This is a genomic window from Janthinobacterium sp. 13 (assembly GCF_002749695.1).
In the GTDB taxonomy this organism is placed as follows: Bacteria; Pseudomonadota; Gammaproteobacteria; order Burkholderiales; family Burkholderiaceae_D; genus Janthinobacterium; species Janthinobacterium kumbetense.
The window spans coordinates 1,947,501-2,004,846 of the sequence record NZ_PEEQ01000001.1; the positions used below are offsets into that span (position 1 = coordinate 1,947,501).

Annotated in this window: 51 protein-coding genes and 1 tRNA gene (1 of these 52 running past the window's edge); 17 read left to right on the plus strand and 35 right to left on the minus strand. The window is 63.0% G+C overall.

The features are described 5' to 3' along the window. The first annotated feature begins 17 nt into the window (after positions 1 to 17). The 3 genes from CLU94_RS08495 to CLU94_RS08505 all read left to right on the plus strand — a co-directional run bounded on the left by CLU94_RS08495 (position 18) and on the right by CLU94_RS08505 (position 2,457). Positions 18 to 305 (plus strand): protealysin inhibitor emfourin, encoded by a 288-nt coding sequence (locus tag CLU94_RS08495; protein WP_077400196.1) that lies wholly within the window; start codon positions 18 to 20, stop codon positions 303 to 305. 332 nt (positions 306 to 637) lie between these two features. After that, positions 638 to 961, plus strand: a complete 324-nt coding sequence (fdxA, locus tag CLU94_RS08500; RefSeq protein ID WP_010395176.1) for a ferredoxin FdxA — start codon at positions 638 to 640, stop codon at positions 959 to 961. 275 nt (positions 962 to 1,236) lie between these two features. Beyond that, positions 1,237 to 2,457: a polyhydroxyalkanoate depolymerase gene (locus CLU94_RS08505; protein ID WP_077400193.1), complete on the plus strand. Its 1,221-nt coding sequence runs from the start codon at positions 1,237 to 1,239 to the stop codon at positions 2,455 to 2,457. Positions 2,458 to 2,523: 66 nt separating this feature from the next. On the opposite strand, the gene CLU94_RS08510 is transcribed toward CLU94_RS08505, so the two are convergent. The 3 genes from CLU94_RS08510 to CLU94_RS08520 all read right to left on the minus strand — a co-directional run bounded on the left by CLU94_RS08510 (position 2,524) and on the right by CLU94_RS08520 (position 6,684). Next, positions 2,524 to 3,207, minus strand: coding sequence for a DOPA 4,5-dioxygenase family protein (locus CLU94_RS08510; RefSeq protein WP_099665325.1), 684 nt, complete (start codon positions 3,205 to 3,207; stop codon positions 2,524 to 2,526). Positions 3,208 to 3,249: 42 nt separating this feature from the next. Further along, complete coding sequence (locus CLU94_RS08515; protein ID WP_099665326.1) at positions 3,250 to 5,814, minus strand: TonB-dependent receptor plug domain-containing protein; 2,565 nt, start codon at positions 5,812 to 5,814, stop codon at positions 3,250 to 3,252. A 129-nt stretch (positions 5,815 to 5,943) separates the two neighbouring features. Then, positions 5,944 to 6,684 carry a substrate-binding periplasmic protein gene (locus CLU94_RS08520; protein ID WP_099665327.1) on the minus strand — a complete coding sequence of 247 codons (741 nt, stop codon included), beginning with the start codon at positions 6,682 to 6,684 and terminating at the stop codon, positions 5,944 to 5,946. Between the two features lie 43 nt (positions 6,685 to 6,727). Here CLU94_RS08520 and CLU94_RS27995 point away from each other — a divergent pair, with 43 nt between their 5' ends. The 7 genes from CLU94_RS27995 (at position 6,728) to CLU94_RS08550 (ending at position 15,141) form a co-directional block, all read left to right on the plus strand. After that, a complete protein-coding gene (locus CLU94_RS27995; RefSeq protein ID WP_143451384.1) occupies positions 6,728 to 7,051 on the plus strand; it encodes a hypothetical protein in 324 nt (107 codons plus the stop codon). Continuing rightward, positions 7,048 to 7,779: an electron transport complex subunit RsxB gene (rsxB, locus tag CLU94_RS08525; protein WP_099668216.1), complete on the plus strand. Its 732-nt coding sequence runs from the start codon at positions 7,048 to 7,050 to the stop codon at positions 7,777 to 7,779. The genes CLU94_RS27995 and rsxB overlap by 4 nt, the downstream gene beginning before the upstream one ends. Beyond that, a complete protein-coding gene (gene nth / locus CLU94_RS08530; RefSeq protein WP_034782448.1) occupies positions 7,776 to 8,423 on the plus strand; it encodes an endonuclease III in 648 nt (215 codons plus the stop codon). Before rsxB ends, nth begins: the two co-directional genes overlap by 4 nt. Positions 8,424 to 8,450: 27 nt before the next feature. Then, positions 8,451 to 11,309, plus strand: a complete 2,859-nt coding sequence (locus CLU94_RS08535; RefSeq protein WP_099665328.1) for an AMP-binding protein — start codon at positions 8,451 to 8,453, stop codon at positions 11,307 to 11,309. Positions 11,310 to 11,323: 14 nt separating this feature from the next. After that, a complete protein-coding gene (locus CLU94_RS08540) occupies positions 11,324 to 13,117 on the plus strand; it encodes an AMP-binding protein (protein ID WP_099665329.1) in 1,794 nt (597 codons plus the stop codon). 1 nt (position 13,118) lies between these two features. After that, positions 13,119 to 14,009, plus strand: a complete 891-nt coding sequence (locus CLU94_RS08545) for a hypothetical protein (protein ID WP_099665330.1) — start codon at positions 13,119 to 13,121, stop codon at positions 14,007 to 14,009. A 70-nt stretch (positions 14,010 to 14,079) separates the two neighbouring features. Further along, positions 14,080 to 15,141, plus strand: coding sequence for an MBOAT family O-acyltransferase (locus CLU94_RS08550; protein WP_180278620.1), 1,062 nt, complete (start codon positions 14,080 to 14,082; stop codon positions 15,139 to 15,141). A gap of 177 nt (positions 15,142 to 15,318) precedes the next feature. On the opposite strand, the gene proB is transcribed toward CLU94_RS08550, so the two are convergent. The 5 genes from proB to rplU form a co-directional block, all read right to left on the minus strand. After that, positions 15,319 to 16,437, minus strand: coding sequence for a glutamate 5-kinase (proB, locus tag CLU94_RS08555; protein ID WP_099665332.1), 1,119 nt, complete (start codon positions 16,435 to 16,437; stop codon positions 15,319 to 15,321). Between the two features lie 27 nt (positions 16,438 to 16,464). Then, positions 16,465 to 16,875 (minus strand): hypothetical protein, encoded by a 411-nt coding sequence (locus tag CLU94_RS08560; protein WP_035825091.1) that lies wholly within the window; start codon positions 16,873 to 16,875, stop codon positions 16,465 to 16,467. A 12-nt stretch (positions 16,876 to 16,887) separates the two neighbouring features. After that, positions 16,888 to 17,997: a GTPase ObgE gene (obgE, locus tag CLU94_RS08565; RefSeq protein WP_077400162.1), complete on the minus strand. Its 1,110-nt coding sequence runs from the start codon at positions 17,995 to 17,997 to the stop codon at positions 16,888 to 16,890. Positions 17,998 to 18,110: 113 nt separating this feature from the next. Then, positions 18,111 to 18,383 (minus strand): 50S ribosomal protein L27, encoded by a 273-nt coding sequence (rpmA, locus tag CLU94_RS08570; RefSeq protein WP_070219281.1) that lies wholly within the window; start codon positions 18,381 to 18,383, stop codon positions 18,111 to 18,113. Between the two features lie 40 nt (positions 18,384 to 18,423). Next, the gene (gene rplU / locus CLU94_RS08575) at positions 18,424 to 18,735 is read right to left on the minus strand and encodes a 50S ribosomal protein L21 (RefSeq protein WP_034754730.1); all 312 of its coding nucleotides are present in this window, start codon (positions 18,733 to 18,735) and stop codon (positions 18,424 to 18,426) included. A 304-nt stretch (positions 18,736 to 19,039) separates the two neighbouring features. Here rplU and ispB point away from each other — a divergent pair, with 304 nt between their 5' ends. Continuing rightward, positions 19,040 to 20,029, plus strand: coding sequence for an octaprenyl diphosphate synthase (gene ispB / locus CLU94_RS08580; RefSeq protein WP_099395339.1), 990 nt, complete (start codon positions 19,040 to 19,042; stop codon positions 20,027 to 20,029). A gap of 66 nt (positions 20,030 to 20,095) precedes the next feature. Here ispB and arsH read toward each other — a convergent pair whose 3' ends face one another. Genes arsH through CLU94_RS08595 form a run of 3 tightly spaced genes read right to left on the minus strand, consistent with a single transcriptional unit; the run spans position 20,096 to position 21,625 of the window. Then, the gene (arsH, locus tag CLU94_RS08585) at positions 20,096 to 20,833 is read right to left on the minus strand and encodes an arsenical resistance protein ArsH (RefSeq protein ID WP_099665333.1); all 738 of its coding nucleotides are present in this window, start codon (positions 20,831 to 20,833) and stop codon (positions 20,096 to 20,098) included. 1 nt (position 20,834) lies between these two features. After that, complete coding sequence (arsC, locus tag CLU94_RS08590) at positions 20,835 to 21,257, minus strand: arsenate reductase (glutaredoxin) (RefSeq protein WP_099665334.1); 423 nt, start codon at positions 21,255 to 21,257, stop codon at positions 20,835 to 20,837. Continuing rightward, entirely contained in the window at positions 21,254 to 21,625 is a 372-nt protein-coding gene (locus CLU94_RS08595; protein WP_218965281.1) for an ArsR/SmtB family transcription factor, read from the minus strand. The genes arsC and CLU94_RS08595 overlap by 4 nt, the downstream gene beginning before the upstream one ends. Positions 21,626 to 21,757: 132 nt before the next feature. Between CLU94_RS08595 and CLU94_RS08600 the strand changes: the two genes are divergently transcribed. The 3 genes from CLU94_RS08600 (at position 21,758) to CLU94_RS08610 (ending at position 25,505) form a co-directional block, all read left to right on the plus strand. Beyond that, positions 21,758 to 23,851 carry an AsmA family protein gene (locus CLU94_RS08600; protein ID WP_099665335.1) on the plus strand — a complete coding sequence of 698 codons (2,094 nt, stop codon included), beginning with the start codon at positions 21,758 to 21,760 and terminating at the stop codon, positions 23,849 to 23,851. Between the two features lie 54 nt (positions 23,852 to 23,905). Then, a tRNA-Pro gene (locus tag CLU94_RS08605) sits at positions 23,906 to 23,982 on the plus strand. A gap of 128 nt (positions 23,983 to 24,110) precedes the next feature. After that, the gene (locus CLU94_RS08610) at positions 24,111 to 25,505 is read left to right on the plus strand and encodes a GntP family permease (RefSeq protein WP_099665336.1); all 1,395 of its coding nucleotides are present in this window, start codon (positions 24,111 to 24,113) and stop codon (positions 25,503 to 25,505) included. A 1-nt stretch (position 25,506) separates the two neighbouring features. On the opposite strand, the gene CLU94_RS08615 is transcribed toward CLU94_RS08610, so the two are convergent. The 4 genes from CLU94_RS08615 to CLU94_RS08630 all read right to left on the minus strand — a co-directional run bounded on the left by CLU94_RS08615 (position 25,507) and on the right by CLU94_RS08630 (position 29,406). Next, positions 25,507 to 26,907, minus strand: coding sequence for a sodium:solute symporter family protein (locus CLU94_RS08615; RefSeq protein ID WP_099665337.1), 1,401 nt, complete (start codon positions 26,905 to 26,907; stop codon positions 25,507 to 25,509). Positions 26,908 to 27,012: 105 nt separating this feature from the next. Then, complete coding sequence (pcaD, locus tag CLU94_RS08620) at positions 27,013 to 27,828, minus strand: 3-oxoadipate enol-lactonase (RefSeq protein WP_099665338.1); 816 nt, start codon at positions 27,826 to 27,828, stop codon at positions 27,013 to 27,015. Positions 27,829 to 27,852: 24 nt separating this feature from the next. Further along, entirely contained in the window at positions 27,853 to 28,143 is a 291-nt protein-coding gene (catC, locus tag CLU94_RS08625; protein WP_099665339.1) for a muconolactone Delta-isomerase, read from the minus strand. A gap of 153 nt (positions 28,144 to 28,296) precedes the next feature. Continuing rightward, entirely contained in the window at positions 28,297 to 29,406 is a 1,110-nt protein-coding gene (locus CLU94_RS08630; protein ID WP_099665340.1) for a muconate/chloromuconate family cycloisomerase, read from the minus strand. Positions 29,407 to 29,508: 102 nt separating this feature from the next. Between CLU94_RS08630 and CLU94_RS08635 the strand changes: the two genes are divergently transcribed. Further along, on the plus strand, positions 29,509 to 30,423 hold the full coding sequence (locus CLU94_RS08635; protein ID WP_099668218.1) for a LysR family transcriptional regulator: 915 nt from the start codon (positions 29,509 to 29,511) through the stop codon (positions 30,421 to 30,423). A gap of 10 nt (positions 30,424 to 30,433) precedes the next feature. On the opposite strand, the gene CLU94_RS08640 is transcribed toward CLU94_RS08635, so the two are convergent. From CLU94_RS08640 to CLU94_RS08705, 14 genes are all read right to left on the minus strand, one after another. Then, a complete protein-coding gene (locus CLU94_RS08640) occupies positions 30,434 to 30,820 on the minus strand; it encodes a hypothetical protein (RefSeq protein WP_099665341.1) in 387 nt (128 codons plus the stop codon). A gap of 56 nt (positions 30,821 to 30,876) precedes the next feature. Next, a complete protein-coding gene (locus tag CLU94_RS08645; protein ID WP_099668219.1) occupies positions 30,877 to 32,226 on the minus strand; it encodes a PepSY-associated TM helix domain-containing protein in 1,350 nt (449 codons plus the stop codon). Positions 32,227 to 32,234: 8 nt separating this feature from the next. Further along, on the minus strand, positions 32,235 to 34,349 hold the full coding sequence (locus tag CLU94_RS08650) for a TonB-dependent receptor family protein (RefSeq protein ID WP_257218729.1): 2,115 nt from the start codon (positions 34,347 to 34,349) through the stop codon (positions 32,235 to 32,237). A gap of 77 nt (positions 34,350 to 34,426) precedes the next feature. After that, positions 34,427 to 34,825, minus strand: a complete 399-nt coding sequence (locus CLU94_RS08655; protein ID WP_251349761.1) for a DUF2946 domain-containing protein — start codon at positions 34,823 to 34,825, stop codon at positions 34,427 to 34,429. A gap of 47 nt (positions 34,826 to 34,872) precedes the next feature. After that, the gene (locus CLU94_RS08660) at positions 34,873 to 35,442 is read right to left on the minus strand and encodes a PqiC family protein (protein WP_251349760.1); all 570 of its coding nucleotides are present in this window, start codon (positions 35,440 to 35,442) and stop codon (positions 34,873 to 34,875) included. A gap of 23 nt (positions 35,443 to 35,465) precedes the next feature. Continuing rightward, complete coding sequence (locus tag CLU94_RS08665) at positions 35,466 to 37,097, minus strand: PqiB family protein (RefSeq protein ID WP_099665344.1); 1,632 nt, start codon at positions 37,095 to 37,097, stop codon at positions 35,466 to 35,468. Next, complete coding sequence (locus CLU94_RS08670) at positions 37,090 to 38,382, minus strand: paraquat-inducible protein A (protein ID WP_369812319.1); 1,293 nt, start codon at positions 38,380 to 38,382, stop codon at positions 37,090 to 37,092. The genes CLU94_RS08665 and CLU94_RS08670 overlap by 8 nt, the downstream gene beginning before the upstream one ends. A 128-nt stretch (positions 38,383 to 38,510) precedes the next feature. Then, entirely contained in the window at positions 38,511 to 39,860 is a 1,350-nt protein-coding gene (locus CLU94_RS08675; RefSeq protein ID WP_099665346.1) for an amidase, read from the minus strand. Positions 39,861 to 39,865: 5 nt separating this feature from the next. Next, entirely contained in the window at positions 39,866 to 40,543 is a 678-nt protein-coding gene (locus CLU94_RS08680) for a DUF2848 domain-containing protein (protein ID WP_099665347.1), read from the minus strand. Between the two features lie 9 nt (positions 40,544 to 40,552). After that, positions 40,553 to 41,878, minus strand: coding sequence for an MFS transporter (locus CLU94_RS08685; RefSeq protein ID WP_099665348.1), 1,326 nt, complete (start codon positions 41,876 to 41,878; stop codon positions 40,553 to 40,555). Between the two features lie 108 nt (positions 41,879 to 41,986). After that, positions 41,987 to 42,658 carry a DUF4286 family protein gene (locus tag CLU94_RS08690; RefSeq protein ID WP_099665349.1) on the minus strand — a complete coding sequence of 224 codons (672 nt, stop codon included), beginning with the start codon at positions 42,656 to 42,658 and terminating at the stop codon, positions 41,987 to 41,989. Between the two features lie 134 nt (positions 42,659 to 42,792). Then, complete coding sequence (locus tag CLU94_RS08695) at positions 42,793 to 43,719, minus strand: LysR family transcriptional regulator (protein ID WP_099665350.1); 927 nt, start codon at positions 43,717 to 43,719, stop codon at positions 42,793 to 42,795. Between the two features lie 57 nt (positions 43,720 to 43,776). After that, on the minus strand, positions 43,777 to 45,012 hold the full coding sequence (locus tag CLU94_RS08700) for a M20/M25/M40 family metallo-hydrolase (RefSeq protein ID WP_099665351.1): 1,236 nt from the start codon (positions 45,010 to 45,012) through the stop codon (positions 43,777 to 43,779). After that, positions 45,009 to 46,241, minus strand: coding sequence for a urate hydroxylase PuuD (locus CLU94_RS08705; protein WP_099665352.1), 1,233 nt, complete (start codon positions 46,239 to 46,241; stop codon positions 45,009 to 45,011). The genes CLU94_RS08700 and CLU94_RS08705 overlap by 4 nt, the downstream gene beginning before the upstream one ends. 131 nt (positions 46,242 to 46,372) lie before the next feature. Here CLU94_RS08705 and CLU94_RS08710 point away from each other — a divergent pair, with 131 nt between their 5' ends. Continuing rightward, positions 46,373 to 47,311 (plus strand): LysR family transcriptional regulator, encoded by a 939-nt coding sequence (locus CLU94_RS08710; protein WP_034754583.1) that lies wholly within the window; start codon positions 46,373 to 46,375, stop codon positions 47,309 to 47,311. Between the two features lie 73 nt (positions 47,312 to 47,384). Continuing rightward, positions 47,385 to 49,139 carry an allantoate amidohydrolase gene (locus CLU94_RS08715; protein WP_099665353.1) on the plus strand — a complete coding sequence of 585 codons (1,755 nt, stop codon included), beginning with the start codon at positions 47,385 to 47,387 and terminating at the stop codon, positions 49,137 to 49,139. A gap of 2 nt (positions 49,140 to 49,141) precedes the next feature. Here the strand turns inward: CLU94_RS08715 and CLU94_RS08720 are convergent, their stop codons facing one another. The 6 genes from CLU94_RS08720 to CLU94_RS08745 all read right to left on the minus strand — a co-directional run. Next, complete coding sequence (locus tag CLU94_RS08720) at positions 49,142 to 50,377, minus strand: Zn-dependent hydrolase (protein WP_099665354.1); 1,236 nt, start codon at positions 50,375 to 50,377, stop codon at positions 49,142 to 49,144. 10 nt (positions 50,378 to 50,387) lie between these two features. Next, positions 50,388 to 51,779, minus strand: coding sequence for a dihydropyrimidinase (gene hydA, locus CLU94_RS08725; RefSeq protein ID WP_099665355.1), 1,392 nt, complete (start codon positions 51,777 to 51,779; stop codon positions 50,388 to 50,390). Between the two features lie 17 nt (positions 51,780 to 51,796). After that, positions 51,797 to 53,281, minus strand: a complete 1,485-nt coding sequence (locus CLU94_RS08730) for an NCS1 family nucleobase:cation symporter-1 (protein ID WP_099665356.1) — start codon at positions 53,279 to 53,281, stop codon at positions 51,797 to 51,799. A 122-nt stretch (positions 53,282 to 53,403) separates the two neighbouring features. Beyond that, a complete protein-coding gene (preA, locus tag CLU94_RS08735; RefSeq protein WP_218965282.1) occupies positions 53,404 to 54,684 on the minus strand; it encodes an NAD-dependent dihydropyrimidine dehydrogenase subunit PreA in 1,281 nt (426 codons plus the stop codon). Next, positions 54,684 to 56,051: an NAD(P)-dependent oxidoreductase gene (locus tag CLU94_RS08740; RefSeq protein WP_099665358.1), complete on the minus strand. Its 1,368-nt coding sequence runs from the start codon at positions 56,049 to 56,051 to the stop codon at positions 54,684 to 54,686. The genes preA and CLU94_RS08740 overlap by 1 nt, the downstream gene beginning before the upstream one ends. Before the next feature lie 47 nt (positions 56,052 to 56,098). Continuing rightward, positions 56,099 to 57,346: the 3' portion of a CoA-acylating methylmalonate-semialdehyde dehydrogenase gene (locus tag CLU94_RS08745; RefSeq protein ID WP_099665359.1), read on the minus strand. It continues 255 nt past the right edge of the window; 1,248 of the gene's 1,503 nt are visible here — the last part of the coding sequence; its start codon lies off the right edge, out of view; the stop codon is at positions 56,099 to 56,101.

Below are 57,346 nucleotides of genomic sequence, written 5' to 3' on the forward strand. Positions count from 1 at the left end.
GCCCAAGAAGGAGCAGCATGAAAATTTCAGCCCGCAGCAGCGGCGGCTTTGCCGGCCTGAGCGAACAGTACGACATCGATACGCAAGCCCACCCGGCCGGCCCCGGGCTGGAAGCAGCACTGGCCAGCAGCGGTTTTTTCACGCACCCGCAGGGCACGGGCGAACAGGTGGGCGCCGATATCCCCCATTGGCAGATCACCGTCGAGGCACCGGCCGCACGCCGCACCATCACGTTTGCCGAAGATGGCAGTGCTGAAAATGCACGTTGGCAACAGTTGCTGACGCAAATACGCGCCAGCGCCTGATTGTTCTGGCACTTATTTTTACCGATCTTGATTTGGGTAAAACAAAAACACCACACGGCGAGCTTCCGCCTCGCCCGTCCTGCTCCCGGCAGCATCGGGCGACTGTCGCTTTCTTGCCGCGTTCTTCATGGTAACGTCCCGGATAGTCGCTGAATTGCACGCTCTGCGCGGCAACGGCGCTGCCAAAAAATGAATTTGCTTATATGTATTGTATATAAGCGGGATTTGTGAGAAATAGCGAATTGCCTTAAAATACAATGCTTTGCTTTAGTATGCGCCGCCGAGGTTCCTGCAGGCGCTACAGCACCTCCCCCCAAATTGATAGGACTGTTATGACCCACGTTGTCACCGAATCCTGCATCGCCTGTCGCTATACCGACTGCGTCGATGTCTGCCCGGTAGATTGTTTCCGGGAAGGCCCGAACTTCCTGGCAATCGATCCGGACGAATGTATTGACTGCGCAGTCTGCGTGGCAGAGTGCCCGGTGAACGCGATTTTCGCGGAAGAAGACGTGCCGGGCGACCAGCAAGCCTTCATCAAGATCAACGTCGACCTGGCCCGTAACTGGCCTTCGATCACCAAGACGAAGGCTGCCTTGCCGGAAGCCGAGCAATACAAGGACGTCAAGGACAAGCTCGACATGCTGGTGCGCTAAGCGCACGGCACTTGCCGCGCCGTTTCCGGCGGAGACACTGTTCTCCGCAGGGGCGTGGCGGTGAAAAAATGTACAAAAAGCAGCGGAAACGCTGCTTTTTTTGCTTTTAGAGCATCGTTGCAGGTCTATCCACGCAAGTGTGGCGCGCTGTCACACCAAAGCGCAAACTGTGGACCTATGCGCGGTAATGCACATTTTGTCCTCAACAAATATCGTAAAATTGGATTATGATATTTGAGCCGATATTGGCGCTTGGAATTAAACAAGGACTATATATGCTTTACCAACTGCACGAACTGCAACGCTCCTTCCTCACTCCGGTGATGCAATGGGCAGACATGTCCTCCAAGTTATTTACCAACCCGGTTTCTCCACTGGCCCACACCCCGTTTTCGCAACGCATCGCAGCCGGCTACGAGCTGATGTACCGCCTTGGCAAAGACTACGAAAAACCACAATTTGACATCAAATCCGTTCTCGTCCAAGGCGAGAACGTCGACATCCGCGAACACGTTGTCGTGACAAAACCGTTTTGCCGCCTGATTCACTTCAAAAAAGAAGCCACTGGCTTGCAACAGCCCAAAGTTTTGCTGGTTGCCCCCCTGTCCGGTCACCACTCGACCCTGCTGCGCGATACCGTGCGCGGCTTGCTGGCCGAGCACGATGTCTACATCACCGACTGGACGGACGCGCGCATGGTACCGCTGACGGAAGGGCCGTTCCACCTGGACGACTACATTTATTATGTGCAGGAATTCATCCGCCTGCTGGCGCCTGACTTGCACGTCATTTCCGTCTGTCAACCGACCGTGCCCGTGCTGGCTGCCATCTCGCTGATGGCGACGGCCAAAGATCCGCACATGCCGAAAACCATGACGATGATGGGCGGCCCCATCGACCCGCGCCGCTCGCCCACGCAAGTGAACAACCTGGCGACGGAAAAGAAATTCTCGTGGTTTGAAAACACCGTGATCTACGCGGTGCCGCCGAACTACCCGGGTTTTGGCCGCAAGGTGTATCCGGGCTTCCTGCAGCACGCCGGCTTCATCGCCATGAACCCGGGCCGTCACGCGCAAAGCCATCGCGAGTTCTACATGCACCTGGTGACGGGCGACGACGAGCCAGCGGAAGGCCATCGCCAGTTCTACAACGAGTACAACGCCGTGCTGGACATGCCGGCCGAGTACTACCTGGAAACCATTAAAACGGTTTTCCAGGAATTCAGCTTGCCGATGGGCACGTGGAAAGTGGGCGGCCAGCTGGTGCGTCCGCAAGACATCACGAATGTGGCGCTGTTCACCGTAGAAGGCGAGCTGGACGACATTTCCGGCGCCGGCCAGACGCAGGCGGCGCATGACCTGTGTTCCGGCATCCCTGCCGAGATGCAGCAGGATTTCGTGGCGCCAAAATGTGGCCATTATGGCATTTTCTCGGGCCGCCGCTGGCGCGAAATCATTTGCCCGAAAATCGGCGAATTCATCCAGAAACATTCCTGATCCGCAGTATTTCAGGCAAAACGGCACGCCAGGCTACCCTGGCGTGCCGTTTTTTTTATGCCCGGCTCATGCGCGTGACGTTTCGACCTTCACCGTCGGGCGCGTATTGACAAAGATCTGCTCGACTCGCGGCTCGCCCGGCCCCGGCTTCTTCATCGCATAGCCATTCACGGGCTGCGAGCGGTTCACCCACAGCGCGTAATACAAATGGTCGGCGCGCGGATCTTCCGTGTTCGGGTGGATCAGTATCGTCAGGCCCAGGCTATTGAGTTGCAGCCACGGCACGATGACGGGCAGCAAGTCATTCGTGAAGCCAAAGTAAAACGACGGCGTCACGTGCGGGCCGCGCGGCTCCAGGTTCCAGTCGCCCAGTTCGATCTGGAAACGCTCGGCCGCCCACTTGCGTATCAGCGCCGCCTTTTGGTAACTGTCTTCGTCAAAATAGATATGCGCGTGATAGCTCTCGATATCCGTGTAGGCACGTGGCTTCGATGGCAAGGTTTCCTCGCCGGGCCGCACGCTGACGGGGCGCGGCGTGGGCGCCGTGTCCGTATGCTCGCCCCACGGACTCTTGCCCGGTGCTGGTTTGGCGCGCTTGACGGCGCCATCCTGGGCCAGGGCCGTGCCGGCCAGGCCCGAAGCGGCCAGCGCCGCCACCAGGCCGCCGCCGCGCAAGACCGTGCGGCGCTGCGGCGAGAGGAGATTGGCCCATTCCAGGTCGATGGCCGCGTGTTGAGTATTGTCTGACATAGGATTTCCTGTTCTTGATTATGAGTATGGAGAGAAGGCAGATCAAAAGTGAACGGTGGCGCGGGCGTAGTAATAACCGCCCAGTACGCCCAACGGTCCCGAGTTGTCGTAAGCGCCCGTGTACTGCGCCAGATTCGCGGCGCTGCGCGCGTCGCGCGGCACCTGGCCCGGTTTCTGGTCGAAGACATTGTTGGCGCCCACCGTCACGTTGATGCGCTTGCTGATGTCGTAGCCGACGCTGACATCCGTCACGAAGGCGGCTTTCAGCTGGTAATCGCCGCCCGTGATGGCGTTCAGGCGCTTGAGCTTGCCGTAACGCGTCTCGCGCACGTTGAACGTCCAGCCCGCCTTTTCATACGCCAGGGTGACGATTTCCTTGTCGCGCGGCGCCCGGTACAACAAGTCGTACTCGGCCGATTTGCTCAGGGTGCCGATATTCGGCAAGCCTTGCAGCACCGCCGGCAAGGCCGCCTTGCCGACCAGGCTCGTGTGGTTGATATTCGCGGCCGCCGTCCAGCGCAGCTTGCCGTCGGCCACGCGCAAGACATCCTCGGCCGTCAAATCGATGCCGCGCGTGCGCGTGTCGCCCACGTTGGCAAAGTAATGCGCGACAAGACCATTGCCGACTGTCAACCCCGCCGAGCGCAGCAGGTTTTCGATCACGCTCGCTTGCGCCGCCGTCAGTGGCCGGCCGCTGCCGTCGAGCGCCACGCCCGAGCTGCGGTCGATGCCGATGTTCGACGACACGCCCAGGCGGTCGCTGACCTTGATTTGATACGCGTCAACGGCCAGGCGCAGGGTAGGCGTAGGATTGAAGGTCAGCCCGGCCGACAGATTCGTCGATTTTTCCGGTTTCAGCGCTTGCGCACCCAGTGCCCGCGCTGCGGTCGAGTTCGGCTGCGCCAGGGTATATGGCACGCCCGCATGATCGGAGGTGTTCGAGTACGATTGCGTCACCAGGCTCGGCGCATGGAAACCATTGCTGACGGTGCCGCGCACGGCGACCGAAGGCGTGACGTCATAGCGGGCGGACAAACGGCCTGTCGTCTTGCTGCCGAAATCAGAATATTTCTCGGCACGCAATGCCGTGTCGAGCAGCAATTGCGGCGTCAGTTTCGCGCCCAGGCCGATATACGCCGCATAGCTGTGGCGCGCCGTGTCCGAGGCGTCGACGGGCAGGTAACCGGCCAGCGCCGATGAGCCGCTGCCCTGCCAGGAAGCGGGTTCACCTGGGCTGCGTTGCTGCGTTTCATGCGAATACTCGAGACCGACGCTCAGGTCGGCCGGCTCGCTCAAGCCCAGCGGCACGGGACGGCGCGCGTCGGCGTTGGTGGTCGAGCGGCTGTAGCGCTGATTGCCGATGGTGAAATCCGTCTTGCCACCTGGATAGCTCAGCGAATAATTGGCCGAATTTTCCACGCCCACGTCGATATCGTCGCGTCCGTAAGTACTGCTGATATCCCAGTTCCAGCCCGCCGTCTCGCCCTTGACTCCGCCCGTCAGGGAAAAATCGCTTTCGCTCGTCGTTTCATACGGCGTGAAGCCGTCGGGATACACGGACAGCAAGCCTTTGTTGTTATTAAAAATGGTATTGGGCAGACGGAAATTCTGCGCCGAGCGGGCATTGCGGTGCGCATACGTGCCGAAGCCGTACAGTTGCACCTCGTTCGACACGTCATAGCCGAGGTTGGCACTAAGGGAGGCGGTCGTGCTTTGCGGCACGCCCGTATTGCGCCATGGATTGCTGTTGCGGCTTGCTTCTGCCGGGTTCGGCGAAGCGCCGGCCGGCAAGCTGTTGTTCGGTCCCAATTTCACCAGCTGGCCATCGCTGTTGCGCACGACCGGATACGACAGGTAGCCGGGATTCAGGCCGAAATTGCGCACGGCGATGCCCTGGCGCTGGACTTCGGCGCCGAAGTGGGCAAAGCCGTGTTCGCCCAGGCGCGTGCCGCCATCGATGCGCACGGAACCGTTCGTGCCGTCGCCGTCGTAGGTGGAGCCGAGTTGCGTGCTGAAGCTGCCCTTGTCATCCGCTTTCAGGATGATGTTGATGACGCCGGCAATGGCGTCGGAACCGTAGATGGCCGAAGCGCCATCGCGCAGGATTTCCACGCGGGCAATGGCGCCCGTGGGTATCAGGGCCAGGTCGGTGGCGACGGAACCGGGAAAACCATCCTCGTTGACGATGGCCGTCGTATGCCGGCGCTTGCCGTTGACCAATACCAGGGTATGCGACGGGTCGAGGTTGCGCAACTGCCCGGCACGCACGATGCTGCCCAGGTCCGGCTGCACGCGGGCTGGCAAGTTGAACGACGGCAAGGCCGTGTCCAGCGCATCGAGCAAGTTCAGCTTGCCCGTGGCTTGCAATTGCTGTGCGCTGATCACGTCGATGGGTGCGGCGCTGTTGGCCACCGTGCGGCCCGTGCCGCGCGCCCCCGTGACGATGACGGTGTCATACGGCGCGGCGGCCAGTGCGCCAGCGCCATCCGGCGCGGCCTGCGCGTGGACCACGCCAGGCGCCCCCAGCAGCAGTACGGCCACGGAGACGGCGTGCGCCAGTTGCCGCAAACGCGGGGCGGGGTCATGCTTGTGAATCGGTTCCAGCATACGAAAACATCCTTTCAAAGTCGTCAACACAGTGGCTGCAGACTAAAGGATGGACAAACAAACAAGAACGAATGGTTTCGTATTTAGATATTTCGTTTTGGCAACTAACAACAGCGGCGGCGCGCCGTGTCAGGGAGTCGCCGGGGCGGTCGCCAGGCTCTGGTCGAGCCGCTTCCAGTAATCGCGTTCCAGCCGGGCCGTATCGATATCGCGCGCCGCCTCGTTGAAGCGTTTTTGCCACGCCGCCCCCCCGGCATCGCGCTGGAAGCACACATGCACGGGACGCTCCTTGAAAACGGTATCGATGACGGCGATGCGTTCGCGCTCGGCCTTGCTGAAGTTGCGCCCCATCAACAAGTGCTGCAGGACATGGCGCTCGATGACGATCACGCGGTAACGCTTGATGAACAGTTTCTTCAGATTCGTCGCGTCGTTCAAACCCTCTTCCGTCTTCAGCTCGCCGCGCGCCACCATGCCATCGAACTGTTCCCCATTCGAGTAGCCGGCCACGGTGCCGATGCGCAGCTTGCCCAGGTCGGCCAGGCTGGCGCCAGGCACGCCGTCCTCTTTCAGGTAGGCCAGCACACCCTGCGTGTTACCAACCGGAACAGAAAAGTGGCAGAGTTTTTCCCGTTCCGGCGTGCGCCACACGGCCAGAAACCCGGCATAGCGGGAACTGGCCAGGCCAAACTGCATGGCGCGCTTCCAGGGAAAATAGTCATACTTGACCGTATAGCCGAGACGCTCGAAAACGGCGCTGACCATGGCGCCCGACATGCCATCGGCCGGTAGGCTGCGGGAAATAAAAGGCGGCCAGTCTTCCGCCGCGAAGCGGACGATGCGCGAGCTGGCAGCGCCCGGCGCCGCCATGGGGGAACTAGCCTGCCCGTGTGCAAGGGCAAGTGCAGAGTGCATGAACAAACAGAAGGGCAAACCAACTGTCCGGAGGAAACGCATGTTTGGCTCCTATGGCCTGGCGCACCTTGCAATGCAGGCGCGGCAACAGGACTGGCGGTCGGCTTTTTTTGATCACTGGCTTGATAAAAATCATGCTCCCACAAAAAAAAGAAATTGCAAAGTTGTTTATTTGCACTTTGACATTCCCATGGGAAATAAAATACGATTGCGGCGCGCCTGCAACAGGCTGTCATGGCGCCGGCTATCCCCTCTTGCGCAACAGGTTTTTACTTGTGCGCGTGCCGGATGGCCGATAATGGCGTTTTACCGTGGAAGATGACCGTGCCGCACCCTGCCCCTCCCTCACTTGCCGACCAGATCGAAGACTTGCTGCCGCAAACGCAATGCACCAAATGCGGCTACAACGGTTGCCGCCCGTATGCGGAAGCGATTGCCGCCGGCAGCGCCGACATCAACCAGTGCCCACCGGGCGGTGCGCAAGGCATCGTGCGCCTGGCCGGCTTGCTGGGCAAAAAAATCATCCCGCTCAATCCCGTCAACGGCCTCGAACGTCCGCGATCTGTCGCCTATATCGACGAATCGCTGTGTATCGGCTGTACCCTGTGCATTCAGGCTTGCCCGGTGGACGCCATCGTCGGCGCCGCCAAGCAGATGCATACGGTGGTGACAAGCCTGTGCACGGGCTGCGACTTGTGCGTGGCGCCCTGCCCCGTCGACTGCATCGTCATGTACCCGGTCAGCGGCGACGCCACGGGCTGGGATGCCTGGAGCCAGACAGAAGCAGACGACGCGCGCGCGCGCCACGATTTCCGCACGCAGCGCCTGCGCCGCGAAACGGAGGAAAACGAAGCGCGCCTGGCTGCCAAGGCCGTCGCCAAGATGCGCGAAGTGACGCAGGAAGTGCCCGTCACGCCCGACGAACAGGCGGAAAAGGAACGCAAGCGCGCCATCATCGCCGCCGCCATGGAGCGCGCACGCGCCAAGGCCGCTGCCGCCAGCACGGATACCCCCCAGCCAGCCCCCACCACCCCGAAAAAAGACGCATGAACGCCGCCAAACGCCTGGAAATCTTTACGCGCTTTCGCGCCGCCAATCCCTCCCCGAAAACGGAACTCGACTACACGACGCCGTTCGAGCTGCTGATCGCCGTGCTGCTGTCGGCACAGGCGACGGACGTGTCCGTCAACAAGGCGACCCGCTTGCTGTATCCGGTCGCCAATACGCCAGCCACGATACTGGCCCTGGGCGTGGACGAGCTGGCCAGCTACATCCGCACCATCGGCCTGTTCCGCACCAAGGCGAAGAACGTCATCGCCACCTGCCAGATCCTGCTCGAGCAGCACGGCGGCGAAGTGCCGCGCGACCGCGCCTCGCTGGAAGCCTTGCCCGGCGTGGGCCGCAAGACGGCCAACGTGGTCATGAACACGGCGTTTGGCGAACCGACGATGGCCGTGGACACGCATATCTTCCGCGTCTCGAACCGCACCGGCATCGCGCCGGGCAAGAATGTCGATATCGTCGAGCAAAAACTGCTGAAATTCATCCCCAAGGAATTCCTGCACGACGCCCACCACTGGCTCATCCTGCACGGCCGCTACACGTGCACGGCGCGCAAGCCACAATGCTGGAACTGCATGATTGCCGACCTGTGCGACTACAAGGACAAGTCGCCGATGCCGGCCGTGGTCTGACAACACACCTTTACGAACGGCGACACCATGTTGCAAACGACACTAGATACCCTGGCTTGCCCCGCCTGCCGACAGCCCCTGCAAAGCAACACGCCAGCCGAGGCGTCGGCACCGTTGCTGGAAGCGATATTGAGCTGTCCGGCGTGCGCGATTACCGTTCCCGTCGTGCAAGGCTTTGTGCTCTTTACGGAAGCACGGCAAGGCGGCGATGCCCATATGCTGCCGGCGCTGCGTGCCCAGCTGACGCCCAGCGCCGACTATCTGTCCTTCATGCACCGCCGCCATGTGCGCCGCATTCCCGACCGCTACGCCGCCTTTCAACCCTTCAATGAATCCACCCGCGCCTTTTATGCCTTGCTGGACCTGATCAGGGAGCATTTGCAACCTGGCGACCTCATTCTCGACACCTGGGGCCGAACGGGCTGGAGTGGCGAAATGCTGGCTGCGGCGTTTCCCCAGCAACATGTCATTTCTGTATGGGAAGGCAACTTCGATGTGCTCGGCTACATGGGATATGCGCACTGGTTGCCCGCTGGACAGCGCGCGCCCAACCATGACATTATTTTCTTGCCGCCGGGTAGTCCCATGCCTTTTCGCGACGGCACGTTCGCGCTGATTCATGGCCTTGATTCACTGCATCGCTATGCGCCACTGACCTTCGCCGGCGACATGCTGCGCATCGCCCGCAGCGATGCGCCGATCATCTTCCCGCATGTACACATGGCCAATAGCCAGCCCACGCCGTACTTCGAGCGCGGCGGCAACATTATTCACGGCCGTTGCTACCAGCAGCGCTTTGATGCTGCGCAAGCACGCGGCGAACGCAAGACGCTGGTGATGTCGGAGGTAACCCTGTTCGACGCCATTGGACAGTTGCATGGCGAACCGGACACTGCACACTACAACGGCGTCGTGGCGCTGGTGCCTCCCGCATGGGAAGGGGCGCCCCTGCGCCAGGCCGATCTCGACCTGGCATTGCCCGCATCGCGCGCCGTCGTCAATGCCGTGCTGCGGCTCGACAGCTTGAACGGCTGGTGTGTGCCCGATACCGATGCGCTGGGTGGCTTGATGCAAGATTTGCTGGTGCGCCATCCTTGTTATGCGGAACGCCTGGCGCGCCTCGGACCACGACAACTGAGCGCTGAAGAATTGCAGATCCTGTTCCAGCTGGGCCAGCTACGTACCCTGGAGCAAGTGGCGCAGCGCCTGCGCCTGCCAGTGGAATACGTTTGCCAGCAAGCCAGAAACATGGTCGATATGGAACTGCTGCAGATGGCCCCCATCAGCGGCGCCATGGCACGCTTGCAATCGTACTATGCCAGCCAGATCGTGCGTCCGCTGCCACAGGAAGAAACCTTTGAGTATCTGTGGCAATTACTGCCCACGCTGTACCAGCAGCGCCCGCTCCTGCTGTGCGGCATGGACGACAGCGCCTTTGGCTGGGCCGAAGTCGAGCTACTCGTGCCGGCGTTGCAACGGGGCTTGCTGGCGATGGGCGTGCGGGCAGGTGACCGCGTCGCCATGCTGTGTGCCCACCACCCTGAAGCGGTACTGCTCAGCTGGGCCTGCTGGCGCATCGGCGCTGTCGTGGTTCCCTTGCGCAAGGAATTGACGGACACGCCCGCCTTGCTGCAACCCTTGCTGGAACGCATTGCTCCCGCCCTGCTGGTGCTGGATCATCCCCGTCACGGCGCCGCCGCTTTGGCAAGCTGCCCGGCGCTGCTGCTCGACGATATCGGCGAGGAAGCGGCGGCGGTCTTGCCGCCAGATTGCGCATTGCCTGAATTATCAGCCTTGCTGGAAGGCTGGATGGAGCTGCCGCCGACGCCGGAGCTGCCCGGACAGGCCGTCCACCCCGACGATCCTGCCGTGATCCTGTTTACTTCTGGCAGTACTGGCATCCCCAAGGGCGTCGTCCACAGCCAGCGCGCCCTCATGCAGAGCGGCCAGCTGGCGGCGACGGAATTTGGCTGGCATGATGGCGACATCCTGCTGTCGCTGGGCGACTGCCACACCATGAGCGGCTTGCGCAACCCCATGGTCGCCGCCCTGTTTGCCGGTGCCAGCGTGTATCTGGCCGATGAAAACGAACGGGGCAATGTCGGCAAGACCTTGCAAGCGACCCAGCGCCATGGCGTGACCGTCCTGGCGACAGGTCCCGCCTGGCTAGCCATGCTGCAGTTGCTGCCGGCCCACCTGACCCTGCACCCGGCCAGCTTGCGGCAAATCATTTCCACGGGCGCGCCCCTGCAAACGTCGCTGCACACGGCCTTGAGCGAGCGCATGCGGCTCGCCATCATCGATTATTACGGACTGACGGAAACGGGGGGGCTGTGCATGCTGTTCCAGCACGCGCCCGGTGCCACGCAAGCTTGCGGCCGCGCCGTCGGCGCCATCGTGCAAATCTGCGATGACAGGGGCATACCGCTCGGAGAAGGACAAACAGGGGAATTGCGCGTGCACAGCAACCAGCTCATGCTGGAATACTGGCGCGATCCGGCGCAAACGGCGTCCATCGCCCGCGATGGCTGGATCTTCACTGGCGATATTGCCAGCCACGATGGCCTCGGCAACATTACATTGCTGGGCCGGCACGACGACCAGCTCAAGAACGAATATGGCGACATCGTCCACCCTGCCCCGCTGGAACGGGCGATGTGCAGCTATCCACACGTCAGGGAAGCCGCCATCACCGCAGGACCACAGGGACTGATCGGCATGCTGGTGGTCGACGGCGGCTTCGAATTACCCGCTTTTGTCGCCTATTGCCGCCAGCACGCGCAAATCGAGGCATTCCCCCGTGACCTGCGCATCCAGGCAGCGTTACCGTACACGGCCGCAGGAAAACTCGACCGCCGCGCGCTGGCCCATTCAATCACACCATAACAGATACGCTCACCATGTTTCAGACTCGTCCCACACCTGCGAATACGCCATTCCTGATCGGCCCCAAGTCTTTGTCGCATAGCCATCTGGAGGAACAAATCCTGCAAGTGGCTGCCCGGCTGATCAGCAGCGAACTGCACAATAAACGCGTGCTGCTGATGGTGCGCGACGATCTGGCCTATGCGCCCTTGTTGCTCGGCTGCATGCGGGCCGGCGCGATTCCCCTGCTGCTCGATCCGGGAACCTCGGTGCGGCAAGTCAGGGATTTACTGCAGCATACGCATATCGATGGCGTCATTGCCGATGCGGACGCCATCGACCTGTGGCGCGCGGAGGATGTCCCTCTGCCGGCGCAGCAGATACGCGTCGGCGCTGTCCAGGCCAAGGGTTTGCTGCTGAACAAGCTGCTGGGACGGCGGGCGCCAGCCGACCTGGACAACTGGCCTGGCCTGCTGTCCGCTCCCGCTCCGGCACCGTTGCCGCCAGCAAGACAGGAGGGGCCTGCCTATGTCGTGTTCACCTCCGGCAGTACGGCCCGTCCGAAAGGCGTGGAAATGCACTGGCCCGCCCTGCTCGCGCATTTGCGGACGATCGGCGAACATTACGCACTGACGCCCGCATCACGCCTGCTGAACCTGATGCCGTTATCGCATGCCGATGGCCTGGTACAAGGCGTGCTGCTGGCTTATCAACGCGGCTGTACCTTGGTGCGTCCTGCACCATTCAGCATTGTCGCCATCGAGAGCATCCTCATTGCGATCTACCGCGAACAAGTCACGCACCTGATCGCCGCGCCCACGGCATTGGCCCTGATGCAGCAATATGGCGCCCACCTGGCGGAAAACTTCGAGAATGGCCATTTCCGCTTCGCCGTTTCCTGCAGCGCCCCCTTGAGCGCGGCTACCTGGACCAGCTTCAGCCAATGTTTCAATGTAAAGCTCATCAATACCTACGGCTTGAGTGAAACGGGAACCTGCGGCCTCTATGCGGGACCAGACGCGGCCAGCCACAAGATCGGCAGCGTGGGCATGCCGCGCGACATGCTGGCAAAAATCTTGCGAGACGATGGCAGCGAGGCCGGCTGCGACGAGGCCGGAGAACTGTGCCTGCAAGGTGCCAACCTGATGCAGGGCTACCTGGACAATCCGCAAGCGACCGCTGCCGTCCTGCGCAATGGCTGGCTGCATACGGGTGACCTGGCACGGCGCGACAGCGATGGCGTGTACTGGATCACGGGGCGTATCAAGGACGTGATCATTTGTGGCGGCTACAATCTGTCGCCGGAAGCCATCAATGGCGTACTGATGCAACACCCGGCCGTACTGGAAGCGGCAACCGTCGCCTTGCCTGACCCGACGTGGGGCGAAATCCCCGTCGCCTGCGTAGTATTGCGCCCTGGCATGGAGGCGGACAACCAGCAACTGCTGCTGCATTGCGCCCAACATCTGGGTGCACACGAATTGCCGAAACGCATTAGTTTTACCGGCCAATTGCCGCGCACGCCGTCAGGCAAGGTCATCACGGCACAGTTGCAGCACGCGCTATCGCTTACGCCCAAGGAAGCAAGCGCCCACGGCGATCAGCAGGCAGACATTTTTGCGCTGGCCGCGGACCTGTTCAATTTACCGGCAAGTGCGCTGAAGGGGGATTCAGGCCCCGCCAATACGCCAGGCTGGGATTCGCTGGCACATATCAACTTCGTGATCGGCCTGGAAACGCTGTTCAAGGTGCGTCTGAGTCCATCGGATGTGGTGCATATGGAAACCATGGACGCCACCGTGCAACTGATCAAGCGGCTGACGCGCTGAGATGGCGAACGCACTTCCTCTGCGCATCTGGCCATACAGTGCGGCGCTGGCAGCTGGCGTGGTCGGACTATGCATGCTGCTGCGTCATGTGCCCGGCCCACGCTACGACAATACGATTGCAGGCCAGACGAAAACATTTCTCGACGCGCCCAGGCCGGAAGGGAAATGGCGCGTGCTGGCGCTGGGTTCGTCCCTGCTCCATGCCGCCACCCCGCAAATAGCCAGCGTGCAGCGTGCCGAGCTGCCGGACATCGCCTGGATGCGGATGACAAAAGGCGGCGCAGGTATCGGCTATTTGCAATCGAGCCTCGCCACCCTTGGCAGCCGCCCACCGGAGGTGCTGGTCCTCGAACAGAACCTGTTCTTGCCAGATGATGGCAACGCGACAATGGATCAACTACGCGAAGATGTCTGGCACTGGGGCAAGCAAGCTGCTTCATTGCTCACCACTGGCAAACTTGCCTCGCCACCGCGATACTGGGAGCGCAATGATCAGGAACTTGCATTTACCTGCGGCCCGGAGCTGAAGAAATTAAGCGCGTCACAAATACGGCAGCATGCTGCCGAACTACAAAATCTGTATCGACAGAGCACCTTCGATGCTGCACTGATCAACAACATTGCCACGCTGGCGCAACGGGGCGTGCGGGTAATACTGCTCGATGTGAGGCGATCATTGCTGATTGAACAACAGACGGCGCAACAAAAGACAGACTGGCAGCGGCGCTTGCAAGCATTGCTGCCTGCGAGCCAAAACATCATCTATCTAGCCTCGCCCGCACTCACCGAACAAAACCTTTATTGCGACGCCAGCCATCTGAACACGCAGGGCGCGCGTCAGTTCGCTGCCTGGTGGCAAACCCAGTTACGGCAGTTGCGGGACAGGGGTTGACATGGTGTGGCTGACAATTTTTGGCATGCTGTGCATGCTTGTTCTGGTCGTGCTTTACTGGCGTTTGCCAGTGGCTTGGCGCCCCTGGCTGCTGGTGGCCACAGGCGGCGCGCTGCTATGGCATGATGGCTGGGCCAGCATGGCGGCCTGGGGTGCATTGCTGGCATGGCTGGCCTTCATCTGCGGCCCCCGATGGCGGCGCCCGGCCCTGATGCAGACGCTGGGCCTGACGGGTGTCTTGCTCGCCTTTCTGGCTTACCAGTACGCGAAAGCCGGCCATGGCATGGCCGCCTACCTGGGCTACGCCTTCGTCTCGCTGAAGGCCTGGCACCTGATCGCCGAGCATGGCGGCGGTGGCATCGCGCGCGATGGCCGCGCCGGCACGACCCTGGGCTATCTGCTCTTCCCGCCCACCCTGGCCGTCGGCCCGATCCAGCGTTACGATGCCTTCCGCATGGAACTACTGCGCGCGCGCTGGGACAGCCAACTCGCCTCGCCAGCACTGCAGCGCATGCTGTACGGCTATTGCAAAGTGGTTTTGTTGGCGGGATACATACTCACTTTCAAGCTCAACAACCTGAACCTGTCGACCGGTTACGCCTGGCTCGATGCCTATCTGCCCTTGCTCGGTTATGGCTTGAACCTGTATTGGCAATTCTCGGGCTATTGTGATATTGCCATCGGCTTCGCCGCGCTGCTGGGCATACGCGTGCCGGAAAATTTCAACTTTCCTTTTGCTGCCCGTAATCTGCCTGATTTCTGGCGGCGCTGGCACATCACGGTGTCGGAATGGTGCCGCGATTTCGTTTTCCGGCCCATCCTGACGCGCACGCGGCAATACCTGTTTGCCAGCCTGGGCAGCATGATCGTGCTGGGCTTGTGGCATGAACTGTCGCCGCGCTACCTGGCCTGGGGCCTGTTCCACGGCGTCGGCCTGGCCATCGCCCACCTGTGGGGCAAGCACATGCCATGGGCGGAGCCGTTGCGCCGCTACGCCCTGTGGCGACTCTCCAGCTGGTTTTTGACCTTGCAATTTGTCATACTGAGCTTCGCGCTGACGTCGACGCCGGACCTGCAAACGGCCTGGTCTTGCCTGACGGTGCTGTTCGCACCACTGTTACCTGGGAGTTAAGGTGTACCAATTTCTCTTGCGCTACCTGCCAGCGCCGCTCGTGCACGGGTTCTTCACGCTATGGTATGGGGGACTGCTGCTGCTGCTGTGGCTGAAATGGCCGCTGGCGCTGGGAATGGGATTTCGTTACGGGCAACTGTAGGCCGGGATCGATGCAGGCATCGGCCCCGTTATCGCTTACAGCAACACCATATTGTCGCGGTGGATCAGCTCATGGCCTTCCATGTAACCGAGAATGGCTTCGATTTCGGTGGACGGCTTGCGCATGATGCGGCGCGCTTCGCCGCTCGTGTAGTTGGACAGGCCGCGCGCCACGGGCACGCCGTCGACGTCGACGCAGGTGATGACGGCGCCGCGGCCGAATTCGCCGTTCACGCCCATCACGCCGATCGGCAGCAGGGACTTGCCTTCCTGGCGCAGCTTTTGCACGGCGCCCGCGTCCAGCACGACGGCGCCGACCGTGTGCAGATGATCGGCCATCCACTGCTTACGCGCCGTCAATTGCCCCGTTTGTGCCAATAACTCCGTGCCGATCGCTTCGCCTTGGGCGAGGCGGCTGAGCACGTCGCTGTCGCGGCCCCAGGCGATGATCGTATGCGCGCCGGACTTGGCGGCACGCTTGGCGGCGAGGATTTTCGTCAGCATGCCGCCACGGCCCAGGCTGCTGCCGGCGCCGCCGGCCATCGCTTCCAGGGCCGGATCGCCGGCGATGCCTTGCGTGATCAGGTAGGCGGTCGGGTCCTTGCGCGGGTCGGCCGAGAACAGGCCGTGCTGGTCCGTCAGGATGACGAGCGCATCGGCTTCGATCAGGTTGGCGACCAGGGCGCCCAGGGTATCGTTGTCGCCGAACTTGATCTCATCGGTGACGACGGTGTCGTTTTCATTGATGATCGGCACCACGCCCAGGCGCAGCAGGGTCGTCAGGGTGGAGCGGGCATTCAGGTAGCGTTCGCGGTCGGCCAGGTCGGCGTGCGTGAGCAGCACTTGCGCCGTGCCGAGGCTGTGGGCGCGGAAGCTGCTTTCATAGATTTGCGCCAGGCCCATCTGGCCGACGGCGGCGCAGGCCTGCAATTCGTGGATATCGGTGGGGCGCCGCTCGAAACCAAGGCGCAGCATGCCTTCGGCGATGGCGCCGGAACTGACGAGCACCACTTCCTTGCCCAAAGCGCGCAAGCCGGAAATCTGCGCGGCCCAGCGCGCGATGGCGGCATGGTCGAGCCCGCGGCCATCGTTGGTGACCAGCGAAGAGCCGACTTTGATGATGATACGGGTAGCTTTTTGAATCACGGAATCCATGGGGCGGCGCTCTTCACTTAATAGACGTCAGCGCGCAGGACGCAGCAGCAGCAAGGCCAGCCCCGCCGTCAGCTCCATTGCGCACATAAACAACACAAAACCCTGGGGCAAGCCGAAGCTGATGGCCGCGAACAGACGGCCGGCGGGCTGCGCCAGGACCAACATTGCTGTGATATCGCCGAGGACAGGCGGTTCGCCCTGCCGTGCCGCGAACAGCGCCAGGAGCGCGGTAGCGCCCCAGACACCGACATGCGTGGCGTAGAACTGGCTGTAGCCATTGACGCCATTGAGGAAGATGCCCATGCCGGCCGCCATTTCATCGGCGAACAACAGGCAGGCGACCGCGCTCAGCCCGTAAGCATACGCGATCAGATGCAATACACGGCGCTGCCACGCTTGCTTGCGCGCTGGCGCGGCAGCGGCCGTCTGTACCGACATCAGGGTAAAGCCTTAGTCGAGGATCTTGAAACGCGGATCATCCGGGTCGATCGACGAGATACCGCGCGCTTCTTCGGTCATCTGCGTCTCTTCGGCACGGCTTTCGCTGTGTTTCTTCGCTTCCAGATGCTGGTAAATCGCATTCACCAGTTCCGGGCAACCTTGATGGTTCAGCGCGGAAATCTCGAAGACGGGACCTTTCCAGGCAAAACGCTTGAGGAAGTCCTTGACGATCTTCTTGCGCTCTTCTTCCGGCACCATGTCGAGCTTGTTCAACACCAGCCAGCGCGGCTTGTCGACCAGCGACTCGTCGTACTTCTTCAATTCCTTCACCAGCGCCTTGGCTTCCTTGACAGGATCGACGTTGGTTTCGAACGGCGCCAGGTCGACGATGTGCAACAGCAGACCCGTACGCTGCAAGTGACGCAGGAATTGATGGCCCAGGCCCGCGCCTTCGGAAGCGCCTTCGATCAAGCCGGGAATATCGGCGATCACAAAGCTCTTCTCGTGCGACACGCGCACCACGCCCAGGTTCGGGTGCAGGGTGGTAAATGGATAATCGGCAATTTTCGGGCGCGCGTTCGAGACGGCCGAAATGAAGGTCGACTTGCCGGCGTTCGGCATGCCCAGCAGGCCCACGTCGGCCAAAACTTTCAGTTCCAGGCGCAGTTCGCGGCGTTCGCCTTCCTTGCCCTCGCCTTTTTGGCGTGGCGCGCGGTTGGTCGAGGACTTGAAGTGGATATTACCCCAGCCGCCTTCGCCGCCCTTGGCCAGCAATTCGATCTGGCCGTGTTCGGTCAAATCGGCCAGGATTTCGCCGCTCGCGTTGTCGATGATCAAGGTGCCCACAGGCATGCGCAGGTGGATGTCATCCGCGCCCTTGCCATAGCAATCTGCGCCACGGCCAGGCTCGCCATTGCGAGCCTTGTGCATTTTGGAGAAACGGAAATCGACGAGCGTGTTGATATTGCGGTCGGCGACAGCCCAGATGGACCCGCCCTTGCCGCCATCGCCGCCATCGGGACCGCCGAAAGGCCGGAATTTTTCACGGCAGAAAGATGCGCAGCCGTTGCCGCCATCGCCCGCGATGACTTCGATTTTTGCTTCGTCGATAAACTTCATAATTTTGCCGCCATAAAACTAAAAAGGCTCTACCTTGGGCAGAGCCTTTCGATTGAAGGCTTGCGCCTTACATCATGCGATCATGGCGGAGCGAACTGGCGCTCCGCGATGAATTACGCTGGTACTGCTTCGTTTGGTACAACGGTCACGAATTGCTTCGAGCCAGCACCTTTGACAACGAACTTCACTTTGCCCGCGATCAGCGCGAACAACGTGTGGTCCTTGCCCATGCCTACGCCTTCGCCGGCGCGCACTGGGGTGCCGCGTTGACGAATGATGATGCCGCCAGCATTGATAGCTTGGCCGCCGTAGACTTTAACGCCCAGACGTTTTGATTCTGAATCACGGCCGTTTCGCGTTGTGCCGCCGCCTTTTTTATGTGCCATTTAAGACTCCTTGATAGCTGATTAATTCAAACAGCGGCGATTAGCCGTTGATCGAAACGATTTGGATTTCGGTAAAATTCTGGCGATGGCCTTGATGCTTTTGGTAGTGCTTACGACGACGCATCTTGAAAATTTTGACCTTATCATGGCGACCATGCGCCACAACCGTAACCAGTACCGTTGCACCTTCGACCAATGGAGCACCAAACTTGATGCTGTCGCCCGCGCCTACTGCGAGCACTTGATCGATGGTGATTTCGGAACCAATGTCTGCCGGTATCTGTTCTACTTTAAGTTTTTCGCCAGCGACAACTTTGTATTGTTTGCCACCGGTTTTTATGACCGCGTACATGATTTGAAACCTCATCAAATGTTGAAAGAATTTGTCCCACTGCCATGAAAAGCAAGCCGTGCACAACAGGGGGAACCAGCGATTATACACGGACTGAGAAATTGCGTCAAAAAGTATTCACAAAGCTTGACGATCGTGGTATGTCGACAACCTGACCATCATGTCAGGCTTGCGCCAGGCGGACAGCAAAACGCGCGCCAGTGCCAAGCAGATCAATCAATTGCTCTACAGTCATAGGCAAACGTCACGCACGCGCAAGCCTTGTCGTATAATCGCGGCACCCACAATCTAATGCAGGTTCGCCTTGTCTGACGCTAACAAACACGTTAACCAAAACACCATCGTGCAAACGATTGCCGCCGATATGGACGCAGTCAATACGGTGATCCGCCAAAAGTTGCACTCCGATGTGATTCTGATCAACCAGATCGCTGAATACATCATCAGCGCAGGCGGCAAACGCATCCGTCCCGTGCTGATCTTGCTGGTGGCCAATGCCCACGCCTATCGCGGCACGGCGCACCATGAACTGGCCGCCGTGGTCGAATTCATCCATACCGCCACCCTGCTGCACGACGACGTCGTCGACGAATCGTCGATGCGCCGCGGACGCCAGACGGCCAACGCCCTGTTCGGCAATGCCGCCTCGGTGCTGGTGGGCGATTTCCTGCACTCGCGCTCGTTCCAGCTGATGGTCTCGCTGAATAATATGCGCGTCATGCAAATCCTGTCCGACGCCACCAACGTGATCGCCGAAGGCGAAGTGCTGCAGTTGCTGAACATGCACGATCCGGACGTGACGCAAGACAGCTACCTGAACGTCATCCGCTCGAAGACGGCCAAGCTGTTCGAAGCGTCGGCGCAACTGGGCGCCCTGATCGCCGGCGCCAGCGAAGACGATATCGAAGCGGCTGCCGAATACGGCCGCTCGCTGGGCACGGCTTTCCAGCTGATCGACGACGTGCTCGACTATGCAGGCGACGCCGCGGAAATCGGCAAGAACGTGGGCGACGACTTGCGCGAAGGCAAACCGACCATGCCGCTGATCTGGCTGATGGAAAACGGTACGCCAGAGCAACGCGAACTGGTGCGCAGCTGCATCGAGCAAGGCGACGAACAGCATTTCGACGCCGTCCTGACGGCCATCACCAGCAGCGGCGCCCTCGACTACACGCGCAAGCAGGCGGAAATCGCCGGCCAGCGCGCCGCCGATGCCATCGCCGGCTGGCCGGACAGCGTCTACAAGCAATCCATGCTGCAACTGTGCTCGTTTGCCGTGGACCGCAATCACTGATCGCGATTTGCGCTACAGCAAAGACAACGGCGCCGATGGCGCCGTTTTTTATGCACTGCAGAAAAGCTACGTGCGCTCGTGCGCCATCGCCGCGCCCGCCAATTCCTGCACGATGGCCGGCGCCGCTTCCAGCCGCTCGCTGTAGCGGCTGCCCAGGTAATCGCGGCGGTCGCGCACCAGCAGGGTGAATTTGTACAGCTCCTCCATCACGTCGACCAGGCGCTCGTAATACGGCGACGGCTTCATGCGGCCGTCATCGTCGAATTCCTGGTACGCCTTGGCAACGGAAGACTGGTTCGGAATGGTGACCATGCGCATCCAGCGTCCCAGCACGCGCAAGCCGTTGACGGCGTTGAACGATTGCGAACCACCGGACACTTGCATCACAGCAAGAGTTCGCCCCTGCGTGGGCCGCACGCTGCCCGTTTCCAGCGGCAGCCAGTCGATCTGCGATTTGAACACGCCCGTGACGGCGCCATGCCGCTCAGGGCTGCACCAGACTTGCCCTTCCGACCACAGCGACAGCGCGCGCAACTCCTGCACTTTCGGATGCTCGGGCGACACGCTGTCGACCATGGGCAAGCCGTGCGGGTCGAACACGCGCGTGTCGGCGCCGAAGTGGCGCAGGATGCGTTCCGCCTCCAGGGTCAGCAATTTGCTGTACGAGCGTTCGCGCAAGGAACCGTACAGCAGCAAGATGCGCGGCGCGTGGGTGGATACGCTGGCCGGCGCCAGCTTGTCCAGGTCCGGCACGTCCAGGTGCGCGGCGCTGATGTTCGGCAACTCGTTGGCAAGGTCTGCCATCTCAGGCCACCGGCTTGCCGTCGGCGCCCACCACGGCCTGGCCGTCTTCCTTGGCAAACGCGCCCTGCTGCGGCAGCGGCAGGATTTCCAGCACTTTTTCCGACGGCCGGCACAGGCGCACGCCCAGTTCCGTGACGACGATGGGGCGGTTGATCAAGATAGGATAGGCTTGCATAGCGTCGAGCAGGGCCGCATCGCTCAGTTCAGGATTGGCCAGGCCCAGCTCGTCGTACAGGGCGCCCTTGTCGCGCATGACGGCGCGCACGGTCAGGCCGGCGCGGGCGATCAGGTCGACCAATTCCTCGCGCGAAGGCGGATGCTTGACGTAATCGATGATGACGGGTTCGACGCCCGTGTTGCGGATCAGGGCCAGGGTATTGCGCGAGGTGCCGCACGCCGTGTTGTGATAAATCGTGATCGTCATGTCGTCGTTTCCTTCAGTAAATGTGGTTCGCTGACGCAGCAAGACGCGCCAGCGCAGCAGTTCTCGGTCAAGAAGGCCAGCAAGCCGTTCATGCCCGCATAGTTGGCCGCATAGATGATGGAACGGCCCGCCTTGCTTGCCGTTACCAGATTGGCGTGCGCCAGTTCTTTCAAGTGAAACGACAGCGACGAGGGCGCAATGGCTAGCGCTTCGGCGATTTTCGTCGCCGCCATGCCTTGCGGCCCCGCTTGCACCAGCAGGCGGAACACGGCCAGCCGCGATTCCTGTGCCAGCGCCGCCAGGGCCACGATGGCGGAAGTACTCGTCAGCGGTGTCGCTCCGCTCGCTATTTGCTGTATATTTTCCATATTTCAATAATAGTCGAATTATTGAATTATTTCAAGCCACACGCCTTGGCTACCTATCTTACGTAACCTAGCGCACCGACTGTCATGGCCTATCGGTCTACCTTGATGAAAAATCACTGCGATCGGCATCCCATGACACGCTCGACACCCCTGAAAATCCTCGGCTGGAGCCTGGCCACCCTGCTGGCCCTGGTCGCCATCGTGGTCATCTTTGTGCTGACTTTCGACTGGAACCGCGCGCGCCCCTACATCAACGAAAAGGTGTCGGAAAGCACGGGCCGTACCTTCGTCATCGGCGGCGATTTGCAGGTGAAATGGAAACAAGGGCTGAAAACGGAGCCCGGCTGGCGCCGCTACGTGCCGCGGCCCATCATCAGCGCGCAGGACGTGCGCATGAGCAACCCGGACTGGGCCACGGCCGGCCCGCAGCTGGCCAGCGCGAAACGCATCGACGTGGCCCTCCATCCATTGCCCTTGCTGCAGCACAAGGTGGTGCTGACGGACCTGGCGCTCGACGCGCCGAACATCGCCCTGCAGCGGCGCACCGACGGCAGCAACAGCTGGACCTTCAAGGATAACGGCCCTTCGGCATGGGACGTGGAAATCCAGCGCATGGCCTTCGGCGACGGCGCCATCCGTTATCTGGACGAGGGCATCGCGCTGGACGTGCGCGCCAAGGTCAGCTCGACGGCGCCCGACGCCACGCCGGGCGACGCACCAGGCAGCGCGCCCATGCAGAAATACGGCATCGCATTCACCCTGGGCGGAACCTATCGCAAGGCGCCCGTGACGGGCGGCGGCAAGGCGGGCGCCGTGCTGTCCTTGACCGATAACAACACCGTCTATCCCGTGCAGGCACATGCCGTGCTGGGCAAGAACAAGGCCAGCATCGACGGCACCCTGACGGACCCGCGCTCCTTGTCCGGCATCGATTTGCAGCTGAGCCTGGCCGGCGCCAGCATGGCCGACCTGTATCCGCTGACGGGCGTGCTGCTGCCGGAAACGCCGGACTACGCCACCAAGGGACGCTTGCTGGGCAAGAAAGACGGCGCCACCTGGAACTGGACCTATCAAGACTTCAAGGGCACGGTGGGCCAGAGCGACCTGGCCGGCACCCTGCAATACTTGCCGCGCCAGCCGCGTCCCCTGCTGCGCGGTGAAGTGACGTCGCAGCAATTGCGCCTGGAAGACCTGGGTCCCACCATCGGCGCCGACAGCAATGCGCAGAAACAGGCGCGCGGCAAGGCGCCCGTGCAACCCGACAACAAAGCCTTGCCGGTGGAACAATTCAACACGGCAAAATGGAATGCGCTCGATGCCGACGTAAAATTCACGGGCAAGAAACTGGTGCGCACGCACGACATTCCGTTCAACGATATCGTCGCCCATATCCACATGAAAGACAAGGTGTTGAGTTTGACGCCGCTCAACTTCGGCATGGCCGGCGGCGACATCACCTCGAATATCACGCTCGACGGCCGTCAAAAGACCATCGCCGCGCAAGCCAAGGTGGCGGCGCGTCACCTCAAAATTCGCGAACTGTTTCCCAAGCTGCAATCGATGCAAGCGAGTTTCGGCGAAGTGTATGGCGACGCGGCGCTGACGGGCCACGGCAACTCCGTCTCGGCCATGCTGGCCAGCGCGAATGGCGAACTGGCGGCCACCGTCAGCGAAGGCTCCGTCAGCCAGTTCATGCTGGAACTGGCCGGCCTGAACCTGGCCAACGCCGTCTTCGTAAAAATCTTTGGCGACAAGCAAGTGCACCTCAATTGCATGGCCAGCGACTTCGCCGTCACGAATGGCCAGGCCGACGTGCGCCGCTTCGTGCTCGATACGGACACGGCCGTCGTGAATGTCACGGGCAACGTCAACCTGGCCCACGAAACCCTGGACCTCGACGTGCGCCCGCGCACCAAGGGCGCCCGCATCATCACCCTGCGCACGCCGCTGTACGCGAAAGGCACGTTCAAGAACCCGGACGTGGGCCCGCAAAAAGGCCCGCTGGCCCTGAAAGCGGGCGCCGCCGTGGCCCTGGCCACCGTCGTCACGCCGCTGGCCGCCCTGCTGCCACTCGTCAACGTCGACAAGGCCCCCGACACGGACTGCGCCGCCGTCATGGCGCAAGCAAACGCCACCCGCAAGGCCCCCGCCTCGCCGGCGACGAACGCGCCAGCCAAGAAAGTGAGCGAAGCGGACATCAGGAAGGCCCAGCAGGAAAAGAAATAGACCTTGATGCAACCGCTTGAAAGCCACCCCGCCATCTGCTGTAATGAACGAAAGCGGGGTGTGGCTCAGCCTGGTAGAGCGCTGCGTTCGGGACGCAGAGGCCGGAGGTTCGAATCCTCTCACCCCGACCAGCCCTTTCTCCTTACTGCGCCTGCATCAACTGCTTGCACCTTGACCTGCGCGTTGGTGTCTTGCCGAGAAGTATGATACTAATTACATCATTAGTATCCTGATCACTTTCCGCGCAAGGGCCTGACCGATGTCTTTCCTGATAGTTCTGGCCGCATTGGCCTTCCTGATGCTGGCCGCCTACCGCGGCTACAGCGTAATCCTGTTTGCGCCCGTCGCCGCGCTGGGCGCCGTGCTGCTGACCGATCCGTCGGCCGTGCCGGCCGTCTTCAGCGGCATCTTCATGGAAAAGATGGTGGGCTTCATCAAGCTGTATTTCCCCGTCTTCTTGCTCGGCGCCGTGTTCGGTAAACTCATCGAGCTGTCCGGCTTTTCCCAGTCCATCGTCGTGGCCGCCATTCGCTATATCGGCAGCTCGCGCGCGAATGCCGTCATCGTTGCCGTGTGCGCGGCCCTGACCTATGGCGGCGTGTCGCTGTTCGTGGTGGTGTTTGCCGTGTATCCATTTGCGGCCGAGCTGTATCGCCAGAGCAATATTCCCAAGCGGCTGATGCCGGGCGCCATCGCCCTGGGCGCGTTCTCGTTCACCATGGATACCTTGCCCGGCACGCCGCAGATCCAGAACATCATCCCCACCACCTTTTTCAATACGACGGGCTGGGCCGCACCGTGGCTGGGCACCATCGGCGCCGTGCTGACGGTAATCATGGGCCTGGCTTTCCTCGAATGGCGCCGCCGTTCCGTCATGGCGACGGGCGAAGGCTATGGGGCCGAGGCCGAAAAGGCCAAGGCCGACGTGGGCGACCTGCCCCATCCGTTGCTGTCGGTAGCGCCCCTGGTGCTGGTGGGGGTGGCCAACTTTGCGCTGACCCGGCTGATTCCCCACTGGTACGGTGCCAGTTACTCGCTCACCGCGGAGGCGTTGCCAGGGCTGCATGCGCCCGTGACCACGTCGATCGCGTCCGTGACAGGTATCTGGGCCGTGGAAGGCGCCTTGTTGCTGGGTATCTTGCTGGTCTGCGTGACGGCTTTCGGGCGCATCCGCGCCGCCTTTGCGGACGGCACCAAGGCGGCCGTGGGCGGCGCCTTGCTGGCGGCCATGAATACGGCCTCCGAATATGGCTTTGGCGGCGTCATTGCCGCCCTGCCCGGTTTTCTTGCCGTCAGCAACACCTTGCGCAGCGTGCCCGATCCCCTCGTCAACGCGGCCGTGTCCGTGACGACCCTGGCCGGCATTACGGGTTCGGCCTCGGGCGGCATGAGCATCGCGCTGGCCGCCATGTCGGACAGTTTTATCCAGGCCGCGCAGCAGGCGCACATTCCGCTGGAAGTGATGCACCGCGTGGTGGCCATGGCCAGCGGCGGCATGGATACCTTGCCGCACAACGGCGCCGTGATCACCTTGCTGGCCGTCACGGGCCTCACGCACCGCCAGTCCTACCGCGACATTTTCGGCATCACCGTCATCAAGACGGTGGCCGTGTTCCTCGTCATTGCCCTGTATTACCTGACGGGGCTGGTCTGACCTAGAGCCGTGGCGATGCCGGCTTCGCCACGGCTTGCGCCGGCTTGAACAGATGGCTGATGCCCATGGTCAGCAGCGGACCGGCCAGCGCCAGGTAGGAACTGTCCACGCCGTAGGGATTGCCTGCCAGAAACCAGCCGATGGTGGCGATCACCGAGACGATCACGCCGACGAAGGCGCCGCGCGGCGTGCCGAATTTCGGCGCATAAAAGGCCATCAGCACCAGCACGGCCAGGGTGGCGCGCAAGGCCTTGCCGAGGAAGGCGATCATCAGCAGTTTTTCCGCATACAGCGCCAGCACCAGCGGCAGCAAGCCGGCCACGACGATGGCGATGCGCAGGAACATCAGCGATTTCGCATCGTTCTTCGCCTTGTTGTACCAGGGGTCATAAAAATCCTTCATGGCCAGGGTGGCCGATGCCAAGGTGGTGGCGGAAATGCCGCCGAACAGGGCGCCGGCCAGACCGACGATCATGATGCTGGCGGAAAACGCCGGCATGTGGGCGATCAGGGTCGGGAAGGCGTCGATCGACTTCATGCCCGGATACAACACGGCGCTGCACATGCCGATCAGCGCGGCCATCAGGCCGAACGGAATCATCAACGAAGACACGTAATAGCAGGCGCGCTTGGCCACGGCCGGGTTATCCGTGCTGACGAGGGCCTGGATCACGTATTGCGTGGCGAAGATGGAACCGATGCCGCCGATCATCCAGGCGATGATCTGGCCCCAGCCGATCTCGACCCAGTTGAACATCTTGGCCGGCAGCTGCGCCTGCAGCGCGCCGATGCCGCCGGTTGCTTCCAGCGCATACGCCAGCGCCAGGATCACGCCCAGGTACTTGACGATGGAGTGGGCGAAATTGGTGTACACCACCGAGCGCATGCCGCCCAGACTGACATAAATCACGGTGATGGCACCCACCAGCAGGATGGCCACCGTCTTGTTGATGTGCAGCACGGCCGCCAGCACGGCGCCACCGCTCGCATACAGGGCCACGGCAACGATGCTCAGCGCGACGATGGTAAGGATGGATGCCGCATAGCGCACGGGTTCGCCGTACGTCTGCGCCAGGATGCCGGAAATCGTCGATTGCCCGCTTTCCTTGTATTTTTTCACCAGCACGATGGCCAGCAGCAAAAATCCCAGCGACAGCGCCACCAGGTTCCAGGCGGCGGAAATGCCCAGTTCATAGCCCTTCTGGGCCGTACCGATGCTGACGGAACTACCGATGAATTCCGACAATAGCAGCGCGCCGATCAGGTAAGCGGGATAGTTGCGTCCGCCCGCCGTCATGCCCTCGGCGCTGTTGGCATGCTTGCGCACGCTATACGTAATGTACGACATGAGGGCGAAATAGCCCACCGTGACCGCCGCGATGATGATCAATCTGTTTTCCATCTGTCTACTCCAAGTTTGCTTTTTTTCTTATTATTTTTTCAAAAAAGCTTCCCCTGCCGCGTGCCGGTCTTTGCCGGTGGCGGTGCTCAGGGGCAAAGCGAAATCTTACCCTGCCGGCGACGATACAAAGGCGTGCAGCTGCGCCGTGAAGGTCTGCGCCGCCTCGACATTCGACAAATGCGACGTGGGCACCTGGGCCAGCTGTGCACCTGCCACCTGCCGCTGCAGCCAGCGCGCATCGTCCACCGTGGTGACGGGATCGTGCTCGCCGGCGATGACCAGGGTCGGCACCGCAATCGTGGCCACCTGCGCGCGCAAGTCCGCCTGTGCCAGCGCTGCGCAGCAGGCCGCGTAGCCTTCGGCATCCTGCCCGCGCAGGGTGGCGATCATGCGCGCCACCGTGGCCGCTTCACGCGCGATGAAGGCTGACGTAAACCAGCGCGCGGCGGCGCCATCGGCCACCGTGGCCATGCCGTCGCGGCGCACCTGCGCCGCGCGCGCCAGCCAGGCGTCGGCCGTGCCGATGCGCGCCGCCGTATTCGCCAGCACGAGCTTCGTCAAGCGCTGCGGCTGGTGAATGCCCAGCCACTGGCCCGTCAAGCCGCCCATCGAGATGCCGCAGAACGCGGCACGGGCGATCTCGAGGTGGTCGAGCAGCGCCACCACGTCCAGGCCCAGGCGCTCGATGCCGAACGGCGCGCCGCCGCTGGCCGAGCGGCCATGGCCGCGCGTATCGTAGCGCACGACATAGAAGTCGCTGGCCAGATCCGCCGCCTGGACATCCCACATGGACAGGTCCGTGCCCAGGGAATTCGACAATACCAAGCACGGTTTGCCCCGCTCGCCGTCGGTGCGGTAATGCAGCAGCGTATCTTCCCCGTTCCAGGTGGTCACGACAATTCCGGTATCCGTGTGTTTCATCGCATGTGTCCTTTGCTCTGCGGGTCAGGCATCGCCGTCGCGCACCGACGATGGATGGCGGCACAGCGGCATCACGTCGATCTGCATATAGGGGAACAGCGGCAAGGAGGCGAGCAAGTTGTGCAACTCGTCCACGCTGTCCACATCGAAGACGCTGATGTTGGCGTACTGGCCGGCGATGCGCCACAGGTGGCGCCACTTGCCCTCGTGCTGCAGGCGCTGCGCCAGTTCCTTTTCCGTCTGTTTCAGCTGCGCTGCCTGCTCGGCGGGCATGCTCATTGGCAGGTTCACGTTCATGCGTACATGGAATAACATGGTGTCTCCTTAAGATTTTTATAGGCACTTACAACGCCTAACAAAACCGTAGCGAGCGGAAGAGAGTTGCGGTCGAGAAGCGCAACTGTACGAAGGTACAGTGAGCATCGCAGACCGTAAATCACGACGCGCAGTAGGTTTTGATAGGCGTCTTCAGGCGCGCTGCATGGTGCGTAGTTTGTCCATATCGATCTCGACGCCCAGGCCCGGCCCCGTCGGCACCTGCAGCATGAAGTCGCGGTACACGAGCGGCTCGCGCAAGACTTCCTGCGTCAGCAGCAGTGGCCCGAACAGTTCCGTGCCCCAGGCCAGTTCCGCGAACGTGGAACAGACATGGGCCGTGGCCGCCGTGCCGACGCCGCCTTCGAGCATGGTGCCGCCGTACAGGCCGACGCCGGCCAGGCGCGCCACGGTGGCCACTTCCAGCGCAGGCAGCAAGCCGCCCGACTGGGTGATTTTCACCGCATACACGTCAGCCGCATCGGCCTGCGCCAGCGCCAGCGCGTCGGCGGGGCCGTGCAAGGCTTCGTCGGCCATGATGGCCACGTCGAAGCGCTGCGTCAGGCGCGCCAGCGCGGCGCGGTTGCCCGCCTTGACGGGCTGCTCGATCAGGTCGATGCCGCCCGCTTCCAGCGCGGCGATGCCGCGCACAGCGTCCGTCTCGCTCCAGGCCTGGTTGACATCGACGCGCACGCTGGCGCGCTCGCCCAGCGCCCGCTTGATCTCCAGCACATGGGCCACGTCATCCATCACGTCGCGCAGGCCGATCTTCAGCTTGAAGATGCGGTGGCGGCGCAGTTCCAGCATTTTTTCCCCTTCCGCGATATCGCGCACGGTGTCGCCGCTGGCCAGCACCCAGGCCACGGGCAGCGCATCGCGTACCCGGCCGCCCAGCAATTCCGACAGCGGCACGCCCAGGCGGCGCGCCTGCGCGTCCAGCAGGGCCGTCTCGATCGCGCACTTGGCGAAGCGGTTGCCCTGGATGACCTTGCGCACCCTGGCCATGGCCTTGGCCACCTGGCTCGCTTCCATGCCGACCAGCAGGGGCGCGATATAGGTATCGATATTCGTCTTGATGCTTTCCGGGCTTTCGCCGCCATAGCTCAAGCCGCCGATGGTGGTGGCTTCGCCCCAGCCCGTGATGCCGTCGGCGCAGCGCAGCCGCACCAGTACCAGCGTCTGCGTGTTCATGGTGGCGACGGACAGCTTGTGCGGACGAATGGTGGGCACATCGACCAGGAAGGTCTCGATATTTTGAATCATATTTATTCCGTATAATTCTGTGGAGTGGTGACACGATATGCCCCCAAAGTCCCCACGTCCAACACCGAGTTGGTATGGAACCTATACCTGAAAGGTATGAAGATGGAATTACGCCACTTGCGCTACTTCGTTGCGGTTGCCGAAGAAAAGAACTTCACGCGCGCCGCCGCGCGCCTGCATATCGCGCAGCCGCCGCTGAGCCGGCAGATGCAGCAGCTGGAAGAAACCTTGGGCGTGGCGCTGATCGAAAAGGGTTCGCGGCCCTTGCGGCTGACGGAAGCGGGCGAATTTTTCCTCGCCCATGCGCGCCCGCTGCTCGACCAGGTGCGCGACCTGAAGGCGATGACGCAGCGCATCGGCAAGCTGGAACGCACGCTGTCGATCGGCTTCGTCGCCTCGACCCTGTACGGCGAATTGCCCGACGTCGTACACCGTTATTGCGAGCGCCACCCCGAGGTCGACGTGACCCTGCATGAAATGACGACGGTGGAGCAGATCAAGGCCTTGAAGGAAGGCCGCATCGACGTGGGTTTCGGGCGCCTGAAAAGCGAGGACCCCAGCATCCGCCGCATCCTGCTGCGCGAAGAGCGCCTGGTGGTGGCCCTGCCGCCCGGGCACCGGCTGGCCCATGGCGAGGGCGGCCTGCGCCTGGCGGACCTGACGCATGAAACCCTGCTGGTCTATCCGAAAGCGCCGCGCCCCAGCTTTGCCGACCAGGTGCTGGCCATGTTCAGCGACGGCAATGTCACGCCCGGCCCCGTCACGGAAGTGCGCGAACTGCAGATTTCCATGGGACTGGTGGCGGCCGGCCAGGGCATCTCCATCGTGCCCGAAAGCGTGCAGGCTATGCATCACCGCAACGTGGTGTACCGCAAGCTGGACGACAAGCATGCGTTCTCGCCCATCCTGTTCAGCATGCGGCACATGGACCGCTCGCCCGAGCTGGAAAACATTCTCGCTGCCGTGTATTCGATCTACGATGAACACGGCATTGCGCACGTCAAGGAAAGCCTGTAACAGGCACCTGCTACAGCGGCGCGTCGGCCAGCAGTTCGGGGCGCAGCGCGCGGATGCGCAGTTCCGTGAAATAGCCGCCCGCCTCGTTGTAGCGCAGGTAGTGGCGGCCGCAATTGAGGCAGCGTGCTACCTGGCTCAGATTGGCGGGATAGTAGCGTGGCGCGATGGGCGCGTCCACGCTGTCGTAGCGCGTGCCGTGCGGGTGATACTCGTCAAACGTCGGTTCCTCGTACGGATCTTCGCGCAGGGTGCCGATTTCTTCGAAGCGGTCCAGCTCCAGCGAGGTGGGAAGGCGCTGCCAGGCGTCCAACGGAACGGCGCAGCAGCTGCATTTCTGGCTAACCGCAGCCGACGCGGCGGCCAGTGCGGACAAGGCGGGAAAATCGATGAATACCATGGTTCAGCCTATGCAAGGGGCGGCCCATGGCAACGAGCCGGGCCGCGCCCCTTATTCTAGCGCAGCCACATCCGGCCGACACGCGGCCCACATTTTGCCAGGCCCAGCTCCAGCAGCATCAGCAGGCCGCCGGAGATGAGCAGCAGCGGCATCAGCGCACACATGCCAGCCGCCGTCATCCAGGCCAGCGTGGAAGGCGAGGTCCAGGCGCCCGGCAGCAGCTTGGGCAAGCCCAGCGAACCAGGCAAGCGCCGCTTGAAAAACATCATCCAGCCCGACACGAGCGAAAACAGCACGCTGGCGCCGAACAGCAGCAACAAGGCCTGGTTCCACCAGCCGAATTCGCCGCGATGAAACGGGATGCCGATGGCCGTCGCCTTGCCGAACGCCGTCTGCGCCTCCCACCCCGCATAGTACAAAGGCTTGCCGCTGTAGGCGTCGAATTGCAGGTCGAAGCGCAAGGTGGGCTGGCTGCGGTCGGCCATGGTGGCGCGCCACACATCGTCCTGGCTGACGGGCGCCGTCAGCTGCACGGCGATGGCGGGCGCATGGCTGCGCGCCACCTGCCACGCATCCTGCCAGTCGAGCGGGGCGCCCTCCTCGTTTGAGTGCAGGCCGCGCGGCACGGGCGGCGGCGCCTGGCCGCTGACGTCGCGCAGCGCGCGGATGCGCCCGCCCGCCTGCTGGCTCCACGTCAGCCCCGTCGTCAGGATGACGACACTGACGATGCCGAGCGCCACGCCGAGAAAAGCATGCCATTGGCGCCAGCCATTGCGCCCGCGCGCGCCCCGCTTCGGCAAGCCCGCTTGCGCGCCGCGCGGCCACCACAGGACCACGCCCGTCACCAGCATCACCATCAGCCAGCTGGCCGCCAGTTCGATCATCCAGCGCCAGCCATCGTTTTGCAGCAGGCGCGAATGCAGCTTTTTCGCCCAGTTGCCGAAGCGCTCACTGCTGGCCAGGCTGCCCAGCACGCGCGCGTCATAGGGGTTCACATATACGACGGCGGCTTGCGCGGGCAGGCCGAACTTCGGCCTGACGGGCGTGGCCGGCGCGGCATGTCCGCCATGGCCCGCATGTTCATCCTGCGCGCCGCCGGGCGGCGCGAACGCCACCTGCACCGCGTCATCCTGCTGAAACGGCGGCACCACGTGCTGCACCGCCCAGCCACGCGGCGCCGCCCGTTCGGCCGCCGCCACGGCGGCATCCAGCGGCAGCATGGCGCCCTGCGGCGCCACATGGTCAAGGTGCTGGTACAGCCTTGCCTCGATCTGCGGCGTGAATACGTACAAAATGCCCGTCAGGGTGGCCACCAGGGCAAACGGTGAAGCGATCAGCGCGGCCCAGAAGTGGATGCGCCAATACAGGCTTTTGCGCCGTGCGATGAGAAAAGTTGCGTCGTCCATGGCCATCCTCACAGTGCGTTGAATGTATAGCCTAGGCCCAGCATCACGCTGCGCGGCGCGCCGGGCGTGTACTGGTTCTGGCTGTTCGGCGCATAGCTGCCCGTGCCCGCATAACTGCTGCTGGCCGAATCGGCATAGCGTTTATCTGCCAGGTTGCGCACCTGCGCCCACGCTTCCAGCCCGCGCGCGAGCTGGTAACTGGCGCGCAGGTTCAGCAAGGCGTGCCCCTTGTACTCCACCGTGTTGGCATTGTTCATCCAGTAGCGCCCCTGGTGCACGGCTTCGAGCGCGATACGCGCGCCGGCCACGGGCTTGTAGCCGATCTCGATCGAGGTGATATCGCGCGGCGCCTGCGGCATGGTGCGGCCGCTGTAATCGAGAGTGGAGGACACCTGGTAGCGCAGGTAGCGGTGGCGCGCGATGGCCGTGGCGAAGCGCGCGTCGAACGGGCCACTGTCGTAGTTCAGGCCCAGCTCCAGGCCTTCGCTGCGCGTGCGTCCCGCATTGCGGTTTTCGCTGTTGCCCGGCGAGAGCGTGTAGCTGACGATGGTGTCGCGCCCGTCGAGCCGGTACAGGGCCGTGTCGAGTTTCAAGCGGCCCTGCAAGAAGGCCCAGCGCAAGCCCAGCTCATAGTTGTTGTAGACGGACGGCTGCAGGTCGGCGATGCCCGTCTTGCCATACAGTTGGCTCACCTCGGGCGGCGTAAAACCCTGGCTGACGTTCGCATACGCGCTGCCCGCATGGCCGATGGCATAGGTGGCGCCCAGCTTCGGGCTCACGTGCGAAAAGCTGCGCGACTCGTCGGGCGCGCCATAATTGACGCTGCCGCCGGGCGCCAGCCTGTTATGGTAATCGTAGCGGATGGCGTCCGAGCGGCCGCCCAGCACCACGCGCGTGCCCGCTAGGGGGGAAAACTCCCATTGCGCGAAGACGGCCGTGTTGAGGATATCCGTCTGGTAGTCGCGCACGCCCTGCGGATTGCTGGCATTGGCCAGGGAGTAGCGCAGGTAGCGGCCCGTGGCGGCATCGCGCACGATGGATAGGTTATCGCTGACAAAGGGATTGTCGCTCTTGTCCACATACACGCCGGCGATCAGGCGCGAACGCAGCCACGCGAATTCCTGCTGGTGTTTCACGTCCAGTCCCAGCGAATCGACGTGGTTGTTGTTGATGACGCCCTTGCACAGCATGCCCGCGCAGCTGCCGATGGAATACGCGGGAATCTGCCCATGGTCGTTCTTGCGCGTAAACACGGTGACGGTGCTCGTGCCATTGGCCGTCGTCGCGCCCTCCCACGCCAGATTCATGCGCGTGGTCTTGTCCTTGCGGTAGGTGAACGTGTTCAGGCTCTTGCCGGGGTCATTGCGGTAATCGTTCTCGAACAGGCTGCCCGTCATGGCCGCATCGAGATCCGTGCGGACGATAGTGGCGCGCAGTTGCGAGGTGGGGCTGAGCGCATAGTCGGCGCGCAGCGAGAACGAATCCTTGTCGCCATAGCTGTACTCTTGCCAGTTGTCGCGCGAACGGCGCGAGCTGTAATGGGAAAAGCGCAATCCCAGCGGGCCCCAGGTATCGCTAGCGGAAGTGTCGTAGCGGGTGAAGCCGGCCACGCTGTCGCGTCGCACGCCCACCTTGGCCGTCGGCGTGGCGCTGGCGCTGGCCGTCAAGAAATTGACGGCGCCGCCCACCGCATTGCTGCCGTACAGCGAGGAGGCGGCGCCCTTCACCACTTCCACGCCGCTGGCGCCCGCCATGTTCATCTCGTTGAGCGAGTTATGGTTGAAGACGCCCAGCGGGCGGATGGGAATGCCATCTTCCAGGTACTGGTAGACGGCATTCGTGCCGATCGGCTGGCGGATGCTCATGCTGTGCTGCTCGTTGCCCAGGTCATTCCAGTACACGCCGGCGATGCGGTTGAGGATATCGCCCATGGTCTTGGGCTTGTCGCGTTCCAGGGTTGTGGCATTGACGACGCCGATGGCCTGTGGCGTCTCGGACAGCCACGCTTGCGCGCGCGAACCGGAAACGACGACGGTGTCGATGGCGTGGTCAAGTTGCTGCGCCCGCGCGCAGGGGTAAGCCACGGTGATGGCCGCGGCCAGCACCAACAGTTTCTTGTTCATGTGATTCTCGTTTAAGTGTGCGGATGCGGCGCGTCACACCGCAAGGCGGACAGCGCCAACATTGAAAATGCAAGGACTTAGACGAGTGCGGGCGGCGCGCGCGATTGCGCGGTGGACCAGATGAACAGCGGAGACGGCGACTGGTAGTACAGGGCCGGGAAAATGGCCGTGCCGCCGGCGACGGGCAGCGGCAGCACGGGACTGGGCGGCAAGCCGACGGAACCTGCATGCGTGGAACAGAAGGCGCAATGCTCCATCTGCATGGCCTTGCCGCCGGACTTGCCGTCGGCGCCGCCATCATCGTCGACCTGGACGAAACGGATGCCGGCCACCGAGCAGATTTCCGCCCAGCCGGAGCCGGACTCCTGCTTGGCATTGGCGACGGCCTGGGAAACCGATGGCGCGAGCGCCGCCAGCAGGATCGCGAAACAGGCGATCCAGGCGGCAAAGCGGCGCGTGAACAAGGTCATTCCCATGGCCGCATTTTACCAGCGGCCGCCGGGACTGGGTAGCGGAAAGCGGCTCAGGCGGCCGGACAGGCGGCGTTGCCGTTGTCAAAAGCGCGCACCACGCTCGCCGTATCGGCGGCGATGCGGTTCACGGCGCGGCGGTGACCGAGCACCAGTTCATCGTAGCCGGTGCCCACCTTTTCATTGGCTATCGTGCGGCAAGTCACTACTTTGCTGGTGGCCAGCTGGCGCACGCTCCACACGGCGTCGATCAGCGCATATTGGCCCATCACGGACTCGAAACGCTGCACATTGGTGCTGATGCGGTACACGGGCAAGTTGTCCGGATGCGGCGTGCGGAACACGTCGATGGCGCCCAGGTCGTTCGTCACGGCCGTCGACAGGGCCTGGCCGATCTCGCCGGCCAACGGCCCCGCCCAGCGCTGCTGCTCCAGCAATTCGATGCGCCCCGATGGCGCCGTCACGACAAACTGGTTACGGCTCACCTGCTGCGGCACGCTGACGGCCAGCACCTCGACATAGTATTTGACGGGTTTGGCCGGCTGCGCGTCGGCGCCGCCGCTGAGCGTATAGAAATGCTCGGGCTGGGGCGTGGAGCAGGCGCCCAGCAAGATGGCTGTCATCAAAAGCGCAAAAATTGGCTGCTTCATTTTTTCTCATCTCCTTTTTTACCGCGGATCAGGGACTCTGGGTGGCGTTCCAGGTAATCCGACAGGGCATTGAGCGATTGCAGGGTTTGCGTCAGCTGCTGCAAGGCCTGGCGCACGTCCGACTGCAGCGGCGAATCCTTTTGCAGCACCTGTTCGGCCGTGCCGAAGGTCTGTTTCGCCGCCGTCAAGGTATCGCGCATTTCCGGCACCACCTGGCCATCGAGCTGCTTGAACAGGGTATTGGCCTGCTTGATGGTGGCGTTCAGATTATTGCCGATCTCCGCATACGGTACCTGATCGAGCTTGCGGGCGATGCTGGCGATCTGCGTCTGCAATTCGTCGAGCGTGTTCGGCACGGTCGGCACTTCCAGCGGATACTTGTTCGCGTCGAGCACCACCTTCGGCGCTTTCGGGAAGAAGTCCAGCGCGATGTACAGCTGGCTGGTCAGCAGGTTGCCCGTGCGTAGCTGGGCGCGCAAGCCACGGCTGACCATGCGTTCGAGCAGCTGGTGGCCGGCCGAACCTTCCTCATCGTCGACAGCGGCCTTGAAGCGCATGCCCAGGCGGGCCGGGTACAGATTGACGGTGACGGGCATGCGGAAGTTCTTCTTCACGGGATCGAACTCGATGCCGACCGAACGCACCTCGCCCAGCACGATGCCGCGGAAGTCCACCGTGGCGCCGGGCTGCAAGCCGCGCAGGGACTGGTCGAAATAGAACACGGTGGTGATGGCCTGGCCATCGGGTTCGCGCATGGCGCTGGCCTCATCGGCCGCCAGGCGGAAATTGGTATTGGCCGGTGCCGGCTCTTCGGGCTTGCGGCCATTTTCCGCCTCGAAGGCGATGCCGCCCACCAGCATGGCCGCCAGGGACTGGGTGTTCAGCTTGAAGCCGTTCGAATCGAGGCGCACATCGACGCCGCTGGCATGCCACCAGCGCGCGTTCTTGCCGACGAACTGGTCGTACGGCGCGTTCACGAAGACGGACATGGTGATGCCGTTGCCATCCTTGTCCAGCGCAAAGCTGACCACCTTGCCCACGCGCAGGCGGTGGAAGAACAGGGGTGAACCCACGTCGACGGAGCCGAGGCTTTCCGCATGCAGGGTGTACAGCTTGCCCTTCTGGTCGCCGGCCACGGCGGGCGGACTTTCCATGCCGATGAAGTTGTCTTTCTTCGCTTCCGACTTGCCCGTGTCGACGCCGATGTAGGCGCCCGACAGCAAGGTGCCCAGCCCCGTCACGCCGCTGGCGCCGATCTGCGGGCGCACCACCCAGAAACGCGAATCGGCGGTAGCGAAGCGGCGCGCTTCCTTGCTCATGTCGATCGTCACCAGCACCTTGCTCAAGTCCTCGCCCAGTGTGATGGCGCGCACCTGGCCGATATCGACATCCTTGTACTTGACCTTGGTCTTGCCAGGCTCGAGTCCTTCGGCGCTCTTGAAGCTGACCGTCACCGTAGGCCCCTGGTCGAGGATGGACTTGGCGGCCAGGCCGGCGCCGATCAGCGCGGCCAGCAGCGGGATGAGCCATACCAGCGACGGCAGCCAGCGGCTGCCCTGTTCTACATCAGGCTCCGGCAATGGACGGCCACCCGTTTCGGCATGGTCGCCTGCTTCTTTGTCAGACATGCTGTTCTCCAATCACTGTATTGTTTCCGGTATTTGTCACCACCACGGGTTCTTCCTCGCCGGGCACCTGCCCGTCGACGGGGTCCCAGATCAGGCGCGGGTCGAACTGCATCGCCGCCAGCATGGTCAGCACCACCACGGCGCCAAAGGCCAGCGCGCCAGGACCGGCCGTGATCACGGCCAGCGACTTGAAGCGCACCAGCGCCACCGTCAGGGTGACGACAAAGATGTCGAGCATGGACCAGCGGCCGATGAATTCGACCATGCGGTACAAGATGGTGCGCTGGCGCGGCCGCCAGCGCGAACGCCGCTGCGCAGTGAACGCCAGCAGCGCCAGCACGCCCAGCTTCAGCATCGGCACGACCACGCTGGCGATGAAAATGATGATGGCCAGACCTTTCGAGCCGCTGGTCCAGAACAGCACCACGCCGCTCATGATGGTGTCGTCCTGCGCGCCGAACAGCGATTGCGTCACCATCACGGGCAGCAGGTTGGCAGGAATGTAGAGGATCATGGCGGCGGTCAGCAAGGCCCAGGTGCGGTTGATGCTGTCCGGTTTGCGCACGTGCAGGGCCGTGCCGCAGCGCACGCAAGCCAGGTGCCTGCCCTTGCCCAGCGGCGGCGCCACCAGGCCGCAGGCATGGCAGGGCAGCACCTTCTCGCCCGGTGCGAAGGCCTTGTAGCGGATGCCGGGCAGCGCTTGCCGCGTCAGGTTGTCGCCCAGGTTCCACAGGGCCTTGGGGTCGAACGAGACGACGATGGCCAGCATCAGGGTCAGCGCGCCAAACGCGAACAGCCCCGGTTGCGGCAGCACCGTGGCCAGGCTGGTCATCTTGACGACGGTGATCAGGATGCCGATCATCAGCACCTCCGTCATGCCCCATTCGCGCGCCGTCTGCACGGCGCGCAGCACGCGGTTAAAGCCGGGCACCTTGACGCCGCCGCGCAGGCCCAGCGCCACGTACAGCAGGGAACCGAGTTCGATGGCGGGAAAGAGGATGGTAAACAGGAAGACCATCGTCGCCACGATGTGCATCTGCTCGGACCACAGCACGCGGATGGAACCGAGCAAGGTGGCGCTGGAAGTGAGGCCATTGACGTCGAGTTCGACGATAGGGAAAAACTGGGCGATCAGGAAGACAAAAGCGGCGCCCAGAGTGAGCGCCACCACCTTGGTCAATTCGGCCGATGCGCCCTGCGCATGCGCGCCGCGATACAGCACCGAGCGGCAACGGATGCAGCGCGCCTTTTCGCGGGGACGCAGCGGACGTTTGCGGTACAGCACGCCGCAGTCATGACAACTAATCAGGTCGTATCGGTGCACAGTGTGAAGTTTGCCGGCGCCTGAAGCGCGACTATCCCATGTCAATGCCAGCCATCATGACAGAGTTGGCATTTTTCTGCACTACAGCATTATTCTTTTCCACGCTCCCGCAGCAGCGCCTCCACGGCGCGGCCGATTTGCAGCACTGTATCGTCGGCGCCCGCCAGGCCGCAAATGCCCAGCCCCACGGGCAGCTCGCCGTCGGCGTGGCAAGGCAGCGACAGCGCGCAGCCGTCGAGGAAGTTGATCACGCTGGCGTTGCGCAGCACCAGGCCATTCGTGGCAAAAAAAGTGGCGTCATCCGCTTCCAGCGGCGCGACTTCCGGCGCCTGTATGGCCACGCTGGGCATCAGCCAGGCGTCGAACGGCGCCAGGCGCCGCCGGGCGACGCCGATCAGGCGCGCGCGCGCATCGAGCAGGTCGATGTAGTCGGCCGCGCCCTGCTGCTGACCGCGGCGGATGCGCGCCGCCACGCGCTGGTCGTACTGTGCACCCTTCTCTTCAAGTAATATCCTGTGCCAGTGCCAGGCTTCCGCCGCCACCAGCCCGCCGCCGCCATTGATCGTCGGCAGCTCCAGCAATTCGGGGAAATCGAACTGTTCTACCTGCGCGCCAGCTTGCCGCAGCTTGTCCAGGGCAGCATCGAAAGCCTGCTGCACCTGCGGCGCCACATGCGTACCGACATAGTCCAGGGTAAAGCCAAAGCGCAAGCCTTTCAGTGCTGGCGCCTGCGCGCCGATGTCATGGCCCGACAGCGCTGCGTACAAAATGGCGCAGCAATCGACACTGTGCGCGATGGGACCGGCCGAGTCGAGGGAGCGCGACAGCGGCACCGTGCCCGCCAGCGACACGGCAGCCGCCGTCGGCTTGAAGCCCGTCAAGCCGCAAAAGGCGGACGGGATGCGGATCGAGCCGCCCGTGTCCGTGCCCAGCGCGCCGGCCGCCATCCCCAGCGCCACCGTCACGGCGCCGCCCGAGGTGGAGCCGCCCGCCAGGCGCGTGCCGTCGTGCGGATGGCGCGGCGTGCCGTAATGGGGATTCAAGCCCAGGCCGGAAAACGCGAATTCGCTCATGTTAGTGCGGCCCAGCAGGATGGCGCCAGCCGCGCGCAGACGCGCCACGGCACCGGCATCGGCAACGGCGGGCGGCGCATCGGCCAGCGCCAGCGAGGCGGCGCTGCTGACCTGTCCCTTGACGTCGAACAGGTCCTTGATGGACAGGGGAATGCCCGCCAGCGGCGAAGGCACCAGGCCGGCCGCGCGCGCCGCATCGCTGGCGCGCGCTTCCATCAGCGCCTGTTCGCCATCGAGGCTGACATACGCATGGCCGCCCTGCGCCCGATGCGCCTCGGCGCGCGCCAGCATCTGCTCGGTCAATGCCACGCTGGTGGTGCGGCCGGCGGCCAGGTCGGCCGCCAGTTCACGGATGGTCTTGGTCATTGTATTTATCCTTCCACAGGCAGGGTTTGCACGGCATAGCGATGCTGCAGGCGGCGCTGCAAGGCTGGATCATACAGCTCCAACTCGAACGCGTCGCCATGGCCCATCTCGCCAATGATGGGCTGCGTGCCGCAGAACATGGCGCTGCCCACGGGCAGAGTCGCCTGCCCCGTGTAGCGCAGGATCAGGTCTTCCGGCGACAGCATGCGCGTCACGGGGCCATCCTGGTACAGGGCCGGCACGCCGGCGCGCTCGCGCCAGGAGCGCATCTGCAGCTGGTCCCAGTGGTCCGCCACATCGGCATAGCGCCACAAGGTGTCGCCCACGGGCTTGCCGCACATCTGCTTCGACACCGTCACGCCATAGCTTTCCACCTTGCGGTCCGTATGGTCGGAGCCGATGCCCACCAGCAGGCCGTATTCGGTGGAGAACAGCACGAATTCGGCCTCGCCGGACGAATCGCGGCCCGGCACTTCGATGGCGGCATCGCTGGACAGCAGCGCCGCCGCCACGCGGTAAAAGGTCGGCACGCTTTTCGGGCGCGCCACGCCGATGGCTTCCAGTTCGGCGATATGGTGTTCGACCATCGCCAGGTCGCGGCCCGTCCAGCCAGCGATGATCAGGTTGTCGATGTCGAAGGTGACGGGGCCGTGGCCCGCCAGGTTGAAGGTATGGGTAGTCATGGTATCTCTTTACTCCTCAAGAGGGCCGCGGCCCGTTTCTCTGGCTGCGAAGACGGCGGCACCGGTGATCAGCAGGGCCGCCGCTACATACAGCGAGACGGCCATGGTGCTGTTGTACGAGCGGTACAGGCTGGCGATGACGAGCGGTGCAAAGCCGCCGCCGATGACGCCGGCCAAGGTATAGGCCAGCGAGGAACCCGCATAGCGCACCTTGGTGGGGAATTGCTCGATGACGAAGGCCGCTTGCGGGCCGTACATGATGGCGTGGATGACCAGGCCCACGACGACAGCCGTGACGATGGCGGCCGGACTGGCCGTGTCGAGCAGGGTGAAGAAGGCAAACGCCCACACGAGTCCCAGCACGGCGCCCAGCGCATATACGGGTCGGCGGCCGATCTTGTCCGACAGCGCGCCAAACACGGGCACCGACAGCGCATTGCAGGCCGTGCCGATCATGATGGCGGTCAGCGCCAGCGTCGACGACAGGTGCAGTACCGTCGTCACATACGTCAGGGTGAACACCACCACCAGCGCATACAGCACGTCCGAGCCGATGCGCACGCCGCCGGCGATCAGCAAACGGCGCCAGTAGAGGCGCAGCACGTCGCCGATCGGCGCTTCCGCCTTCGCATCCTTCTGGTCAAGTTCCTTGAACAGCGGCGTTTCCTCGATGCCGCTGCGTATCCACATGCCGAAGGCCACCAGCAACAGGCTGGCGATGAACGGCATGCGCCAGCCCCAGTCCATGAACGCTTCATGCGGCAGCAGGTAGGTGATCAAACCGATGCAGCCAGTGGCCAGCAAGGTGCCGAACGACGGCCCCACCTGCGTCCACGAAGCGTTGCGGCCCCGTTTGTCCGGCGCGCCGTGTTCGACGGAAATCAGCACGGCGCCCGCCCATTCGCCACCCAGCGCGATGCCCTGCACGAAGCGCAGGGCCACCAGCAGGACCGGGCTCCAGATGCCAGCCGTCGCATACGTGGGCAAGAGGCCCATCAAGCCAGTCGTCACGCCCATCAGCATCAGGGTCACCACCAGTACCCAGCGGCGTCCCAGCTTGTCGCCCAGGTGGCCGAAGATCACGCCGCCGATGGGACGCGAGATATAGCCGACGGCGTACGTGGAAAAGGCCAGGATGGTGCCCGTCAGCGGATCGAAAGAAGGGAAAAACAGGTGGTTGAAGATCAACGCCGCCATGGTGTTGTAGACGGTGAAGTCATACCATTCCAGGGTCGTTCCGACCATGCTGGCCGTGGCCAGGCGTCCCGTTTTTGGCTTGTCGCCCGGTGCCTGGGCCGCCGGATGCGCAGCGTTTGCCGTTGTATATGTGGTCATTGCCTACCTCTCTCGTCAGTTTTATTGCAGGTCCGGTGCAGGATGCTTTGCCCTGCGCCGTGGCCCGTGTCTCGTGTTATCAGTGCCGGCAAGATACGCGCGGCCGTGTCAGGCCGCGTGCAGGTCGGCCTCGCGCAACTGCCAGGACAGTTGCAGGATGGCCGTCTGTTCGCCGTCGAGGCCCAGCGCCGCGCTGGCGGCATTGGCGGCGGCCATGGCGGCGCTTTCCGACGATGCGTCGATCAGGAAAATCGGGTCGAGCACGCGGCCCTCCTTCTGCTCCGCCGGCAGGGGGCCGGACAGGTTCGCGTCGGGCGTCAGCAAGCGAGTGGCAATGACGCCATCGATCTGCAGCAATGTCGCCCCCAGCGCGGCCATGGCGGCCACGGCTTGCGCATCCTGACCGATCGCCGACGCGCCCAGGCGCAACACGGCCAGCCAGGCGCCCGTACCCATGCCCGTTTCCGCCTCGATGGCGCAGACGCGGCGCATCGGGTCCACCATGCGCTGCAGATTCGTCACCGACCATGGCGTCTGCTGGCCGAAAGCCTTGAAGTAGTCGGGCGTCTGGAAGGCGCCCAGCGAATCGGTGCGGTACAGGCCCAGGTATTTGCGGGGACCGCGCACGCCCTGGTAGCGCGTGCCGCTGACAAAACCGGGAATGCGCACGCGCTCTTCCACGTGTTCGCGGTCATACCAGCGGTTGAAATCGCGTTCGTGTTCCGGGTCGGCGCTGGTCCAGACAAACAGGATGCCGGGCAAGGTGGGGGAGGTCGTCATGATGGTTCCGTTCTGCGTGATGGGTGGTATGCCAGCCCAGAATAGGTGGCACGCCATCACTTGGCAAACGGGTTATTCTGAACGCGACTGATAAGTTTTTCTTATGGGTCGCGGTGACAACAGCAATTTAATTCTCACATCCGCGCACCGGCGCCATACTCTTCGCCCAGCCCCAGGGTGAACCTGGCCGCCTCCTCGCATGCCAGCATGGCCACCAATTGAATCGCTTCCGTGGTGAGGTCTTCGCTGTAACTAATGACGATGCGCTGCGGCGCCAGGCTGCTGGTACAGGGAATCAGGGCGATGTGGCCCTGCTCGATTTCCTCGCGCAGGGGCGCCAGCGGCAGCACGGCGATGCCGAAACCCGCTTTGACCAGCCGCACGATGGCGGAAATCGAGCTGACGCAATGCACGCGACCCAGCTGCACGCCCTCGTCCTGGCACAGCGCCTTCAAGGCGGAATGGGGCTGCGAGCCCCGGTTCATGGTGATGATCGGATGCTGCGCCAGTTGCGCCACCGTGAATGGCTTGTCCGTGTCGGGCCAGTCGGCAGCCCGGCCCGCCCAGCCCATGGCGATGGCGCCTCTGCCCGTGCTGCGGAGATGGTCGCCCGTCAGCATGTCCGTCTGCAGCGCGATATCGAGCTCGCCCTGCTGCAGCTGTTCGTGCAGGCGGCGAGTCGATTCCGACGTCAATTGAATCTCGATGCCCGGATAGCGCTCCTGCACCCGCTGCAGGAACGGAATCAGCCAGGTATGCACGATGGTTTCGATGACGCCGATGCGCACTTCGCCCGTGATGTGCGCGGGCGAGGAATTGGCCGCATACATGTCGCGGCACAGTTCCAGCATGCGCTCGGCGTACACGAGCAGGTTGCGCCCGGCGAAGGTCAGGCGGATTTCACGCGCGTCGCGGTCGAACAGACGCGTGCCGAAATCCTGCTCCAGCGAGGCGATGCGGTTCGAGATGGCCGCCTGCGTGATGTGCAGCTTGTCGGCCGCCGTGCGGAAGCTGCCCAGCCGCGCGGCCCAGACAAACGCTTCGAGAAAACGGGTATTCAATGGGGCTCTTCTTCACAGTTTGAATGTCCGCCCCATTGTAAGCCAAAGTCAGCGACCTTATTTTTGCGCCAGGAAGTCCAGCAGGGTCAGGGCGACGATCTTGCTGGCCTTGCGCAAATCGTCGAGCGCCAGGCGCTCGTCGGCCTTCTTCGCATTCGATTCGGGCACCGTGCGCGGACCGGCGCCATACAGCACGGCAGGGATGCCCCGCTCGCCATACAGACGCGCATCTGCATACAGGGGCGTGCCGACGGCGGGAATCGTTTCGCCGAGGATGGCTTGCGCATTTTTCTGCAGGCTGCCCACCAGCTGCTCGGAACCGGGCAAGGGACGCAGCGCGTGCGAGAGCAGCAGGCGGCGAATCTCGAGGCGGATGCCGGGCTCGCCCCGCACGGCGTCTTCGATCAGCGCGCGCACCTGCGCTTCCACCGCTACCGGGTCTTCTTCCGGAATCATGCGGCGGTCCATCTTCATGACCACCTTGCCCGGCACCACATTGGTATTCGTGCCGCCGTCGATGCGCCCCACCAGCATGGTGGGCGAATCGATGCCCGCCACTGCGGATTTGATCTTTTTCAGCTCCGGCAGCTGGCCGTAGATGGCGTTGAGGATCTTGTTGGCCGCCTGCAGCGCGTCGTGTCCCGTCTCCGGCATGGAGCCGTGGCCCGACTTGCCGTGCACGGTGATTTCCAGCTGCAGGCAGGCGTTATGGGCGGTGACGATGCCGTAGCTGAAACCGGCGGCGATGACGAAATCGGGCTTCGTCAGCTGCTGCTCCAGCAGCCAGCCCGGCCCCAGCAAGCCGCCGAATTCCTCGTCGTACGTAAAATGCAGCTCAAGCTGGCCCTTCAAGGGAATGCCCAGCGCCTCGAGCGCGCGCGCGGCAAACACATAGGTGGCGAAATCGCCCTTCGACACGGCCGTCGCGCGGCCGTAGATATAGCCGTCGTCGATCTGGCCGCCATACGGCGGGTACGTCCAGTTGTCGCCGGGCGGCACCACGTCGCCATGCGCATTCAGGGCCACCGTCGGCCCGCCCGCGGCATACGGCCGGCGCACGATCAGGTTGGTGATGCTTTGCATGCCGTACGCTTCCACCTGCGCCGCTGGCACCGCGTGCTTTTCCGCCTGCCAGCCATACGCCTGCAGCAGCTGCGCCACCAGGTCCGCATGGGGCGCGTTATTGCCGGGCGGCGTATCCGTCGGCTGCTGCACCACCTTCTGCAAAAAGGCGACTTCCTCGTCGAAGTGTTCGTCGATCCAGGCCGTGATTCGTTCTGCGTGCGTTGTCATTTTGTTCCTTGCATGGTCTGTTGCAGCCAGACGCCCAGCTCACTGCGCTCGGCGTCCGTCATATTGGTCAGGTTCCCGATCGGCATGGCCTTCAGTTCGATGGCCTGCTTGTAGATTTGCGCCGCGTGCTGGCGGATTTCGACTTCATTATCCAGCATCATGCCGGCCGGCGCCGTGGCAAAACCCGGCTGCGTGGGCTGGGCCGAATGGCAGGTGGCGCAGCGTTGAGCGATGATGGCATGCACGGCCTTGAACTGCGCGGCAGGGTCCACCGCCGGCGCGGCCGCCACGGCCACGGGCGCCTTGGGCGCGATGGCCACGGCCACGGCCACCAGCAAGGCCACGCCGAGGGCCGGATAGCGCCACTCGACGCGGCCCTTGTGGCGCAGGTTGAAGAAGTGGCGGATGAAGACGCCGGCCGCCATGATCAGCGCCAGCACCAGCCAGGCGTGATCGTTGCGGTAGGTCATCGCGTAGTGGTTGCTGATCATGATGAACAGCACGGGCAACGTAAAATAATTGTTATGCACGCTGCGCTGCTTGGCCTTCAAACCGTGCTTGGGATCGGGCAGCTTGCCGGCGGCCATGGCTCCGACCATCTTGCGCTGGCCGGGAATGATCAGCATCAGCACATTGGCCACCATGATGGTGCCGATCATGGCGCCCACGTGGATGTAGGCGGCGCGCCCGCTGAGCAAGTGCGTGAGCACATATGCGGCGCCGACGATCAGCGCGAACACCGTCACGCCGAACCACAGCTCGTATTGCGCCAGCTTTGATCGGCACAGCAGGTCGTACACGGTCCAGCCGATGACGAGGGTGGCGATGCCGATGCCGATCGCCTGGCCGCTGCTGATGTCGGCCACGGATTTGTCGATCATCATGGCCTGGGCATTGAAGTAGTAGGCAATCGTCAGCAGCGCAAAGCCGGACAGCCAGGTCGAATACGCTTCCCACTTGAACCAGTGCAGTTCCTTCGGCAGTTCCGCGGGCGCCACCAGGTATTTTTGGGGGTTATAGAAGCCGCCGCCGTGCACGGCCCACAATTCTCCCGACACGCCTTTCTTCGCCAGCTCCGAGCCGGGCGCGGGCGGGCGGATCGAGTTGTCGAGCCAGACAAAATAAAAGGAAGCGCCGATCCAGGCGATGCCCGTGATGACGTGCAGCCAGCGGACGATTAGGTTCAGCCACTCAAGGCCGTACGGAATCAGGTAGGCAAATACTTCCATAAATTTCCTCTAGTCAGACCGAACCAATATTCGTGCCAATCTACACAAGATAAACGGATTTACCGCCCATCACATGAAAAATATCGTATATTTGACATATTCAAATCGATATACAACAGAGCCGCCGCCACATGTCCAGCCTGCCGCAACACCTCGACCTGCACTTGATCCGCATCCTCTACCTGCTGCTGGTGGAAAAGAATGTCTCGCGCGTGGCGCTGAAACTCAATCAGCCGCAGCCCTCGATTTCCGCCTCCCTGCGCAAGCTGCGCGAACTGACGGGCGACCCGCTGCTCGTGCGCGGCGCGCGCGGCATGGTGCCGACCCAGCATGGCGAAAGCCTGCTCAATCCGGCCAAGCGCATCCTCGACCAGACGGAAAGCCTGTTCGTCAAGAAAACGCCGTTCGTGGCGCAGGAAGAGGCACGCACCTTCCATATCGCCGCGCCCGACTACCTGGACAGCCAGTTCCTGCCCAACGTGGTGGCCCTGCTGCGCCGCGGTTCACCGAAAAGTCGCGTCGTGCTGCACAGCCTCGGGCCGGGCATCGACCATATCCGCCAACTGTCCGACGGGGGCCTGGACCTGGTGATCGCCAACTGGGACGAGCCGCCCGCGCATCTGCACATCTCGAAGCTGTTCGAAGATCCCATCATCTGCGCCATGCATGCGGAAAACGCCTATGCGCGGCGCACGGCCAGCGACGCCATGACCCTCGACGATTATCTGAGCCTGCCCCACGTGGCGCCGTCGCAGATGATGCCCGGCTACCACGGCGTGATCGATTCCTTCCTCGAACGGCAAAACCTGCAACGCAACGTGGTGGTGGAGTCGGCGTATTTCGGCCTGATCCCCTACATGCTGACGCAGACGGATCTGGTGCTGACCACGGGCCGGCAATTCATGCGCTTCTATGAAAAGACGCTGCCGCTGAAAACGTATACCGTGCCCCTGAAATTCCCGCCCATGCGCTTTTACCAGCTGTGGCACCAGCGCGTGCACCAGGCGCCCGAACACAAATGGCTGCGCGACCAGGTCAGCGCTGCCGCCAAGGCGCTGGTCCAGCGATAGCCGCTATCAGCACGCGCATATAATGGAGACAGGAACGGGGCGCTATCATCACCGCTTGCATGATCGGAAAACCATGACCACCCTTTCAGACCTGAACGCCGGCAGCACGGCAGACTTTATCGCACGGCTGCACGGCATCTATGAACATTCGCCCTGGATCGCCCAGCGCGCGGCACCCGCCCGGCCATTTGCCAGCCTGACGGCACTCAAGACAGAGCTGCAGCGCGTGCTGGCGCAAGCTTCGCCGGAAGAGCAGCTGGGGCTGATACGCGCCCATCCGGAGCTGGCAGGCAAGGCCGCCATCGCAGGGCAATTGACGGCGGAATCGACGCGCGAGCAGGCCAAGTCCGGCCTGAACCTGTGCAGCGCCGACGAATTCGCCACCCTGCAGCGCCTGAACGACGACTACAACGCCAAGTTCGGCTTTCCCTTCATCCTGGCCGTCAAGGGCCCGACGGGCGAAGGCTTGACGCGCCAGGACATCATCGCCACGTTTGCGCGGCGCCTGAAGAACCGGCGCGCCGATGAACTGGCCGAATCGTTGCGGCAGATCAAGCGCATCGCCGAGCTGCGCCTGAACGACCTGTTCGACGTGCGCCTGGACTTCGGTCCGGCCATCATGCAGCAGGCGGAAACCCTGGCCGGCTGGAGCGACAGCGATTACAACCTGACCTGCGCCTACCTGACGCCGGCGCACCAGAAAACGGCAGCACAGCTGGCCGACTGGATGCGGGACGCGGGCATGCAGGTGCACATCGACGCCGTCGGCAACGTGGTCGGGCGCTATCTGTCCGATGCGCCTGACGCAAAAACCCTGATGACGGGATCGCATTACGACACGGTGCGCAACGGCGGCAAGTACGATGGCCGCTTGGGCATCGTGCTGCCGATCGCCATCGTGCGCCACCTGCACGAACAGGGCGAAAAGCTGCCGTTTCACTTCGAGATTGTCGGCTTCGCCGAGGAGGAAGGCGTGCGCTTCAAGAGCACGTTTTTGGGCAGCACGGCCGTCACGGGCAAGTTCGACGTATCGCTGCTGGAACAACTGGATGCGGATGGCGTGAGCATGCGCGACGCGCTGGCCGCCGCCGGCCACGAGGTAAGCGCCATCGGCGCCAGCGCGCGTGATCCAGCCGACTTGCTCGGCTATGTGGAAGTGCATATCGAGCAGGGTCCCGTGCTGCTGGAACGCGACCTGCCGCTGGGGATCGTCACGGCGATCGCCGGCAGCTCGCGCTACCTGGTCAATCTTGGCGGCGTGGCCAGCCACGCAGGCACCACGCCCATGACCATGCGCAAGGATGCAGCCAGTGCAGCGGCCGAAATCATCCTGCTGGTGGAACGGCGCTGCAACCAGGGCGAGGCGCTGGTGGGCACCGTGGGGCAGCTGCACGTGCCAAACGGCTCCGTCAACGTGATCGCCGGCGCCTGCACCCTGTCGCTCGACATCCGCGCGGCCGACGACGCGGTACGCCAGGCGGCCGTCGACGATATTCTCGATGGCATCGCCGCCATCTGTGCGCGGCGCCAGATCGACTACCAGCTGGAACTGCTGCTGTCCGCACGTGCAGCGCCGTGCGCGCCGTGGCTGATGGCGCAGCTGGCGCAAGCCGTGGAATCGGTCGGCGTCGAACCATACGCGCTGCTGTCGGGCGCCGGCCACGACGCCATGGCCATGGCTGCCATCACCGACGTGGCCATGCTGTTTACCCGTTGCGGCAATGGCGGCATCAGCCACAACCCGCTGGAAACCATGACGGCCGACGACGCCGACATCGCGGCGCGCGCCCTGCTGGCGTTTTTGCGCAGCTTCCAGCCCAAGCCGTAAGACTACACGGCCACGGCCCGCTCCAGCATCGCGTGCAGCAGGACATTGCAGCCCGCTTCCAGGTGCTCGGGCTTGGCGTCCTCGATTTCATTGTGGCTGATGCCGTCCTTGCACGGCACGAAGATCATGCCGGCCGGCGCCAGCCGGGCCGCATAGATGGCATCGTGGCCGGCGCCGGAGACCACGTCCATCACCGTGTAGCCCAGCTTTTCAGTGGCGTTGCGCACGGCGCCCACGCAGTCGGGATGGAACGGGCATGGCGGGTAATAGGAGACTCTTTCCAGTGAAATGCCCAGCCCTGTCTTCGCGCGCGTGGCATCGATGAAGGCCGTGATTTCGCCATGCATGGTGTTGAGCAGTTCGTCGTTCACGTTACGCAGGTCGATGCTGAATTTGACTTCGCCGGGGATCACGTTGCGGCTGTTCGGGAAGACCTGCACCATGCCCACCGTGCCGCGCCCATACGGCGGGTAGCGGTTGGCAATGGCGACGACTTCCTGCATGATGGTGGTGGCTACCTGCAGCGCATCCTTGCGCAAGCCCATGGGCGTGGGGCCCGCATGCGCTTCCATGCCCGTCACCACGCAGTCGTACCACGACAGGCCCATCACGGCAGGCACCACACCTATCACCTTATCGGCGTCTTCCAGCACCGGACCCTGCTCTATGTGCGTTTCAAAGTAGGCGCCGATCGGGTGGTCGCCCGGCACCTGGTCGCCACGATAACCGATGCGTGCCAGTTCCTCGCCCACGGTTTTGCCTTCCGTATCCTTGGCCGCATACGCGGTTTCGAGCGAAAAGGCGCCGCAAAATACGCCCGAGCCCATCATCACGGGCACGAAGCGCGAGCCTTCCTCGTTGGTCCAGAAGGCCACTTCGATAGGGGCCTGCGTCTTGATTTTCAGATCGTTCAGGGTGCGCACCACTTCCAGGCCCGCCAGCACGCCGTAATTGCCATCGAACTTGCCGCCCGTGGGCTGGGTGTCGATATGGCTGCCCGTCATTACGGGCGGCAAGCTATTGTCCGTGCCGTCGCGGCGCATGAAGACATTGCCGATCTGGTCGATGGTGATGCTCATGCCCGCCTCACGGCCCCATCCCACCACCAGGTCGCGCCCCTGCTTGTCCAGGTCCGTCAGGGCCAGGCGCTTGACGCCACCCTTCGCCGTCGCGCCGATTTGCGCCAGTTCCATCAGGGCCGCCCACAGCCGTTCGCCATTGATACGCAGTGCATCCATCGTCAACTCCTTATGCGGTGGTGGCGGAAAACGCGGGCCGCTCAACATAGCGCCCTGCCCCTTCCGCCGCCATCAGTTCACCCTGGTGGAAGACCACCTTGCCGGCGGCAATCGTGGTGCTGGGGATACCGCGCACGGCGCGCCCTTCGAAGACATTGAAGCCTCCCTTGGCGAACTGCGTGGCGGCGGAAATGGTGCGCGTGCCCTGCGGGTCCCACAGCACGATGTCGGCGTCGCTGCCAACGGCGATTACGCCCTTGCGCGGATACATATTGAAGATCTGCGCCGCATTGGTCGACGACACCTTGACGAACTCGGACGGCGTCAGCATGCCGGAATTGACGCCCGCATCCCACACCACGGCCATGCGTTCCTCGACGCCGCCGCAACCGTTCGGGATGCGCGTGAAGTCGTCCTTGCCCGCCGCCTTCTGCTCGGCGCAAAAGGTGCAGTGGTCCGTGGCCGTCGTGTGCAGGTTACCGCTTTGCAGGCCGTGCCACAGGGCCGCCTGATGGTGTTTGCCGCGGAACGGCGGGCTCATGACGTGGCCCGCGACGAAATCGAAATCGTCGCCCTGGTAGACGCTGTCGTCGATCACCAGGTGGCCCGCCAGCGCTTCGCCATACACGCGCTGACCATTCGCGCGCGCCCGCGTGATGGCGTCCAGCGACTCGGCGCACGAGACGTGCACGATGTACACAGGGGTATTCAAGACATTGGCGATGGCGATGGCGCGGTTGGCCGCTTCCGCCTCCACGGCAGGCGGGCGCGACAGCGGGTGCGCCTGCGGCCCGGTAATCCCCTTCTTGAGCAGGGCTTGCTGCAACTGGAAAACCAGTTCGCCGTTTTCCGCATGCACGGTGGGCAGTGCTCCCAGTTCAAGCGAACGTGTAAAACTTTTCACCAGGGTTTCATCGTCGGCCATGATGGCGTTTTTATACGCCATGAAATGCTTGAAGCTGTTCACGCCATGTTCGCGCACCAGCACTCCCATCTCTTCATGTACCTGCTCGCTCCACCAGGTGATCGCCACGTGGAAGGTGTAGTCGCCGGCCGCCTTGGCCGACCACTCGCGCCACTGGTGATACGCCTCGATCAGCGACTGCTTCGGTGCGGGGATGACGAAATCCATGATGGTGGTGGTGCCGCCCGCCAGGCCCGCCGCCGTGCCCGAGAAAAAATCGTCGGACGTCACGGTGCCCATGAAGGGCAGATTCATGTGCGTGTGGGTGTCTATTCCGCCCGGCATCACATACAGGCCGCCCGCATCGATCACCGTGGCGCCGACCGGCACCGGCAGGTTCTCGCCGACGGCGGCAATCGTGTCGCCCTCGATCAGCACATCGGCGCGGAAGGCGCGGTCGGCGTTGACGACAGTACCGCCACGTATCAGTGTAGTCATCTTGTCTCCTTGAGTGATTACGACTGCGGCGCCTGCTGCACTCTCTCCGCCGCCTTGCCCTTCATCATGGCGCCGTAAACGACGGCGGCAATGGCCACGCCCACGAACCAGGCGTAGGTGTAGATGGTTTTAAAACCTTCGGCCACGCCGGGAAACGCCGTGGGGAAGGCCGCGTTCAAAAAGCCCGGGATGTTCGGCAGCACGGCAATGACAAAGGCGATCAGCGCTGCCATGTTCCAGCCATTGCCATACGAGTAGACGCCGTCGTCGCGGTACAGCTGTTTGACGTCGAGCTGCGTCTTGCGTACAAAGTAGTAGTCGACGATGAGGATGCCGGCGATGGGGCCCAGCAGGGCCGAATAGCCGATCAGCCAGGTGAAGATATAGCCCTGCGTCGATTCGAGCACCTTCCACGGCATCATGACGATGGCGATGAAGGCCGTGATGTAGCCGCCCATCTTGTACGAAATCTGTTTCGGTGCCAGCGAAGAAAAATCGTAGGCGGGGCCAACCAGGTTGGCCGCCAGGTTGACGCTGACCGTGTCGATCAGCAGGATGATCAGGGCGATCAGCACGGCGGCGCCCGTCATGCGGCTGGCCAGGTCGACGGGATCCCAGATGGCCTTGCCGTACATGACGACGGAGCCTGCCGTGACGATCACGGCCAGCATGGCCAGCAATCCCATCGGCACGGGCAGGCCGATCGACTGGCCGATCACCTGGTCGCGCTGCGTCTTGGCGAAGCGCGTGAAGTCGGGAATGTTCAAGGCCAGGGTGGCCCAGAAGCCCACCATGGCCGTCAACGATGGCCAGAAGACGCTCCAGAACTGGCCCGCCTTTTTGCCGCCGGGGATGAATTGCGATGGCTGATCCAGCAGGCTGGCTACGCCGCCGGCCTTGCTGTGCACCCAGTACAGCAGCACGAAGCAGATGAGGATTTTCAAGGGCGCCGTGTAGGTTTCCAGCTTGCGGATCGACTCCATGCCATGCAGGATGTAATAGAACTGGATGGCCCAGAAAGCCAGGAAGCACAGCAACTGGCTGCCATTGATGCCCAGGCCCGCAATCTTCCCGCCGCCCAGCTCATGGCCCGCCAGCACGCCCATCAGGGTGTAGATCATCTGCCCGCCGAACCAAGTCTGGATGCCATACCAGCCGCAGGCGACGACGGCGCGCATCAGGGCCGGAAGACGCGCGCCCATGGTGCCGAACGAGGCGCGCGCCAGCACGGCATACGGGATGCCGTACTTGGTACCCGCATGGCCGATCAGCAGCATGGGCAAGAGCACGATGGCGTTGGCGAGAAAAACCGTGAGCACGGCCTGGTAACCGGACATGCCACTGTCGATCAAGCTGGCCGACAGGGTGTAGGCGGGAATGCACATCACCATGCCGACCCACAGCGCGGCGAAGTGATACCAGCGCCAGGTGCGCTGTGTCGCCGTGGTGGGCGCCAGGTCTTCATTCCAGAGTTGCGTGTTGCCTGAATAGTCGTGGTTCACAGGTATGCTCCATCGGTTGGGAGAGGATCGGTTTTATAGAAACGGCTCGACTTTTAAGTCAACCTAGCTTACCGCAAAGCCCGGCCGCTGTTTACAAATAAAACGCACGCAAAAAACGTGCCCTACGCCGTTTCCGCCAACGCCCGTGGATTCCTGGGATCCTGCGTCCAGTTCATGTATGGCTTGCCCGTGACCTGCGGCACCATCGTGATGCAGCCCTGCACCGGGCAGGTGATTTCGCACAGGTTGCAGCCCACGCATTCCTCCTTGATCACCTCATACGTGCGCGTGCCGGCAGCGTCGATCAGCTGCGCAATCGACTGGTGCGAGGTGTCTTCGCAAGCCACGTAGCACTTGCCGCATTTGATGCAGTCGTCCTGATTGATCTGCGCGATGACCTGGTAATTCATGTCCAGGTATTTCCAGTCCGTCGTATTGGCCACGGCCTTGCCGGAAAAGTCGCTGATGCGCTCATATCCCTTCTCGTCCATCCAGCGCGACAAGCCATCCTTCATCTCTTCGACGATGCGGAAACCATGCAGCATGGCTGCAGTGCACACCTGCACGCAGCCGGCGCCCAGGGCAATGAATTCGGCCGCGTCGCGCCAGTTGCCGATGCCGCCGATGCCGGAAATGGGCAAGCCCCGCGTCTGCGGATCGCGGGCGATTTCCGCCACCATGTTCAGCGCGATGGGTTTCACGGCCGCTCCGCAATAGCCGCCGTGCGTGCTGGCGCCGCCCACGATGGGCAAGGCCACCATGCGGTCCAGGTCCAGCGAGGTAATCGAGTTGATGGTGTTTATCAGCGAGACGGCGTCCGCACCGCCCGCCTTGGCCGCGCGCGCCGGCATGCGCACGTCCGTGATGTTGGGCGTGAGCTTGACGATGACGGGGAGTTCGCTGTGCTTCTTGCACCAGGCGGTGACCATCTGCACGTACTCGGGCACCTGGCCCACGGCCGCACCCATGCCCCGCTCCGGCATGCCGTGCGGGCAGCCGAAATTGAGCTCGATGCCATCCGCGCCTGTCGCCTCCACCTTGGGCAGGATGTCGGCCCAGTAGTGCTCTTCGCACGGCAGCATCAGCGAGACGATCATGGCGCGGTCGGGCCAATCCTTTTTCACCTGCGTGATTTCGCGCAGGTTGATCTCCAGCGAGCGGTCGGTAATGAGTTCGATGTTATTGAAGCCGACCACTTCGCGGTTCTTGCCGTACAGAGCGGAATAGCGCGACGAGACGTTGACGGCGGCAGGGTCTTCACCGAGCGTTTTCCACACGACGCCGCCCCATCCCGCTTCGAAGGCGCGCACCACGTTGTAGGCCTTGTCGGTCGGCGGCGCGGACGCCAGCCAGAAGGGATTCGGCGCCTTGATGCCGCAAAATTCGATGCTGAGATCAGCCATTATGCAGCCTCCACTTTATTGAATAAATCGGAATGGATGGCCAGTGCGGCCAGCTTGCCATGCTGGACGGCCTGCACCGTCAAGTCCTGCCCCGGCGCCACGCAGTCGCCGCCCGCGTAGATCCCCGGCAGCACCGTGCGAAAACCTGCGTCGACGGCGATCTTGTCGCCTTCGCGTTGCAACAGCGCCGCCATCGGGTCATCCAGCACGTCGGTGTCGAGGCTCTGGCCGATGGCCTTGAAGATGGCGTCGGCCGCCACGTCGAAGGTTTCGCCCGTACCAGTCAAACGCGTGCCCTGCATGCGGGTCTTCTCGAAGCGCATGCCGGCCACATGGCCGCCAGCGTCAAGCAGCACCTGCTGCGGCTGGGCCCACGTCAGCATGCGCACCTGGTTGGCCTTGGCGATTTCCTGTTCATGATGCGTGGCCGTCATGGCATCGAAGCCGCGGCGGTAGACGAGGGTGACTTCCTCTGCGCCCAACCTTTGAATCTGCACGGCCATGTCGATGGCCGTATTGCCGGCGCCAATCACAATCGCGCGTTTCGGCACGGGCAACGCAGCCAGGTCGTCGGCCTGACGCAGCGCGCTGATGTAATCGACGGCGGCCAGCAAGCCAGGAGCGTCTTCGCCCGTCAAGCCCAGCTTGCGGCTGGCGCCCAGGCCCAGCCCCAGGAAGACGGCGTCGTATTGCGCGTGCAAGTCGCGCAGCTGCAGGTTCTCGCCCAGCACCTGGCGACATCGGATTTCAATGCCGCCGATGTCCAGCAGAAAGTCGATTTCCTTTTGCGCGAAATCGTCCGTCAGCTTGTACTTGGCGATGCCGTATTCATTCAAGCCGCCCGCCTTGCCTTCCTTTTCAAAGATCACCACGTCGTGTCCCAGCATGGCCAGGCGGTGCGCGCACGACAGGCCGCCAGGGCCCGCACCGACGATGGCAATTGTCTTGCCCGTGCTTGCCGCCCGTTTGAACGGGTGCGCCGCGAACTGCATATGATCGACGGCGTAGCGCTGCAAGAGGCCGATCTTGACGGGCTGGCCTTCCGCGTCGTGGTTGCGCACGCAGACGTCTTCGCAGAGGATTTCCGTCGGGCAGACGCGGGCGCAGCTGCCGCCCAGGATGTTCTGTTTCAGGATGCCGGCGGCGGCACCGTTGATGTTCTTGTCGTGGATATTGCGGATGAAGCTGGCCACGTCGATTTCCGACGGACAGATGCGGCTGCACGGCGCGTCGTAGCAGTACAGGCAGCGGGCGCTTTCGATGGCGGCCTGGCGCGCGCTCAAAGGAGGCGCCAGGTCCGTGAAATGGCCCGCCAGTTCCTCGTTGGGCAGGGCGGGATGCGGCAAATAGTTCAGGGACTCGATCATCGCGTTTTCCTTCTTTGATCCTGCGGTGGATTTTCAGTGTGAAACCGTCACTTCATCTGGGGAAAAGCAAATTCCACACCAGCGCTTGCCGTATTCGGCCAGCGCTGCATCACAGCCTTGTGGCGCGTGTAGAAACGCACGCCTTCGGGACCATAGGCGTGGTGGTCGCCGAACATGCTGCGCTTCCAGCCGCCAAAGCTGTTGAAGGCCATCGGCACCGGCAAGGGGATGTTGACGCCCACCATGCCGACCTGGATCTGTCGCACGAATTCGCGCGCCACGCCGCCGTCGCGCGTATAGATGGCCACGCCGTTGCCATACTCGTTGGCATTGATCAGCTCCACCGCATGCACCACGTCAGGACAGCGCAGCACGCACAGTACGGGGCCAAAAATCTCTTCCTTGTAGATGCTCATGTCGCGCGTGACGTGGTCAAATAAAGTGCCGCCCACAAAAAAGCCGTTCTCGCGGCCCGGCACCACATGGTTGCGCCCATCGACGACCAGGGTCGCGCCCTGCTCCACGCCCGAGGCGATGAGTTTTTCGATACGCTGCTTGGCGGCCAGCGACACGACCGGCCCCATTTCCGCCCCCTCTGCCATGCCGTCGCGCACTTTCAGTGCGGCCGTGCGCGTTGCCAGTGCATCGATCAATTTGTCGCCCGCGTCGCCCACGGCCACGACGACGGAAATGGCCATGCAACGCTCGCCCGCCGAACCGTAGGCGGCGCCGATCAAGGCGTCGACCGTCATGTCCATGTCCGCATCGGGCATCACCACCATGTGGTTTTTCGCGCCGCCCAGCGCTTGCACGCGCTTGCCGCTGGCACTGCCGCGCGCATAGATGTATTCGGCGATCGGCGTGGAACCGACAAAGCTGATCGCCTGCACGACAGGATGATCGAGCAAGGCGTCGACCGTCACCTTGTCGCCCTGTACCACGTTGAAGACGCCGTCGGGCAAGCCCGCCTCCTTCAGCAGTTTGGCGTGCAGCAGGGATGCCGACGGATCGCGCTCCGACGGTTTCAGGACGAAGGTATTGCCGCAGGCGATGGCGACGGGGAACATCCACATCGGCACCATCACGGGAAAATTGAATGGCGTGATGCCGGCCACCACGCCCAGCGCCTGGCGCATGGACCAGGCGTCGATGCCGCGCGAAATCTGGTCCGTGAATTCGCCCTTTAACAATTGCGGGATGCCGACGGCAAATTCCACCATCTCGATGCCGCGCGCCACTTCGCCCTGCGCATCCGCGAAAGTCTTGCCGTGCTCGCGCGTGAGCATGGCGGCAAA

What these genes read in the sequence shown, in the direction of transcription:
- CLU94_RS08700 (WP_099665351.1), bottom strand. Translation starts at nt 45,012, where the DNA reads ATGACAACGCACGCAGAACGAATCACGGCCTGGATCGACGAACACTTC.
- obgE (WP_077400162.1), bottom strand. Translation starts at nt 17,997, where the DNA reads ATGAAGTTTATCGACGAAGCAAAAATCGAAGTCATCGCGGGCGATGGC.
- fdxA (WP_010395176.1), top strand. Translation starts at nt 638, where the DNA reads ATGACCCACGTTGTCACCGAATCCTGCATCGCCTGTCGCTATACCGAC.
- CLU94_RS08510 (WP_099665325.1), bottom strand. Translation starts at nt 3,207, where the DNA reads ATGTCAGACAATACTCAACACGCGGCCATCGACCTGGAATGGGCCAAT.
- rsxB (WP_099668216.1), top strand. Translation starts at nt 7,048, where the DNA reads ATGACCGTGCCGCACCCTGCCCCTCCCTCACTTGCCGACCAGATCGAA.
- hydA (WP_099665355.1), bottom strand. Translation starts at nt 51,779, where the DNA reads ATGACTACACTGATACGTGGCGGTACTGTCGTCAACGCCGACCGCGCC.
- CLU94_RS08540 (WP_099665329.1), top strand. Translation starts at nt 11,324, where the DNA reads ATGTTTCAGACTCGTCCCACACCTGCGAATACGCCATTCCTGATCGGC.
- CLU94_RS08715 (WP_099665353.1), top strand. Translation starts at nt 47,385, where the DNA reads ATGACCACCCTTTCAGACCTGAACGCCGGCAGCACGGCAGACTTTATC.
- CLU94_RS08615 (WP_099665337.1), bottom strand. Translation starts at nt 26,907, where the DNA reads ATGGAAAACAGATTGATCATCATCGCGGCGGTCACGGTGGGCTATTTC.
- CLU94_RS08675 (WP_099665346.1), bottom strand. Translation starts at nt 39,860, where the DNA reads ATGACCAAGACCATCCGTGAACTGGCGGCCGACCTGGCCGCCGGCCGC.
- nth (WP_034782448.1), top strand. Translation starts at nt 7,776, where the DNA reads ATGAACGCCGCCAAACGCCTGGAAATCTTTACGCGCTTTCGCGCCGCC.
- arsC (WP_099665334.1), bottom strand. Translation starts at nt 21,257, where the DNA reads ATGACGATCACGATTTATCACAACACGGCGTGCGGCACCTCGCGCAAT.
- CLU94_RS08560 (WP_035825091.1), bottom strand. Translation starts at nt 16,875, where the DNA reads ATGTCGGTACAGACGGCCGCTGCCGCGCCAGCGCGCAAGCAAGCGTGG.
- CLU94_RS08720 (WP_099665354.1), bottom strand. Translation starts at nt 50,377, where the DNA reads ATGGATGCACTGCGTATCAATGGCGAACGGCTGTGGGCGGCCCTGATG.
- rplU (WP_034754730.1), bottom strand. Translation starts at nt 18,735, where the DNA reads ATGTACGCGGTCATAAAAACCGGTGGCAAACAATACAAAGTTGTCGCT.
- proB (WP_099665332.1), bottom strand. Translation starts at nt 16,437, where the DNA reads ATGGATTCCGTGATTCAAAAAGCTACCCGTATCATCATCAAAGTCGGC.
- CLU94_RS08710 (WP_034754583.1), top strand. Translation starts at nt 46,373, where the DNA reads ATGTCCAGCCTGCCGCAACACCTCGACCTGCACTTGATCCGCATCCTC.
- CLU94_RS08635 (WP_099668218.1), top strand. Translation starts at nt 29,509, where the DNA reads ATGGAATTACGCCACTTGCGCTACTTCGTTGCGGTTGCCGAAGAAAAG.
- CLU94_RS08595 (WP_218965281.1), bottom strand. Translation starts at nt 21,625, where the DNA reads ATGGAAAATATACAGCAAATAGCGAGCGGAGCGACACCGCTGACGAGT.
- catC (WP_099665339.1), bottom strand. Translation starts at nt 28,143, where the DNA reads ATGTTATTCCATGTACGCATGAACGTGAACCTGCCAATGAGCATGCCC.
- pcaD (WP_099665338.1), bottom strand. Translation starts at nt 27,828, where the DNA reads ATGAAACACACGGATACCGGAATTGTCGTGACCACCTGGAACGGGGAA.
- CLU94_RS08690 (WP_099665349.1), bottom strand. Translation starts at nt 42,658, where the DNA reads ATGACGACCTCCCCCACCTTGCCCGGCATCCTGTTTGTCTGGACCAGC.
- CLU94_RS08740 (WP_099665358.1), bottom strand. Translation starts at nt 56,051, where the DNA reads ATGATCGAGTCCCTGAACTATTTGCCGCATCCCGCCCTGCCCAACGAG.
- preA (WP_218965282.1), bottom strand. Translation starts at nt 54,684, where the DNA reads ATGGCTGATCTCAGCATCGAATTTTGCGGCATCAAGGCGCCGAATCCC.
- CLU94_RS08495 (WP_077400196.1), top strand. Translation starts at nt 18, where the DNA reads ATGAAAATTTCAGCCCGCAGCAGCGGCGGCTTTGCCGGCCTGAGCGAA.
- CLU94_RS08645 (WP_099668219.1), bottom strand. Translation starts at nt 32,226, where the DNA reads ATGGACGACGCAACTTTTCTCATCGCACGGCGCAAAAGCCTGTATTGG.
- CLU94_RS08650 (WP_257218729.1), bottom strand. Translation starts at nt 34,349, where the DNA reads ATGAACAAGAAACTGTTGGTGCTGGCCGCGGCCATCACCGTGGCTTAC.
- CLU94_RS08705 (WP_099665352.1), bottom strand. Translation starts at nt 46,241, where the DNA reads ATGGAAGTATTTGCCTACCTGATTCCGTACGGCCTTGAGTGGCTGAAC.
- CLU94_RS08505 (WP_077400193.1), top strand. Translation starts at nt 1,237, where the DNA reads ATGCTTTACCAACTGCACGAACTGCAACGCTCCTTCCTCACTCCGGTG.
- CLU94_RS08640 (WP_099665341.1), bottom strand. Translation starts at nt 30,820, where the DNA reads ATGGTATTCATCGATTTTCCCGCCTTGTCCGCACTGGCCGCCGCGTCG.
- rpmA (WP_070219281.1), bottom strand. Translation starts at nt 18,383, where the DNA reads ATGGCACATAAAAAAGGCGGCGGCACAACGCGAAACGGCCGTGATTCA.
- arsH (WP_099665333.1), bottom strand. Translation starts at nt 20,833, where the DNA reads ATGGCAGACCTTGCCAACGAGTTGCCGAACATCAGCGCCGCGCACCTG.
- CLU94_RS08665 (WP_099665344.1), bottom strand. Translation starts at nt 37,097, where the DNA reads ATGTCTGACAAAGAAGCAGGCGACCATGCCGAAACGGGTGGCCGTCCA.
- CLU94_RS08520 (WP_099665327.1), bottom strand. Translation starts at nt 6,684, where the DNA reads ATGGCGGCGCCGGGCGCTGCCAGCTCGCGCATCGTCCGCTTCGCGGCG.
- CLU94_RS27995 (WP_143451384.1), top strand. Translation starts at nt 6,728, where the DNA reads ATGAACAAACAGAAGGGCAAACCAACTGTCCGGAGGAAACGCATGTTT.
- CLU94_RS08610 (WP_099665336.1), top strand. Translation starts at nt 24,111, where the DNA reads ATGTCTTTCCTGATAGTTCTGGCCGCATTGGCCTTCCTGATGCTGGCC.
- CLU94_RS08685 (WP_099665348.1), bottom strand. Translation starts at nt 41,878, where the DNA reads ATGACCACATATACAACGGCAAACGCTGCGCATCCGGCGGCCCAGGCA.
- CLU94_RS08655 (WP_251349761.1), bottom strand. Translation starts at nt 34,825, where the DNA reads ATGGGAATGACCTTGTTCACGCGCCGCTTTGCCGCCTGGATCGCCTGT.
- CLU94_RS08515 (WP_099665326.1), bottom strand. Translation starts at nt 5,814, where the DNA reads ATGCTGGAACCGATTCACAAGCATGACCCCGCCCCGCGTTTGCGGCAA.
- CLU94_RS08630 (WP_099665340.1), bottom strand. Translation starts at nt 29,406, where the DNA reads ATGATTCAAAATATCGAGACCTTCCTGGTCGATGTGCCCACCATTCGT.
- CLU94_RS08600 (WP_099665335.1), top strand. Translation starts at nt 21,758, where the DNA reads ATGACACGCTCGACACCCCTGAAAATCCTCGGCTGGAGCCTGGCCACC.
- CLU94_RS08660 (WP_251349760.1), bottom strand. Translation starts at nt 35,442, where the DNA reads ATGACAGCCATCTTGCTGGGCGCCTGCTCCACGCCCCAGCCCGAGCAT.
- CLU94_RS08545 (WP_099665330.1), top strand. Translation starts at nt 13,119, where the DNA reads ATGGCGAACGCACTTCCTCTGCGCATCTGGCCATACAGTGCGGCGCTG.
- CLU94_RS08680 (WP_099665347.1), bottom strand. Translation starts at nt 40,543, where the DNA reads ATGACTACCCATACCTTCAACCTGGCGGGCCACGGCCCCGTCACCTTC.
- CLU94_RS08535 (WP_099665328.1), top strand. Translation starts at nt 8,451, where the DNA reads ATGTTGCAAACGACACTAGATACCCTGGCTTGCCCCGCCTGCCGACAG.